The organism is Niabella sp. ZPM-14, assembly GCF_055693045.2.
On sequence record NZ_CM181148.1, the window covers coordinates 4,435,355 to 4,493,025 of the forward strand.

The 57,671-nt window shown below is 49.1% G+C and carries 42 protein-coding genes and 1 other RNA gene (1 of these 43 cut by a window edge); 24 read left to right on the plus strand and 19 right to left on the minus strand.

What is annotated here, in order from left to right:
- The 14 genes from ACU37H_RS18885 to ACU37H_RS18950 form a co-directional block, all read left to right on the plus strand.
- Positions 1 to 1,087, plus strand: partial view of a polysaccharide biosynthesis protein gene (locus ACU37H_RS18885; RefSeq protein WP_472706045.1) — the 3' portion only. Its footprint begins 125 nt before the window's first position; the window shows 1,087 of its 1,212 coding nt (coding positions 126-1,212); its start codon lies beyond the left edge, outside the window; its stop codon occupies positions 1,085 to 1,087.
- A gap of 31 nt (positions 1,088 to 1,118) precedes the next feature.
- The gene (locus tag ACU37H_RS18890; protein WP_472706047.1) at positions 1,119 to 1,781 is read left to right on the plus strand and encodes a sugar transferase; all 663 of its coding nucleotides are present in this window, start codon (positions 1,119 to 1,121) and stop codon (positions 1,779 to 1,781) included.
- A gap of 74 nt (positions 1,782 to 1,855) precedes the next feature.
- Entirely contained in the window at positions 1,856 to 2,737 is an 882-nt protein-coding gene (locus ACU37H_RS18895) for an AraC family transcriptional regulator (RefSeq protein ID WP_472706049.1), read from the plus strand.
- Between the two features lie 112 nt (positions 2,738 to 2,849).
- Entirely contained in the window at positions 2,850 to 3,767 is a 918-nt protein-coding gene (locus ACU37H_RS18900; protein WP_472706051.1) for a dihydrodipicolinate synthase family protein, read from the plus strand.
- A 210-nt stretch (positions 3,768 to 3,977) separates the two neighbouring features.
- A complete protein-coding gene (locus ACU37H_RS18905) occupies positions 3,978 to 5,462 on the plus strand; it encodes an aldehyde dehydrogenase (NADP(+)) (RefSeq protein ID WP_472706053.1) in 1,485 nt (494 codons plus the stop codon).
- 146 nt (positions 5,463 to 5,608) lie between these two features.
- Positions 5,609 to 6,622, plus strand: a complete 1,014-nt coding sequence (locus tag ACU37H_RS18910; RefSeq protein ID WP_472706055.1) for a 4-hydroxyproline epimerase — start codon at positions 5,609 to 5,611, stop codon at positions 6,620 to 6,622.
- Between the two features lie 91 nt (positions 6,623 to 6,713).
- Positions 6,714 to 7,955 carry an NAD(P)/FAD-dependent oxidoreductase gene (locus ACU37H_RS18915; RefSeq protein ID WP_472706057.1) on the plus strand — a complete coding sequence of 414 codons (1,242 nt, stop codon included), beginning with the start codon at positions 6,714 to 6,716 and terminating at the stop codon, positions 7,953 to 7,955.
- 114 nt (positions 7,956 to 8,069) lie between these two features.
- Complete coding sequence (locus tag ACU37H_RS18920; RefSeq protein ID WP_472706059.1) at positions 8,070 to 9,035, plus strand: polyprenyl synthetase family protein; 966 nt, start codon at positions 8,070 to 8,072, stop codon at positions 9,033 to 9,035.
- An 83-nt stretch (positions 9,036 to 9,118) separates the two neighbouring features.
- The gene (locus ACU37H_RS18925) at positions 9,119 to 10,828 is read left to right on the plus strand and encodes an amino acid permease (protein ID WP_472706060.1); all 1,710 of its coding nucleotides are present in this window, start codon (positions 9,119 to 9,121) and stop codon (positions 10,826 to 10,828) included.
- A 110-nt stretch (positions 10,829 to 10,938) separates the two neighbouring features.
- A complete protein-coding gene (locus ACU37H_RS18930) occupies positions 10,939 to 11,958 on the plus strand; it encodes a Smr/MutS family protein (protein WP_472706062.1) in 1,020 nt (339 codons plus the stop codon).
- A gap of 44 nt (positions 11,959 to 12,002) precedes the next feature.
- Positions 12,003 to 12,503 carry a hypothetical protein gene (locus tag ACU37H_RS18935; protein WP_472706064.1) on the plus strand — a complete coding sequence of 167 codons (501 nt, stop codon included), beginning with the start codon at positions 12,003 to 12,005 and terminating at the stop codon, positions 12,501 to 12,503.
- A gap of 114 nt (positions 12,504 to 12,617) precedes the next feature.
- Positions 12,618 to 13,009: RNase P RNA component class A (rnpB, locus tag ACU37H_RS18940), an RNA gene on the plus strand.
- Positions 13,010 to 13,115: 106 nt separating this feature from the next.
- Positions 13,116 to 14,288, plus strand: a complete 1,173-nt coding sequence (locus ACU37H_RS18945; RefSeq protein ID WP_472706066.1) for an esterase-like activity of phytase family protein — start codon at positions 13,116 to 13,118, stop codon at positions 14,286 to 14,288.
- A 198-nt stretch (positions 14,289 to 14,486) separates the two neighbouring features.
- On the plus strand, positions 14,487 to 15,059 hold the full coding sequence (locus tag ACU37H_RS18950; protein WP_472706068.1) for a DUF4136 domain-containing protein: 573 nt from the start codon (positions 14,487 to 14,489) through the stop codon (positions 15,057 to 15,059).
- Positions 15,060 to 15,156: 97 nt separating this feature from the next.
- Here ACU37H_RS18950 and ACU37H_RS18955 read toward each other — a convergent pair whose 3' ends face one another.
- From ACU37H_RS18955 to ACU37H_RS18995, 9 genes are all read right to left on the minus strand, one after another.
- Positions 15,157 to 15,507: a HopJ type III effector protein gene (locus ACU37H_RS18955; RefSeq protein WP_472706070.1), complete on the minus strand. Its 351-nt coding sequence runs from the start codon at positions 15,505 to 15,507 to the stop codon at positions 15,157 to 15,159.
- Positions 15,508 to 16,318: 811 nt separating this feature from the next.
- Positions 16,319 to 18,505 carry an alpha-galactosidase gene (locus tag ACU37H_RS18960; RefSeq protein WP_472706072.1) on the minus strand — a complete coding sequence of 729 codons (2,187 nt, stop codon included), beginning with the start codon at positions 18,503 to 18,505 and terminating at the stop codon, positions 16,319 to 16,321.
- Between the two features lie 80 nt (positions 18,506 to 18,585).
- Positions 18,586 to 20,922, minus strand: coding sequence for a glycoside hydrolase family 95 protein (locus ACU37H_RS18965; RefSeq protein WP_472706073.1), 2,337 nt, complete (start codon positions 20,920 to 20,922; stop codon positions 18,586 to 18,588).
- A 91-nt stretch (positions 20,923 to 21,013) separates the two neighbouring features.
- Complete coding sequence (locus ACU37H_RS18970; protein ID WP_472706075.1) at positions 21,014 to 22,228, minus strand: DUF4998 domain-containing protein; 1,215 nt, start codon at positions 22,226 to 22,228, stop codon at positions 21,014 to 21,016.
- 18 nt (positions 22,229 to 22,246) lie between these two features.
- A complete protein-coding gene (locus ACU37H_RS18975; RefSeq protein WP_472706077.1) occupies positions 22,247 to 23,464 on the minus strand; it encodes a DUF4959 domain-containing protein in 1,218 nt (405 codons plus the stop codon).
- A gap of 21 nt (positions 23,465 to 23,485) precedes the next feature.
- Positions 23,486 to 25,420 carry a RagB/SusD family nutrient uptake outer membrane protein gene (locus ACU37H_RS18980; protein WP_472706079.1) on the minus strand — a complete coding sequence of 645 codons (1,935 nt, stop codon included), beginning with the start codon at positions 25,418 to 25,420 and terminating at the stop codon, positions 23,486 to 23,488.
- A 2-nt stretch (positions 25,421 to 25,422) separates the two neighbouring features.
- A complete protein-coding gene (locus ACU37H_RS18985; RefSeq protein ID WP_472706081.1) occupies positions 25,423 to 28,698 on the minus strand; it encodes a SusC/RagA family TonB-linked outer membrane protein in 3,276 nt (1,091 codons plus the stop codon).
- Between the two features lie 229 nt (positions 28,699 to 28,927).
- On the minus strand, positions 28,928 to 30,514 hold the full coding sequence (locus ACU37H_RS18990; RefSeq protein WP_472706082.1) for a solute:sodium symporter family transporter: 1,587 nt from the start codon (positions 30,512 to 30,514) through the stop codon (positions 28,928 to 28,930).
- Positions 30,515 to 30,530: 16 nt separating this feature from the next.
- Positions 30,531 to 31,547, minus strand: coding sequence for a GntR family transcriptional regulator (locus tag ACU37H_RS18995; RefSeq protein WP_472706084.1), 1,017 nt, complete (start codon positions 31,545 to 31,547; stop codon positions 30,531 to 30,533).
- A 214-nt stretch (positions 31,548 to 31,761) separates the two neighbouring features.
- Here ACU37H_RS18995 and ACU37H_RS19000 point away from each other — a divergent pair, with 214 nt between their 5' ends.
- Both ACU37H_RS19000 and ACU37H_RS19005 read left to right on the plus strand, forming a co-directional pair.
- Positions 31,762 to 33,960 (plus strand): alpha-amylase family protein, encoded by a 2,199-nt coding sequence (locus tag ACU37H_RS19000; protein WP_472706086.1) that lies wholly within the window; start codon positions 31,762 to 31,764, stop codon positions 33,958 to 33,960.
- Between the two features lie 172 nt (positions 33,961 to 34,132).
- Positions 34,133 to 35,038, plus strand: coding sequence for an AraC family transcriptional regulator (locus tag ACU37H_RS19005; RefSeq protein ID WP_472706088.1), 906 nt, complete (start codon positions 34,133 to 34,135; stop codon positions 35,036 to 35,038).
- Here ACU37H_RS19005 and ACU37H_RS19010 read toward each other — a convergent pair.
- The 7 genes from ACU37H_RS19010 to ppk1 form a co-directional block, all read right to left on the minus strand.
- Positions 35,033 to 38,338: a DUF5107 domain-containing protein gene (locus ACU37H_RS19010; protein WP_472706090.1), complete on the minus strand. Its 3,306-nt coding sequence runs from the start codon at positions 38,336 to 38,338 to the stop codon at positions 35,033 to 35,035. The two genes, ACU37H_RS19005 and ACU37H_RS19010, sit on opposite strands and share 6 nt — an antisense overlap.
- A gap of 71 nt (positions 38,339 to 38,409) precedes the next feature.
- Complete coding sequence (locus ACU37H_RS19015; protein ID WP_472706092.1) at positions 38,410 to 39,747, minus strand: sugar porter family MFS transporter; 1,338 nt, start codon at positions 39,745 to 39,747, stop codon at positions 38,410 to 38,412.
- A 428-nt stretch (positions 39,748 to 40,175) separates the two neighbouring features.
- A complete protein-coding gene (locus ACU37H_RS19020; protein WP_472706094.1) occupies positions 40,176 to 40,376 on the minus strand; it encodes a hypothetical protein in 201 nt (66 codons plus the stop codon).
- A gap of 264 nt (positions 40,377 to 40,640) precedes the next feature.
- Positions 40,641 to 41,456 (minus strand): 3-methyl-2-oxobutanoate hydroxymethyltransferase, encoded by an 816-nt coding sequence (gene panB, locus ACU37H_RS19025; RefSeq protein ID WP_472706095.1) that lies wholly within the window; start codon positions 41,454 to 41,456, stop codon positions 40,641 to 40,643.
- Positions 41,457 to 41,876: 420 nt separating this feature from the next.
- A complete protein-coding gene (locus tag ACU37H_RS19030; RefSeq protein WP_472706097.1) occupies positions 41,877 to 42,038 on the minus strand; it encodes a hypothetical protein in 162 nt (53 codons plus the stop codon).
- 103 nt (positions 42,039 to 42,141) lie between these two features.
- Positions 42,142 to 43,029 carry a Ppx/GppA phosphatase family protein gene (locus tag ACU37H_RS19035; protein ID WP_472706098.1) on the minus strand — a complete coding sequence of 296 codons (888 nt, stop codon included), beginning with the start codon at positions 43,027 to 43,029 and terminating at the stop codon, positions 42,142 to 42,144.
- Positions 43,030 to 43,062: 33 nt separating this feature from the next.
- Positions 43,063 to 45,117, minus strand: a complete 2,055-nt coding sequence (ppk1, locus tag ACU37H_RS19040) for a polyphosphate kinase 1 (protein ID WP_472706100.1) — start codon at positions 45,115 to 45,117, stop codon at positions 43,063 to 43,065.
- A gap of 365 nt (positions 45,118 to 45,482) precedes the next feature.
- Between ppk1 and pdhA the strand changes: the two genes are divergently transcribed.
- The 5 genes from pdhA to ACU37H_RS19065 all read left to right on the plus strand — a co-directional run bounded on the left by pdhA (position 45,483) and on the right by ACU37H_RS19065 (position 50,278).
- Positions 45,483 to 46,478 (plus strand): pyruvate dehydrogenase (acetyl-transferring) E1 component subunit alpha, encoded by a 996-nt coding sequence (gene pdhA / locus ACU37H_RS19045; protein ID WP_472706102.1) that lies wholly within the window; start codon positions 45,483 to 45,485, stop codon positions 46,476 to 46,478.
- 21 nt (positions 46,479 to 46,499) lie between these two features.
- Complete coding sequence (locus ACU37H_RS19050; protein ID WP_472706104.1) at positions 46,500 to 47,198, plus strand: tetratricopeptide repeat protein; 699 nt, start codon at positions 46,500 to 46,502, stop codon at positions 47,196 to 47,198.
- A complete protein-coding gene (gene ribH / locus ACU37H_RS19055; protein ID WP_472706106.1) occupies positions 47,199 to 47,675 on the plus strand; it encodes a 6,7-dimethyl-8-ribityllumazine synthase in 477 nt (158 codons plus the stop codon).
- 65 nt (positions 47,676 to 47,740) lie between these two features.
- The gene (locus ACU37H_RS19060) at positions 47,741 to 48,463 is read left to right on the plus strand and encodes a (Fe-S)-binding protein (RefSeq protein ID WP_472706108.1); all 723 of its coding nucleotides are present in this window, start codon (positions 47,741 to 47,743) and stop codon (positions 48,461 to 48,463) included.
- Positions 48,464 to 48,544: 81 nt separating this feature from the next.
- Positions 48,545 to 50,278, plus strand: a complete 1,734-nt coding sequence (locus tag ACU37H_RS19065; protein ID WP_472706110.1) for a DUF4091 domain-containing protein — start codon at positions 48,545 to 48,547, stop codon at positions 50,276 to 50,278.
- Here ACU37H_RS19065 and ACU37H_RS19070 read toward each other — a convergent pair.
- Positions 50,268 to 50,783 carry a hypothetical protein gene (locus tag ACU37H_RS19070; protein ID WP_494407571.1) on the minus strand — a complete coding sequence of 172 codons (516 nt, stop codon included), beginning with the start codon at positions 50,781 to 50,783 and terminating at the stop codon, positions 50,268 to 50,270. The genes ACU37H_RS19065 and ACU37H_RS19070 overlap by 11 nt on opposite strands.
- Positions 50,784 to 51,261: 478 nt before the next feature.
- Positions 51,262 to 51,471, minus strand: a complete 210-nt coding sequence (locus ACU37H_RS19075; protein WP_472706114.1) for a hypothetical protein — start codon at positions 51,469 to 51,471, stop codon at positions 51,262 to 51,264.
- Positions 51,472 to 51,679: 208 nt separating this feature from the next.
- Here ACU37H_RS19075 and ACU37H_RS19080 point away from each other — a divergent pair, with 208 nt between their 5' ends.
- The 3 genes from ACU37H_RS19080 to ACU37H_RS19090 all read left to right on the plus strand — a co-directional run bounded on the left by ACU37H_RS19080 (position 51,680) and on the right by ACU37H_RS19090 (position 55,808).
- Positions 51,680 to 52,063, plus strand: coding sequence for a SpoIIAA family protein (locus ACU37H_RS19080; protein ID WP_472706116.1), 384 nt, complete (start codon positions 51,680 to 51,682; stop codon positions 52,061 to 52,063).
- Between the two features lie 34 nt (positions 52,064 to 52,097).
- Positions 52,098 to 52,385 carry a SemiSWEET family sugar transporter gene (locus ACU37H_RS19085; RefSeq protein ID WP_472706118.1) on the plus strand — a complete coding sequence of 96 codons (288 nt, stop codon included), beginning with the start codon at positions 52,098 to 52,100 and terminating at the stop codon, positions 52,383 to 52,385.
- 171 nt (positions 52,386 to 52,556) lie between these two features.
- Positions 52,557 to 55,808, plus strand: coding sequence for an amidohydrolase family protein (locus tag ACU37H_RS19090; RefSeq protein ID WP_472706120.1), 3,252 nt, complete (start codon positions 52,557 to 52,559; stop codon positions 55,806 to 55,808).
- 634 nt (positions 55,809 to 56,442) lie between these two features.
- Here the strand turns inward: ACU37H_RS19090 and ACU37H_RS19095 are convergent.
- Complete coding sequence (locus tag ACU37H_RS19095; protein ID WP_472706329.1) at positions 56,443 to 57,360, minus strand: L,D-transpeptidase; 918 nt, start codon at positions 57,358 to 57,360, stop codon at positions 56,443 to 56,445.
- Between the last annotated feature and the right edge of the window lie 311 nt (positions 57,361 to 57,671).

The window sequence follows — 57,671 nt, forward strand, 5'->3', positions numbered from 1 at the left end:
AGTTTTAGTAATTGGTGGCGCGGGTACCATCGGCTCGTCTTTCATCCGAGCGTTGGTAAAGTATAATCCTGGAAAATTAATTGTGGTAGATATTAATGAGAATGGATTAACAGAATTAGTGCGTGATTGTAGAAGCCGTAAAGACACGCCGCTTCCGTCAGATTTCAAAACTTATCCTGTTAACTTTAACGATAGAGTTTTCACAAAAATATTCAACCACGAAGGTCCATTCGATATTGTTGCTAATTTTGCGGCCCACAAGCACGTTCGATCAGAAAAAGATATTTACTCGATCGAAGCAATGATTGACAATAATGTGATCCGAGCTAAAGCCTTGCTGGACCTGTTGCTGCAAAATCCTCCCAAACATTTCTTCTGTGTTTCTACCGATAAAGCGGCTAACCCGGTGAATGTTATGGGCGCTAGCAAAAAGTTAATGGAAGAGGTGATTCTTGCCTATTCTGAGCAAATGAAAATCACTACAGCACGTTTCGCGAACGTCGCGTTCTCTAATGGTAGTCTTTTGGCTGGTTTTATTGAGAGAGTGCTAAAACAACAACCCTTATCTTGCCCCTCTGATGTCAAAAGGTTCTTTGTTTCTCCCGATGAGTCTGGCGAAATATGTTTATGTGCCTGTATCTTAGGTGATTCGGGCGACATATTTTTCCCTAAACTCGATGATGAAACAATGGTCAAATTCGCTGACATTGTGGAGCCCTTTCTAAACAAGATTGGTTACGAAATGAAAATTTTTGGGACAGAAGAGGAAGCGAGAGGTGCAGTAGCTGGTATTCAGACAGGAGCATACCCGGTCTTTTTATTTGAGAGTAACACAAGCGGGGAAAAAATGTATGAGGAATTTTATACGGATGACGAGGAGGTTGACAATAGCACCTATATTGCCTTTGGTGTCATTAAAAATGCAGAACGTCGAAAGATTGATGAGTTAGAAACTATAATCGACACGCTGAAGAAAGTATTTGAATCAGACAATACAGAAAAAAAAGATATAGTAGCAGCGCTTGGCAAAATGATACCCGGATTTGAGCATATAGAAACAGGCCTTTCCCTGGATCAAAAAATGTAATAAATAGCAATTATTAAAGGAGCCCACTTTTATGTACCCTATCTTGAAAAGACTAATCGATTTAATAGTATCACTAACGGCTTTTTTTATCTTATTGCCTTTTATGTTGCCCATAGTAGTGATCTTGCTACTTACCGGAGAGCACTACGTCTTTTATTTGCAAAAACGTATCGGTTATAAAAACCGGTACTTCAATATTTACAAATTCGCCACCATGTTAAAGAACAGTCCAAACATGGGGACAGGGCTGATCACGGTCCGAAAAGATCCGCGGTTGCTTCCTATCGGCGGTTTTCTCAGGATGACCAAAATTAACGAATTGCCGCAGCTGCTGAATGTGATCAAAGGGGATATGAGTATTGTAGGGCCCAGGCCCTTGGTTGATAAAACCTTCAATGCCTATCCTCCCGAAGTGCGTGACAAGGTATACGACTCGGTGCCTGGCATTACCGGCATTGGATCTATCATTTTCAGAGATGAGGAGGAGCTTTTGACCAACACCAAAATGGACCGCCAGGAATATTATAATACAATAATTGCCCCTTATAAAGGAGCGCTTGAAATGTGGTATAACAAGAATAAAAGTTTAGCAGTTGATTTTTGGATTATTTTTTTGACGGCCTGGGCAATTCTTAATCCTAAAACCCAACTGCAGTATAAGGTGTTCAAAGATCTACCTAAAAGGCCTTTATAATATTATTTTATTATTGCGGTAGACTAAGGGGATGAATGCAAAGACGAATTGTTTTTTTGACCTATCTTCCCCCCATGAAAATCCTCCAATTCACCATACCCGTTGCGCATGACAGGTCGGTCATGAGCCAGGAGGATCGGCTGCCTTATTTCTATCCGCATTTTCACCGGCACAAGGAAGTGCAGCTCACGCGGGTTATAGCCGGGACGGGTACATTTCTTGTGGGTACGCAGGTTTATACGTTCAATGCAGGTGATATTTTCTTCATCGGGGCCAACCAGCCGCATATTTTCAAAAGCAGTCCGGAATACTTCCAGCCGGATCATAATCAGCAGATCCATGCGTTAACCTTATTTTTCGATCCGCAGCAGCAACTAAAAGGCTTGCTCAACCTGCCGGAGATGCGGTCGCTCGCGGCGTTTTTAAGCCGATACGAGACCGGGTTCAAAGTGCCGGGTGATTATAAAGTCTTGGCCGCTGAGAAAATTCTACAGGTGCATAAGGCCCGAAATGCAGAGCGGATGGTTGCTTTTATCGAATTGCTCCACCATCTCAACACCATCAACAAACACCTTGAGCCGCTTTCGTCGGGGGTGTTGGGCAAAGTCTCCGAGGCAGAAGGGATCCGCATTGGCAACGTGTACAATTATGTTATGCAGCACTATCACAAAGACATCGCTTTAGAAGACGTGGCCGGCATCACATATATGACCACGCAGGCCTTTTGCCGGTACTTCAAAAAGCAAACAGGAAACACTTTCGTGAGTTTCCTGAACCAGGTGAGAATCAACGAAGCCTGCAAAAGACTGACAACAGCCGGCCTGGAAAGCGTGTCAACCGTAGCTTATGCCACCGGATTCAACAGCATTACCCATTTTAATCGTGTCTTCAAATCTGTCATCGGCAAGTCTCCTCTCGAATACGTCAGGGACTACAAAAAAGCTTCCGGACAATAGAGCCTGCCTCACTTACAACCAGATCGGTTAAAATACGGCGCAAAGTCGTTAAATTCTGTGGACCCATCCATGCCGATCGGGGTTAGTTTTGTGTTTACAAAAACAACGTAACATGACATTTCAATGGAAAGGGGTAATGCCTGCTTTAACGACCAAGTTTACTGCGAACGATGAATTGGATCTTCCTCTGTTTGAGAAAAACCTGCAGGCCCAGCTGGCTGCGGGCGTGGAGGGAATCATACTGGGTGGCACGCTGGGAGAGGCCAGTGTATTAACCAACGAGGAGAAGCAGCGCCTCATTCAATTTGCGATAGAAAAAGTCGAGGGAAAGATCCCCGTGATCCTGAATATTGCCGAAGGCAGCACCCGGGGCGCGTTGGAACAGGCGCGGCTCGGAAAGGAGTGGGGGGTGGACGGACTAATGATGCTGCCGCCGATGCGTTATGTGCCCGATCATCGCGAACTGGTTACTTATTTCAGGACAGTGGCTGATAGCACGGATCTGCCGATCATGATCTACAATAATCCAATCGATTATAAAACAATGGTAACGCTTGATGCCTTCGAAGAGCTGACAAGCTGCAGCAATATCACAGCTGTGAAGGAAAGTACCAGGGACGTATCCAATGTGACCCGCATGCGCAACAGATTCGGAGACCGGTATGCTATTCTTTGCGGAGTAGATACGCTGACATTAGAAGAGCTGGTCGCCGGTGCTGACGGGCTGGTCGCTGGGCTTGTCTGCGCGTTTCCGGCAGAAACAGTAGCTTTATATAAGCTGATCAAGTCCGGACGTATTGCCGAGGCAATCGATATTTACCGTTGGTTCCTGCCTTTGCTCGAATTGGATATCCATGTCAAGCTGGTCCAATATATCAAGTTGGCGGAGCAGCAAACCGGCATTGGCAGCGAGCAGGTGCGCGCTCCGAGGCTTACGCTGGTGGGCGAAGAGCGGGAAAGGATTTTGAAGATCATCAATACGGGGATTCAAACCAGGCCCGATGTGTCGGCTATTATCGACGAGGCTTAATACGCATAAAGACAGGTAGCCGTTCTTTGCACTGCTGACCCATAGCAGTCGGCCGTGTATCCCGTAACTTCGCTGGAAATAGATATCCGAGAGAGGCTATATAAGTAAGCGTATTACTTTAAAAAAGTCACTGTTGGGTGAGGTTTCACTGACAACAAGATCGGATATCCAAAAATATTAAATGGGTAATTTAAAATCACGAGTCGAATTATGTTTACAGATGCAACAACCGGAGAGATCAATGAAGCAATGAAAAGCGCCTGGCAGGCTTTTCACGTATATAGAAAATGTTCTTTAAAAGAGCGCGCGGATTTCATGCGCGCCATTGCGCGGCAGATAGAGGCGCTGGGTGATGAGTTAATTACCACAGCCGGACAAGAAACCAATCTGCCCGAAGCGCGGCTCAAAGGGGAACGTGCGCGCACGATATTCCAGCTCAATTCCTACGCAGATGCCTGTCAGAAAGGGGATTGGCTCGAAGCGCGGATCGATACCGCGGTTCCGGATAAAGCACCACCCAAACCAGATATCAGGAAGATGCTCGTGCCGCTGGGGCCCGTAGTGGTATTTGGCGCGTCCAATTTTCCTTTTGCGTATTCAACTGCCGGAGGTGATACCGCCACTGCTTTTGCAGCCGGTTGCCCGGTCGTAGTGAAAGCACATCCGGCACATGCCCGAACCAGCGAGTTGGTCGCTGTTGCTATTTCAAAAGCAGTAAAAGAACGCAACCTTCCCCAGGCAGTATTTACACATGTTCACGGAACCTCTTTCGATGTCGGACAGGCATTGGTAGAGCATCCCTATACAAAAGCCGTTGGCTTTACTGGTTCCTTCACCGGGGGCAAGCAGCTTTTTGATTGGGCCAACCAACGTAAGGAGCCCATCCCGGTATTCGCGGAAATGAGTAGCATCAATCCTGTTTTCTTGTTGCCCGGAAAAATGAAAGAAGCCGCCGCAGAAGTAGCCCGTCAATACGCCGGTTCCATTACATTAGGCGTCGGCCAGTTTTGTACCAATCCGGGGTTGCTGATCGGCCTTGAAGGGGCCGATCTGGATCAGTTCATCAACACGCTCGCGACTGAAATCAAAGCCATCGCGCCCGCTACAATGCTGCATGAAGGTATCTGTAAAAACTATGTTACGCGACGCGATAAGGCGCTGCAGCAGCCTGGCGTTGAAGTGGTGGCCATTTCAGAGACAATGCCCGGGGACAACCAGGGTATTCCCACAGTGGTAACGGTGAAGGGAAAAGACTTTATCGGCAATCCTGTGCTGCACGAAGAAGTGTTTGGCCCCTATTCCGTAGTGATCCAATGTAAAGATCTCGCACAAATGATCGAGGTGACGCGCCATATCGAAGGCCAACTGACGGCCACGCTAATGGCAACGGATGAAGATGTTAGAAGTCATGCTGAGCTGGTAGATGCAGTCCAAAATCTATGTGGTCGTTTCATTCTGAACGGCGTGCCTACAGGCGTAGAGGTTTGTCTGAGTATGCAGCACGGTGGCCCGTTTCCTGCAACCACCGATTCCAGGTTCACTTCTGTCGGTGCAGACGGAATAAAAAGATTCGCGCGACCGGTCGCTTTTCAGAACTGGAGCAATGAGTTGTTGCCAGATGAGCTGAAAGATGAGAATCCGCTGGGTATCTGGAGAACCGTCAATGACGCTTTAAGTAAGGAGGCGTTGAGTTAAAAATTTACCTGTTGATAGGCTGACAACGTGATGCGACCCATCCTTGTCAACTTTTAAACTTTTAAACTATCATTCAACCATCATTCAACCATCATTCCACCATCATCCAACCATCATTCCACTACCGTTAAGCTATACAAATTAAAATGAAGTATACTTTCGACTGTATCGACGCCCACACCTGCGGCAACCCGGTCCGCCTGGTAAAGAGCGGAGGTCCCGATCTTCAAGGCGCTTCAATGAGCGAAAAGCGTCAACATTTCCTGCAGACCTACGATTGGATACGCACCGGGCTCATGTTCGAACCCCGCGGGCACGACATGATGAGCGGAAGCATCTTATATCCACCTCATGATCCTGCCAACGATGTTGCCGTCTTGTTTATCGAGACCAGTGGCTGTTTGCCCATGTGTGGCCACGGCACCATCGGCACGATTACCATTGCTATTGAAGAGGGACTGATACAACCTAAAACTCCGGGTGTAGTTCGTATGGAAGCCCCCGCCGGCCTGGTCATGATCCATTACACACAGGAGGGCAATAAAGTCATCTCGGTAAAACTGACGAACGTTCCGGCATTTCTGTACGCCTTTGAGTTGACGGTTCCCTGCCCGGAGCTGGGAGAGTTGGTGGTAGATGTCGCTTACGGGGGAAATTTTTACGCCATCGTTGATCCGCAGAAGAATTTTAAGGGACTGGAGCATTATCGCGCTGATCAGCTCATTGCGTGGGCGCGTGAACTTCGCAAAGATATCAATGACCGGTATCAGTTTATTCATCCTGAAGATCCTACCATTAACGGCTGTTCACATGTGCTCTGGGCAGGCGCGGTCCTGGATCCGGGCTCTACAGCAAGGAACGCTGTATTCTATGGCGAGAAGGCGATTGACCGCAGCCCCTGCGGCACGGGCACTTCGGCAAGAATGGCTCAATGGTACGAAAAAGGCCTGCTCAAAAAAGGAGATGAATTCATTCATGAAAGCATTATCGGCAGCAAGTTTACCGGGCGGATAGAAGAAGAGCTGACAGATGCTTTTGGTATCACCGGCAAGAAGGCCATCCGCCCTTCCGTTGAAGGTTGGGCCCGGATATATGGTCGCAATACTATTTGGATCGATAGCGACGACGATCCCTATGCGCACGGGTTCCAGGTTGTCTGAGCCGTCTTTCCGTAATAGATACATTCGTTAAACTCATATTAAAGCTTTTTGGAAAAACGTCCCATTTAAGAACTAAAAATCGGTATTTTATATGCATATCGTAGTGATAGGAGGCGGCATCATCGGTTTATCCGGAGCTTATTACCTGAGAAAGGCCGGCTTCGATGTGACCGTTGTCGATAAAGGAAATATTACAGACGGCTGCTCCTTCGGCAATATCGGGTACGTTTCTCCCTCTCACTTCATCCCGCTGGCCACGCCGGGTATCATCAGGCAGGGGCTGAAATGGATGATGAGCTCCGGTTCTCCTTTTTACATCAAGCCCAGGTTAAACCGCGACCTGCTGCGGTGGGGATGGACTTTTAAAAAATCGGCCAACGCCGGACTGGTACAGCAAAACGCGCCACATCTCAACAATCTCCTGCAACTTTCCCGGCAGTTGATGAGTGACCTCAGCAACGATTTGTCCGACTTCAGCTTGACTGAAAAAGGCATTTTCATGCTGTATAAATCAGAGCTCACCGGCCACCATGAAAAGGAAATGGCCGAACAGGCGGCTGCTTTCGGACTGAAGACGGTGGTATGCAACCGACAGGAAGTGCAGGACTATGAAACGGGAACTGAAGTGGACGTGGCTGGCGGCGTGTTGTACCTCGACGATTGCCATGTCAACCCCGGACAGCTGATGCAGAGCTTATACCAGCGACTGAAAGAGATGGGTGTATCCTTTCACCTGGATACTGAAGTGACCGGCTTTGAGAGACGCGGGGATCAGGTTACGGCGGTGTTGGCGGCGAATAAAAAGATACTTGCTGACGAAGTCATCATTGCAAACGGCTCCTGGATGGGATCATTGGCGGCTATGCTGGGTCTTCGCATCCTGCTTCAACCTGGCAAGGGCTACAGTATGGATTATAATCACCTCGATACCAACCTCACTTATCCGTCCATTCTCGTAGACGACCGGGTAGCGACGGCACCAATCGGCAGCTGGCTACGCATCGGAGGCACTATGGAGTTGAGCGGCCACAGCGAACGGGTTTTGCCTAAACGAGTGATGTCCATTTATAATGCTTTCAAAAAGTACTATCCGCACATGAACCTGCCTGTACCAGAACCTGCCAAAGCATGGTATGGCTACCGGCCGGTGAGCCCCGACGGCTTACCTTACATTGGCCGGCACAGCCGCTACCGGAACCTGACCTTCGCCGGCGGCCATGCCATGATGGGCGTAAGTTGCGCCACAGGCACGGGATTGTTGCTTAGTCAGATTCTTCAACACCAGCCTACCAGTATCGCAATCGAAGCATTCAGCCCCGAACGGTTTCGGTAATGATCCGGCAAAGCGCTGAGGTTTTATGACGGAGGCATGATCGATCCCTTATTATATATGCTGTCAGTTCCAAATTCCTTCGCCCATTCGTGCCGATTTTTCTATTTTTGGCAAATGCAATCATTTGAGGAGTTATCGAAAAAGTTTTCTGAACATTTCAACCGTTCTCACTTCCCGGAGCAGCCGTCAACCCTGTACGAGCCTAATAATTATTTTTTATCGTTAGGCGGCAAACGGTTTCGCCCGGTGCTGTGTCTGATGGCCAGTGAGTTGTTCGGAGATATACATCCTGACGCCTGGAATGTGGCCACTGCTATAGAGTTATTTCATAATTTCACCCTGATCCATGATGATATCATGGATAAAGCGCCTTTGCGGCGCGGACAACCGACCGTCCACAACAAATACAATGAAAGCACGGCTATATTGGCCGGTGATGTGATGCTGGTAAAGGCGTATGATTATATCAGCCGGCTCAATCCCGAATACATTGTCAGGATACTCGAGCTGTTCAATAAAACGGCGGCAGAAGTGTGTGAAGGACAACAGCTGGATATGGATTTCGAGCAACGCACGGAAGTGTCTTTCGATGAATACCTGCACATGATCACCCTGAAAACTTCGGTCTTGCTTGCTGCCAGCTTGCAAATGGGTGGTATTCTCGGCGGTGGAAGCCTGGGCAATCTCGCGCTGCTTTATGAAGCAGGGAAGAAGATCGGTCTGGCCTTCCAGATGCAGGACGATTATCTCGATGCTTTCGGGAACCCGGAGAAATTCGGGAAGCAGCCTGGCGGAGATATCCTGGCGAATAAAAAGACCTTCCTGCTCATCCAGGCGCTGGAAGTAGCTGCTCCGGCACAGAAAGAGGCGCTGCAGACGCTGATAGCGGGTAACGCGACAGATAAAGTTGCTCGGGTACTTGAACTGTATAAGGACTGCGGTGTAGGTGAGTGGGCTCGCCAGCAAAAGGACCTTTTCTTAAACCAGGCGCTCGAATATATCGATGAAATGGCTGTCGTAGCAAGGCGAAAACAACCGCTCATCGATCTGGCGCAACTACTCGTGAAGCGCGATTATTAGTGAGGAACAATGAGTATTGAAGATTCAATCCGAAATCCTAAATCCGACATCCAACATCCTAAATCTAACATCCAATCTCTCCCATGTCCATACTGCGAAAAAAGAAAATTGAAAATATCCTCAAAGATGCTGAGCAAGGTTTCGGTGATGGTCATGAAACCGGTCTTAAGAAAGTGCTGGGCGTCAGGGACCTGACTTTCCTGGGGATTGCCGCAGTCGTTGGCGCGGGCATCTTCTCCACCATCGGCGGTGCTGCGTTCAATGGCGGCCCCGGCGTTTCCATTCTTTTTATCATCACCGCTATTACCTGTGGTTTTTCGGCGCTGTGCTATGCCGAATTTGCCAGCAGGGTGCCGGTTTCGGGAAGTGCCTACACGTATTCCTATGTAAGCTTTGGGGAAGTTGTGGCCTGGATCATAGGCTGGGCGCTGATCCTGGAATATGCGATCGGCAATATCGTCGTCGCGATTTCATGGAGCGGCTATTTCAACAACCTGATCGAACATATCTTTCATATTCACCTGCCCGACTGGATGCTGGTCGATCCGCAGACCGCATCGGCTGCTTTTGCCAAAGCCACATCCGAGCTGGCCAGCAATCCTGCGCTCACGCCCACCGAAATACAGAGCTACCAGTTTGCTATCAAAGCTTATAACGAAGCCCCCCGTATCGGAAGCACGCATGTGTTCTTCAATCTGCCGGCTTTTATCATCGTCTGCCTGGTCACCTGGCTGGCTTATATCGGGATCAAAGAAAGCAAGCAATCCGCCAACTTTATGGTGATCTTCAAAGTAGCGGTGATCATCTTTGTGATCATTGCCGGTGCTTTTTTTGTAGACACTAATAACTGGCAACCATTTATGCCGAATGGATTTGAAGGGGTGCTCAAAGGTGTGTCAGCCGTGTTTTATGCTTATATCGGCTTTGACGCTATCTCCACCACGGCTGAAGAATGTAAGAATCCTCAACGGGATCTGCCGCGCAGTATGATCTACTCGCTCCTTATATGCACGGTGCTGTACATTGCGATTGCCCTGGTGTTGACCGGTATCGAGAGCTACAGCAACTTCGACGGAGTCGATGATCCGCTGGCCTTCGTATTCGAAAGGCGTGCGCCCTGGATCGAAAAGATTATTTCCATCAGTGCGGTGGTAGCTACTACTTCTGTGCTATTGGTGTTCCAGATCGGACAGCCAAGGATATGGATGAGTATGAGCCGTGACGGCTTGTTGCCTAAAGTATTTCAAAGAATTCATCCTAAATATCAGACACCTTCTTTCGCTACCATTATCACCGGTGTTATCGTAGGAGCAGGTGCGCTTTTCCTGCAAAGCGGACTGGTTACAGATCTTACCAGTATCGGTACTTTGTTTGCTTTTATCCTTGTTTGCGGTGGCGTATTACTGCTGCCGCCTTTACCGAAGCAGGCGGGTAAATTCAAGATTCCTTACATCAACGGCAGGTTCATTGTTCCGATTTGTTATGTGTTGTTCATCTACTTTTTCCGTGAACGGCTTGTTGCCGCAGTGACCCATATCGGAACCGAAGCTTACCCGGAGATCTTATTTTTAGTGTTCCTGGCTATCGCCTTAGTGATCACTTTCAAAACCATCGCCCGGCAGTATTCACTGATCCCGGTTTTAGGCGTGCTTTCCTGCATGTACCTGCTCATAGAAATCCCGGCCGTGAGCTGGTTCTGGTTCTTCATCTGGATGATTGTCGGATTAGTGATCTATTTCCTGTACGGCTACCGCCATAGCAACCTGGCCGTGAAGAGAAATCAGCTTTCATAGTGTTGTAAGTTGCCGCTTGATCTGGTCTGACGGTCTCCGTCTGACCAGCTATTCACTTCTCAACTTTTCCCTTTTTTATCTGTTAGCTCTTTACTTTAATTTTGCAGATAATGAAGTATCAAATAGGAGACAAGGTGTTGGTTTTGCATTCTGATGAGGAAGGCGAAATTGTGGAGTTTATCAATAAACAGATGGCCATGATCGAAGTGCGGGGCGTCCGATTCCCGGTATATCTTGATCAGATCGATTTTCCCTATTATAAAAGATTTACCCAAAAGAAAAAGGTACAGCCGCCACCCAAAAAATACATTGATGATGTCCGCAAGGAAAAGAATACCCGTGAGGATCGTGTAGAGAACGGAGTGTGGCTCAACTTTTTGCCGGTAATGGACATTGACGAATTTGGCGATGAATATGTCGAGAAGTTAAAGATCTATCTTGTAAATAATTCCCGGACAGTCTACAAATTCAATTACAAGCTGAGTTTCTTTGGCGATGCAGAGTTTGAGTTAAAGAATACCGTTCAGCCTTTCGAAAATTTTTACATACATGATATCCCGTTCGGGGATATGAGCGACGGGCCTGCGTTTGAATTCGATTTTTCGCTCGAGAAAAATGAAAAAGGCAAGGCAGATCATTTCGAGAGCGTCGTAAAACTAAAGCCCAAACAGCTTTTCAACCGGATCGAAGAGCTCAGGCAAAAGAATGAGGCTTCTTTTTCTTACCTGCTGTTTGAACGGTATCCCGACAAAGCGCCGGAAGAAAACGTGTTGCCGCTGGAGAAGCTCGCCAACAAAGGGTTTAAGATTTACAATGCCAGGGAAGCCCGCCGGCACCTGGAGCCCGCCAGGTCCGTCGTTGATCTGCACATCGAAAAACTGACAGATGACGCTTCCGGAATGAGCAATTTTGAAATGCTGACGCTCCAGCTGAAGACCTTTGAAAAGTTTTACGACCTGGCAGTGGCGCACACGCAGCCACATCTCGTCATCATTCACGGCGTAGGCACCGGGCGGTTGAGAGACGAAATTCATGATGCGTTGCGCCTGAAAAAAGAAGTCAGCTACTTTATCAACCAGTATGACCCTAAGTACGGTTACGGCGCCACGGAGATATTTTTCAAGTATTAAATGTTGCGTTTGAGCGGGATAGATCGTTCTTGCAAAAAAAAGCTATGAGAATCTTTGCCTTGACCGTTTTAGCGATCTCCCTGCTTTCCTGCAAAAAGCAACCTTTCGAAAATGAGTACGAAAAAAGTCTGTCAGCCTGGATAGATTTCAAACAAGAAGCTAATAACACTTACAAGTATAAGCAGGTATCGCAATCCTGGACGGGACACCGCACTGAATTGGTAGTAACCGTTCGGAATGGAAGAATCGTGGCAAGAAGTTATCAGCTTACCGGCCCTGATGAAGACAACTCTTTGTTGATCCAAACATACGAAGAGTGGACAGAGAATGAAACCACACTTAATACGCATACTTTGCCACCTTCTCTTACGCTTGATGAAATTTATGTCAAGGCTAAAAATGAATGGCTGACCGCAAGCAGGAAAGAAAATGATGTTTATTTCGAGGCAGAGAACGATGGAATGATTTCTTTATGTGGCTACATACCAAAAGGGTGCGCAGACGACTGTTTTCATGGAATAAGAATTGAAGAGATTCTGCATTAAGGGATCACCCACCCAGAGGAATGATATATGAAGATGCCACGATACTTCAACCGTTCACAGCCGGATTGTAACGCCGGCTATGGCAATAATTATAAATCGTTTTATCTTTGCACCGTTACAAGCCGGGTTATCGCCTTTTTATAAGGGAGGAAAGTCCGGACAGCGAAGGGCAGCATACCGGTGAATAGCCGGGTGTCTGTGATTCCGGGCTTCGCCCCGGACACGGGCAATAGAAAGTGCCACAGAAAATGACTACCTGTTTTTAACAGGAAAAGGTGAAAATGTGAGGTAAGAGCTCACGGAAATAATTAGTAATAACTATTTCGGGTAAACCTTGTGCGCTGAAATGCCATGTATACCCCGATCTTTCACCGGCCCGGTGAAATGCTTTCGGGCTATCGGGGAGGGTAGGCAGATGGATCCCGGAGAGTAATTTCCGGGACAGATAAATGATAACCACGCGCTTTCAGCGGGGACAGAATCCGGCTTACAGGCTTGTAACTTTTTTATTTTTAAGAGATCGGAACGGCAGCACGACGTGTTTTGATATGCAGATCAGTGCTGCGGTATCCTTCAAATATTCTAACTATCCTGTTCGACAAAAAGAAAAAATTGCCTTTACCAGTCCGTGTATATGCCTGTTGTAGGTTGTGGGTGATCCTGCTGGTGAGCCTCCTGATGAGTTGTGCAACGGCTCGCAAAAGCCCGGCAAGGAAGGATTCGGTCACTGTCTCGGCCCTGCGGTTTCTTGATGAGTACCAGATACCTTACGATCAGCAGTTCCGGCACACCTGGGTAGGAGGCTTATCCGGTATCGATTATGATCCGGAGCGCGATCGGTATTTCATGATCAGTGATGAGCGTTCCAAAACCAGTCCATCCAGGTTTTATACAGCTACGATAAAGATCAGCGACTACACCATCGATACCATTCAGTTCCTCGATATAGCCACCTTGAGAACAGCAGCTAATGACACTTTTGCGCAACTCGGGATCGACCCGGAAAAAACCGCTGACCCCGAGTCTATCCGCTTTAATCCACGGTCTAAACGGCTGGTTTGGAGCAGCGAAGGAAATAAAGCCCTGGTGAATGGGCGAAACATATATCAAAATCCCTGGATCTATGAAATGGACCTGGGAGGACAGTTCAAAGACAGTTTCCTGATTCCCGCCAACCTGCGGATGTACGCGGGAGACAGCGGCGCACGGGAAAATGCGGTGATCGAAGGTCTGAGTTACTGTGATCAGTATCGCTACCTGTGGGCCAGTATGGAGGGCAGCACTTACGAAGATGGTCCGCTCGCGACCATACATTACGCCGGTGCACCCGTTCGCTTCACCCGGTTTGATACGAAGTCCAGGCAGGCCGTAGCCCAGTATGGCTACCTGCTCGATGCGGTAGCTACAGCACCGGTTCCGGAAGATGCTTTTAGTGTCAATGGCGTTTCCGAGATCCTGACTATCGGGGCAAACCGGTTGCTTGTGCTCGAACGCTCTTATTCTACCGGCACACCCAGTTGCACGATAAAGATCTACCTGGCCGATTTTTCGCAGGCCACGGATGTCAGCAGCGTCCCAAGCCTGTATCATAATAACAACTATCGCCCCGCATCGAAAAAATTGCTGTTTGAGCTTCATTCTTTAAACAGGTACATTGATAATGTGGAAGGTATCACGCTCGGTCCCTTGCTGCCAAATGGCCGCCGATCGTTACTATTGATTGCCGACAACAACTTTAGCAAGCTCGAACAACAGCAGGTGTTTTTGTTCGAAATCATACCCTAAAATTTTCCTAAATAGACCCTATCGGCACGGGTGTTTTCACATTTTTTTTACACCAGAATCGTAATCCTTTTTACCCTTTTTCGCGTCTTATATAAGTAATGACGCTCCGGATGCCGTCTGGCTTCAAGGCTGACCGATCATCCGGAGTTCCGTTGTCAATGGGTGACGGACATCCGACAGTTTAAACAGGTACTATACATGAAAAGATTCACGCTGTTGGGTACAATTTTAATCGTTGTTCTTTTAATTTCTGGTTGTGGTCCGACAGCACATATAGAAAAGGCCAGAAACGTAGATTTCAGGAATTATAACACTTTTGCCTGGGCGCAGAGAAACGAACGTGGAACAGGAGGCAGTATTGCGGAAGAGCGTATCAAAGAGGCTGTGAGTTCAGAGTTGAGCAGAACGCAGGGATGGAAGGAAGTCGATCAAAATCCCGACCTGGTTTTAAGTTATGACGTTCTGGTAGAAAAGGGCACCAAAGTGGCGTCTGAGCCTCGGTACTCGTGGGGTGGGTTCAGAACGTTCTACAACCCGTATTCAAGGCGCTTTTACCGGGTGTATTACCCTCAACAATTCGTAGGTTATGATAACTACAATGTTCCTACGAAAGAAGGCACCATCACCATTACCATTGTAGATGCAAGTTCCGACAGGACGATCTTACAAGGGTGGGCAACAGATGAAGTAAAAAACAGGAGTGTTACCTCCCGTGAAGTGGACCGTATCGTAGCGGCAATCTTCAGAAAATGGGAAGAGCAAAGAACTTAAGGTGTCTTAAAAAATAACGCAAGGTAGTTTGGTTTGGTAGTTATAATGCAAATGCCCCCGTTTCCGGGGGCTTTGCGTTTTTATGTAGCGGACACTTTTACTTTTCAGTAAGTGCTGCACCGTCGAATTGGACGCCGTCCCATCCGTGCTGCATAAATTGACGGATATTCTGGTGGTCGTCTTTTTCAGGCGAAGCCAACACGGCGTCGTAATGTTCCCCGAACAACTGCAATGTATCCTCTTTAGAAAGCTGGTTCAACTGTGCAAAGGTCAGCGTTTTCGCACTTCCCTGGTTCTCCGTAGCTGCGTTTTGCTGAGCGCCGTTTTTAAAGGCGGTTGGCGTGTGGGAGTAATAGGTTTCTATCAATTGCAGCGTGTCCGAAAACCGCGCGGTTTTGTTCTGAAGTTTTGATAATAGCTCCGTTATCTTTTCTTGTGGTAAAGCCATACGTAATTAAAATAATATAAGTGATAAAAGGCGGCAATATACTGAATATCACTTTTGAGAGATTGGTTCCAGGTTCCTCGTTTTCTGTGTGATCAGATTCGGCTCCAACTGTTCGCTCAACACGACAGTAAGAAAGGGGCCATCGTTTCCCTCAGTCAGGGCGCAGCTGGGGAAATCTCTAAGTGGTGGGAATGGTTCCTCATTATCCACCCACCTACCAACCTTGCCAGGGGTACCTCGAAACGAGGCGGGCCTACCTTAAAGGTACCCCGACCCGGCTTAGGGGTAGGTTGCCGCGCCTTTTTCCCGGGTTGGAGAAGCTCAAACCTTCGCCGGTTCAGGTTCGGGGGGTGGGGGTGCCTACCTCATCAGCACGCCTGGGGGAGTGTTGTAGCCGAAAGAGCCGGGCTCCAGAGCTTCGCGCGCCGAGGTTTGAGGTCCCCCGGGGGCACCTAAGAAGGTACTTACACCGAGCCCCAGGCTCCGCCAGCCGAGGAAAAAGCTTCGCCGACGCAGGTTAGAGGTAGGTACACGAAGTTGTAAGAAAAACGATGGGTTGCCAGGGCAGCATGATGAGATTCCTCGATCCGGTCTGACGGTCCCCGTCTGACCGTGTCGAGGGTCCGGTTTGATGGGGTTCCGCGATCCAGTCTGACGGTCCCCGTCTGACCGTGTCGAGGGTCCGGTTTGATGGGGTTCCGCGATCCAGTCTGACGGTCCCCGTCTGACCGTGTCGAGAGTCCCGTTGTTGTCGTCGTTCCAATGGCGCGGCCGGACAGGAAGGAATCCCGGTTGTATTCGAAGAGATGTCTTATACCTTAGTAATCAGCAGCACGACGCTGGTTCTCTGTGCATTCACGACCGGGTTAAACCCGATATTCATCAGGAACGCGCCGCTATAGGTTTTGCTGTCGTCCAGGGCCGATTGCGTGCCCGGGTAAAGACACACTTCTTTGATGCGGTAAGTAGCATTAGCATCGAGTCCTTTGAGCTTTACGGGATATACACTGGAAGCCCCGTACCGGTTATTGACCAGGTAGTTGAAGATGACGCCGTTAGCCTGGTCTTCATTCATATACTGCATCACCGCGATATCGCCTTCCCGCGGGTTGGCCAGCCGGTACTGGGTACCTTGCCACACGATATGCTTAAAAGCATCATATTGGCGTATGGCCTCCTTGCAATAAGCCAGGTCTTTTTCGCTCAGATGTTTCACCACAATGTCGAAGCCCAGCTTCCCCATCATTGCAACGTCGGTCCTGAACTTGATGGGTTGCTTGCCCCAATCGGTCACATGGTTGGCGCTTGTAACGGCAGGGTAGAAGTAGGAATACTCCCATTGCATGAAGATCCTTTCCATCGGATCCGTATTATCGCTCGGCCAGAACTCAGTGAAATATTCAAGCGCTGCATAGTCTACCCGGCCGCCGCCGCCGGAACATAACATCATCGGAACAGACGGATATTTTTGACGGATCTTTTTCAGGACGTTATATAGTCCGCGCATATACTCTATAAAGAAATGCGATTGATCTTTCAGATAGGCCGAATGGGCATTATAAATAACCGCATTGCAATCCCATTTGATATAGGCCAGTTTGGGGTTTTTCGTAAAGAGATCGTCGACTACGCCAAACACGAAGTCCTGCACCTTTGGGTTGCTGAGGTCCAATACCAGCTGGTTCCTGAAATAATGTTCCGGGCGTTGCGGTTGCTTCACCACCCAATCCGGATGCTGTTCATACAACTCACTTTTGGGATTGACCATTTCAGGTTCGAGCCAGATCCCGAATTTTACCTGGTTGTTTTCCGCTTCCTGCACCAGGGTGGCAATACCATTAGGCAGTTTCTTTTTATTCGGTTGCCAGTCTCCGAGGCCCGCCACATCACCATTTCGTGGATATTTATTAGCGAACCATCCATCATCCAGGAGGAACAGGTCAACACCCAGCTGGCGGGTATCCTTGATCAGTTCTTTGAGCTTGCCTTCATCAAAATCAAAATAAGTGGCTTCCCAGTTGTTGAGAAGCGTGAGGCGCGAACCTTTGCCGTCAAGGATCTTGTATTGGCGGGCCCAGTCATGCATTTTGCGGCTGGCCGCTCCCTTTCCGTGGTGGGAAAGCAGGTAAAGAAATCCCGGCGTTACGAAATCTTCATTCGGTTGTAAGGTATAATTGGAAGCGTAGTTGTTGATACCTGAAATGATGCGGAGGTTATTTTGAAAATCCAGCTCCAGATCGGTACGGAAGTTTCCACTGTATTCCAGGGCGCCATAAAGCACGGTACCCGCATCTTCCCTTGCCGGCTCATCCATCGACACCATAAAGACGGAAGGCTGGAACAGGTTGGCCCTGGTGCCCAGCTTGCTGTCGAGGGTTTTGATCCCGTGGGTGATCTTCGAGGTCTCTGGTTGCATCTCTTTGGCCCAGTCTCCATGGTATTGCGTCAGCCAGAAACTTTTTGCTTTTAAATGCAGGTTGGCAGATGCATATTTGTGTAAGGTGACGCCGCCTTTTTCGCGATGCCTGATCACGGCCCATTGTTCGATCACATCTTGCTTTACGTAGGCTTTATAGAATAAGGTTACCTGGAACTGGTATACCGGGTCTTTCAGCAGTACGGTTAACAGGGAGACACCATCAGCCGGGCTACTGAGCTGATGGCTTACATAGCGCAGGTCGAGGGATTGATTGCCATCGGCGTGGGTCACGCTCAGCGCGGGTTCCAGCAGGTTTTTAGCGCCGGAGCCCGTGTAAGCGGCGTCGGCCACTTTAGTATAATCGTCCCCCTGGCGGAACATGCCTGCTATCTTCGAATACTCTGAGGGGTCGGAGAGTTTTTTACCGTAATATAGTACAGACAGGTTTTTATCACTGTCTACTTTAAGTACCAATGCGTTTTCAGCGGTTACCAGGGGAATGATCGGGTCCTGGGCTATGGCCGGACCGGTAATCAGTAGTAAGGTGATGAACCACAGGTTTGGAAACGTTAACTTCATGTCTTCTGTTGAAATATTAATGTTGTAGATGAGTAGTGTGTGTCAATGCATGCGCCCCATGTATTGTTTTAGCGCACCCATTACCGGGTTGTCGTCGTGGCGGTCAGCATGCGACCATTTACTTTCAGCTGAACCTGTTGCCGGGCAGGGGCGTACAAGCGGTAGCGCGTCACTTTGCCGTCTTTCCATTCCATATCCACCGTGATATTGTTTCGCGCTTTCACACCTTTCACCGATCCGGCTTTCTTCCAGATGGCAGGGATCGCGGGCAACAGATCAATATATCCATCGTGGCTTTGCAGCAACATTTCGATGATCGCCGCAGCCGCTCCGAAATTACCATCGATCTGGAAGGGAGGCCCGGCAGAAAGCATGTTGGGGTATACGCCTCCGCCTGCACCATAATTGATGTCCGTCTTCAGGGTCGGCCGCAGTGCTTCTTTCAGCAATTTAAAGGTCCGCTCACCATCGTGCAGGCGCGCCCAGAAAAGTTGCTTGTGGGTAATGGCCCAGCTGGGACCGTCATCACCTCTTACTTCCAGGGTTTTCCGTGCGGCTTCTACCAGCTCGGGCGTTTTGGTGGGCGTGATCAATGATCCCGGATACAATCCCCACAAGTGCGATATATGGCGGTGTTGCGGGTCAGTCTCTTTATACTCTTCCAGCCACTCCATAATCCTGCCATCACTGGCTATGCGCCCGGCCGGCGGCAGCTGCTGCAATTGTTCCTTCAACTGTTTCCTGAACGCTATGTCTACACCGAGGACTTCAGACGCTTCGATTACATGCGTAAAAAGTTCCCGTGTGATCTGGTTGTCAATGGTAGGCCCCATGCAAACATTCACATGCCTGCCGTTTAAAAAGAAAGAGTTTTCAGGCGATACGGAAGGGGCGGTCACCAGCCACTGAGTCTTCGGATCACGCACCAGGGCATCGCTGTAGAACTGTGCAGAGCCTTTTAACACGGGGTAGATGTCTTTTAGGTAGTTGCGGTCTTTGGTGTAGGCATAATGCGCCCAAAGATTGTCGCAAAGCCAGCCGGAGCCGGAGTTGGCGATGCCCCAGGATGCACTTTCGCCGGGCTCGGTAAAGCCCCAGATATTCGTGATCACATGGGCGATCCAGCCGTTGGCGTTGTAGTAGGCCTTTGCCGTCTTCTGTCCGTTGGGCACCAGTCCTTTGACCAGTTCGGCTAACGGAAGATTGAGCTCTGAAAGGTTGGCCGATTCCAGGTGCCAGTGGTTCATTTCGACGTTAATGTCCAGGTGATAGTCACCGTTCCACGGCGTCTGTACCTGGTTGGCCCAAAGTCCCTGCAGGTTAGGCGGCAACAGTCCTACGCGGGTGCTGCTGATGCTGAGGTAGCGGCCGTATTGCAGGTGCAGCGCGGGCAGCGCGTTATCGTCCTGCGGATTTTTATAAAACAGATCCAGTCTTTCATCCGTGGGGAGTCCGCTGTTTTTCCCGGTGCCCAGGTCTACCTGGAAGCGATTGAATAATCGCTGAAAGCGGCTAATATGTGTTTTTTTCTCCACCTCGTAAGCATTGCTCATGCCTTTACGAAGCAGCTCTACCACGTTCTTTTCAAAGCCTGTGCCCGGCTGTTTGTAGCTGGTGCCCATGGAGATATAGAGATAAACCGTCGTTGCGTTTTTTACGGATAGTTCTTTGTTGCCGGTGCTCACAGTGCCACCTCCGGACAGCTTTGCAGAAACGGCCGCCATGTATTGCATGCCTTTTCCATCGGTCCCGTTATCCAGTTGCCCCCGCATCTCGATCGTACCGTTTTTAGCTTCGGTTTCGAAGCGTTCAGGTCTTGATAAAGAAAGCGTAAAGTTGAGCGCGCCGGGCTTGCTGCTGGTAAGTTTGATGATGCCGACATCCGTACCAAAGCTCGTAAAGTATTCCCTGGAATAGGTCACGCCATTCACCGTGAAAGAAGTGCTGGCAACCGCCTGGTTCAGGTCGAGCGTTCGCCGGTAGGCCGTAGGCGCCGGCGTGGCGCCCGCATACTTGTATTGGATATCGAGATTGCCCAACACCTGGAAGCAGCCCCATTGCTTACCGCCCGAGCCGGGTCCTTTGCAGATGAAATGTTGATTGATCAGATCCTGGGCTTGATCATTTTTCCCGGCGATGAGCAGTTGTCGTATCTGCGGCAGGTATTGATGTGCTTCGTAATTATTTGCGTCTTGTTCAGAACCTGACCATAAGGTAATATCATTTAACACGACAGTTTCTTTTGAAACCCCTCCATCAGGCATCATGCCCAAACGGCCATTGCCCAGCGGTAATGTGGCCTCCCAGGCGGCTGCGGGTTCATCATACCATAACTGGAGCGGAGCGCGTGATTGTCCCGGGGCTGCCTGAGCCAGCCATACACTTAAAATAATAATACCGATTCTTTTTCCTGTCATTATATACAACCTGTTTTAACTGCTAAAATATTGGATGATAGAAGCGCTGCCGCCGCTGATGCCAGCGACAGTGCGTGGTATACATCATTGTTTATTCACGATTCCAGAAAGTGACCTGCGTCAGGTTGCTGTACCTGGATTCTCCGCTGGCCACTTTTTTGATCAGAAGCCTGATATACCGCACGGCAGGCGGATTGGCGATCAGGGCGGATTTGAGTGGAGCCTTGCCATCATCGGCGCGGTTGACCGATTGAAGCAGGGTCCATCCACTGGCCGCCATCTGCGTTTTCCAGTTCGGATCGTTGCCTTCTACGTTCGGTACCGAAGGACTGTTGGAACCCCAGATCTCATACTCGATGGGGTTGTGGCAACAGTCGCGGCCGATCAGCTCCACATGCGATAAATGGCTGTAGGTCGCGCCCATATCAAAGCTCAGGGGATAAGGTAAGGTTTTGGCATCGTTGCTGTGGAAGCAATCCTGCCAGCCTTGCGGCGCCGTGGCTCCGTCAAACAATTGCCATAAAGAGGTCCAGTAAGAGTTATCCCAGGGCTGTCCGTCACCGTATAAAGATAAGGGGCTGAACTTGCTTTTGTCGCAGACTACGTAGCGATAAATGGCCGGGAAGTCGTCAGCAGCCGTGGTCATGAAAGTATCGGCCGCGGTTGACTCCGGTTTATAAGTTGAGCGGTAGGTGATGGCAGATCCGGCCTTGTAGTTGGAGATCGTTATCTCCCCGGCATCCCGCAGCAGCACCTTTTGTTCGGTGGTGTTCGAGGTGTTCGTGTAAGTGATGATCGTTGCGATATTGCTGGAGTCTGCTTTAGCGAAGTTGAGTGTCAGCACGCCATCATCCCCGTACACATAAGGATTAGCTGTGTTGATGTTCCTGTTCAGCAGCGTATTCCGGTAAGCGTTGCCATAGACTCTCACGTTGTTGATCTCCTGGCCGATAGACCGATTGCCCTTGTCATCGTAAGAACGGACGGTAAAGGAATACACGTATTCGCTGAGGTTGGGTACCACTACGCTGACGGTGTCCTCGGGATTGTGAGAGGTTGCGGGTACCACAATCGAATCGCGGTTGCCGTTCCAGGTAACCACGTATTTCACGATGCTCGGGTCGGGGCTCGGGTTCCAGATCAATACCGTTCTCAGGTTGCCTGCCCGGTAGGACAGGTTTTTAGTGAGGCCGGGGTACACGGATTCTTTGCCGTCAAAATATTTGAGGTAATCGTTATCATACCTTTTACAACTGATGGCAATCACGATGAGCAGGCATATTTTGAAAAAACTTTGATATTTCATGTCAATCAGTTTAAATAATTATTGAGGGCTTCCGTATAAGGTGATCTCCATTGCATTGGTGTATTGTACACCGCCCCAGGTCTGGTTCACGACAAAGCGGATAAACCGGGTGGAGATGGCGTCAATAGGCACATTGAAGTCGACACCGTCTGCCATGAATTGCAGGTCCTGGCTGTTGGCCTGGTTGGGTGGCAATCCGGAAGGAGGGTTAGGATAGGTGAAGGTGCCCATGCTGGTCCAGTCGCCACGGGTCTCTCCAAAGACGGCGGCGTTAGGCAGCGCAATATCTGTGGGGTTGGTTTTATCAGATCCCCAGATAGTAAATACTTTAGGATTCTGATACCCGAAACCCGCGCTCAGCCTGAGATACAGCCGGAAGCGGCTCAGCTTGGCCTGTACGCCCAGTCCCCAGGTTGCTTGCGTTACAGGCGCGGTAAGCGTGTGCCATCCGGGGTCGGTGGTCTTTCCGTCGAAGAAATAGCGCAGGTCCCAGCCATAGCCGATAGGCGCATCGCTGGGCAACCGGTACTCGTAGTACTTGGTGTAATCGAGCGCTGTTTCGAACAGCGGTGTGAGTGTCTTGAACACGGTATCGGATTTGTTACCGAACTGATCCGTGGTGTATACACCAAACTGCGTGGAAGTGGCTTCAAAACCTCTTACAGAAAAATTGATGTTTTGGGTAGATACATTCACCGGATCCCGTTCCTCAAAGCGATTGGTGGCGGTGTTGAAGAAGACGATGTGCATGGACAGCGGCGCCCGGTAGGTATTAGGCCCGCTGATATTCACACCACCAAAATCGGGCGTCAGCTCAAGCTGGCTGTTGACCAGCTCAAACTTGGGCGTCAGCGGATTGATCTTTACCTTAACCGGGTCGGATTTGATTTCCGCACGGCTAACCGTATACAACGTGACCTCGTATTCTTTACTTTCTGCGAAGCCATCCACTTTCAACGTGTCCGTGTAGTAGCTGGCCTTTGTCTGCCGCGGCTTGTTGTCGCTGATCTCGTATTCGCCGAGTACGTACAGGAGGTTGGCCGAGTTGGGAAGCGTATAGATTATGTTCGCACCGCCATTGAAGTTCTCGACCCTGATGTTGGTCACGGGATCGGGCTTCGTTGGGTCGGTGGACACCGGCTCGTTGACGGAAGCGGATTTCTGGCAGGCCGACAAGCCGAAGACCAGCAACAGGCTTAGGAAGGCCGGTATATAGATGGAATGTTTTGTGTACATAAACTTTCTTTTTAGCAATTATTACCAATAGGGGTTTTGGGTTAAGTTGTTATTGACGATAATAGCGTCGGTCTTGATCGGCCAGAGATAATTCTTTTGTCCAAACACCGGGATGAGTACGGTTTTGGGCTGGTAATAATTTACCGGGGTTTCTTCATATACGTTCCATCCCTGCAGCGGTCTGCTCAGTACGTCCTGCAGCTCTTTCCATCTCCGCAGATCCCATCCGCTCTGCGCTTCAAAGCAAAGCTCGATCCTTCTTTCCTGGTGGATGATCTGGCGCAGTCCTTCTTTGGTCAGTGGTTTGCCCGGGTTGCGGGAGTGTTGCTGCCACGATTCTACCACGCCGTTAAGTCCTGCTCTTTCGCGCACCCGGTCAATGTATTCATAGACCGTGGCAGAAGGTCCGCTGGCCTCGTTGAGCGTTTCGGCATACAGCAGGTAGAGTGCGGCGAGCCGGATGACCGCCATGCGATAGTTCTCGGTCTGAAAGGTCTCATCATACACCGTCAGGTAGTTGGCCAGCTTCTTGGGCCAGTAACCGGTGATGTTGGTGGAGCCGATGCTTTTCGGGCCTGCCAATGCTGTTGGCCCGCGACCCTGCACGTGACGGGCAGTAGAGGCGTCGTTCACGCCGTTGCCCTGCCAGATGCCGCCATCAAAGCCCAGGCTGGCATAGAACCTCGGTTCGCGGTTAAAGTTGAGCTTCGCAGTTTCGTAGCCTAATTTGATATGATCCTTGTGGGCATCGTCGCCGGCCTGTGTGCTATACCGGTTGGTATAATCAAATGCCGGGTCTTCATTGATCGGCACGCCATTCATGGAATAGAACAGGTCGGTCGTGGCGATCGGTACGGAAAAACTGGCCGGGTTGGAGTTGGCGCTCGCTACTGATTTGTCGGTCATGCGGGGGATCACATAATTCTGGTAGTTGAAGCCATAGTTGATGGCCCAGATGACTTCCAGGTTGTTTTCCCATTTTTCAGTGACCACGGTTTGCAATTTCATTTCCAACCGCTGTTTGTCAGTCAGGTTGTTCAGACCACCGGTGGGTATGAAATTGTTATGGAGCTGGATACCCACGCTCTCAGCTTCTTCAATAGCGGCCAGCGCAGCATTGGCGGCGGTTTCCCATTTAGAGGCATCGTAAGATTGTGTGAACAGGTTTCTGCCGTCTTTGTCTTTGAAGCCCGCATATTCGGGATTGCCATTGAATAAAGGACTGGCGCGGGTAGCGAGGATCTCGGCTTTGAAAGACATAGCAATCACCTTCGTGATCCTGCCCAGTTCCTGCGCACGGTTCTGTATCGACGGAGGCAGGCCGGGAATCGCTTCGTCCAGCAGTGCCAGCACATAATCAAAGGATTCATCAAGCGTGGCCCTTTTGATCTTGGCCTCTTCAGCAGAAGCGTTGATCGGCAGGTTTTCCTTGATCAATGGAATGGGGCCATACATCCGCAACAGGATATAATGATAATAGGCTTTCAGGAATTTAGTTTCTGCTACCCACCGGCTCTTGGTCTGTGCATCCAGGTCGATTGGCTTGTCGATATTTTCCAGCATGATATTGCATCTCCTGATTGCCTGGTACATCGGTTCTGCACCGCCTTCTCCATCCCAGTAATTGATCAGCGGATTGGACGGTGTCTGAAGTCCTTTGATCAGGCTGAAGCTGGCTTCGTTCAGGGCGCCAAACCCGTTGGGGTCGGTAGGGTAGAGGATCTCTGCTGCCAGGGTGAACCCAGGATTGACAATGACGTTGTATTGCCGCTGCATGGTAGAGTAACACGCGAACAGGTAGTTCTCTGCTTCGTTTTTATTTCTGAATGCATAGTCGAGCGTGCCTACATTATCCGGAACGATGTCGAGATATTTTTTGCAGGACGCGTAGGAAACGATGAGGGTTCCGGCCAGTAGCCAGGCAGTGATTTGTTTTATATATTTCTCCGGGCTCATGATTATAAGTTTAGATTGATACCAATGTTGTACACTTTTTGAATCGGGTAGGCAAAGCCGTTGCCACCTTGTTCGGGATCCCAGGTTTTAAAGGCGCTCCACGTAAACAGGTTCAGACCGTTCAGGTAGATGCGCGCATTGGAGATCCAGGCTTTTTTAGTAAAGCTCACCGGCAGGGTGTAGCCCAGCTCGACCGATTTGACTCTGAGGAAAGCTCCGTTTCTCAGCCACCAGGTACTGTTCTGGAGGTTGTTCTCGATCACGTTCCTGCTGGTGCCCAGCCTTGGATAAGTGGCGTATGTGTTTTGATTGGCTTCGGTCCAGTGATCATCAGCAAATTCCCGGATCACCTGCGTATTGCCATAGATGTAAGGATCAGGGCTCTGGATGAAGGGGCTCACGCGTTGCGGATCCACGAAGAATGACACCCGTGCTTGTCCCTGGAAGAAAGCGGAGAGATCGAAGCCTTTGTAGCCGCTGGAAATACCAAACCCGTATACGATCTCAGGTACCGTAGGATAACCGATAAAGGTCTGATCGAGGTAGTCTATCCGCCCGTCTTCATTGAGGTCTTTATACTTGATGTCGCCACCCTGGGGTAACCTGCCGTTGGTGCTGAAGCTTTGAATGGGTGCATTGGCGGCTTCAATATCATCTACGAACAATCTTTCTGCCAGGTAACCCCAATAACGGTTGATGGGCTGGCCCACCTGGTATCTCCAGGGTTCATTATAGCTGGGCTCTTCCTTCTTCGTGTACTTGTTGGTAGAATACGTAAAGTTGGCGCGCGATTGCAGCCACAAGCCGCTGTTGAAATTCTGCTTGTAGTCGAGCGACAGGTCTACACCCTGCGACTCCACTTCTCCGAGGTTGGCGCTGATCTGCGATTCCAGGCCCATAGTGGACGGAACGCTGGCGCGTGCCTGCAGGATATTGTAGCGGTGATTCTTATAATACTCGGCTATGAAATTGAAGTTTTTGAACAACGTGAACTCCGCCGCGAAGTTGGTCTGCCTGGACGTTTCCCATGTTACATCGAGGTTTTCGTAGTTCCGGATCACCACGCCTTTGCGTTCATATTGGTTGTTGGTCCCGAACTGTGCGTAGTTGTTCCCGTCATTCAACACTACATCAGACAGGTAATAAAAGCGTTGGCTGCCAATGGCGTCGTTCCCGACCAATCCATGACTGGCTCTTAATTTCAACCGGGTCAGCACTTCAGAGATGCCACCGTTCCAGAATTTTTCGTTGGACACGACCCATGAAGCACCAATGGTAGGAAAGAAGCCATACCGGTGATTGGCGGAGAACCGCTCGGAACCATTGTAACCGAAATTACCTTCTACGAAATACTTGCGGGCAAATGAATACGTGAGCCGGCCCGCCAGGCCGAAGTTGCGGTAAGGCAGCGACTTTTGCAGCGGGCTGTTGTTGGACGACCCGATGAAATAGTCAGCATCGGAATAGATGCTCTGCTGCCGGGTGGCAATGGCCGTACTGCTGATGGTGTGCTCGCCGAAGGACCGGTTGTATTCGAGGTTACCCTGCAGGTACACAAACGTATTGGTCTTCGGCTCGTCGCGGCTGTATTGCAAATACTCTGTTGCCACGTTGTTACCCACTGGCTGCGGGTTGAGCCAGACCAGCGAATATTCGTTCGACGTTTTGTCGTAAGTCGCGATGTTGTAATAAAAAGGCGAATAGGCATTCTGAGATGCGAAGAAAGAATACCGGTTCGTGTTAAAGATCCCGCGGAATCTCAACCCCTTGGTGATGAAATCAAAATTCTGGTTGACTTCAAACTGCGCGGAAATGCGGGATTCCGAAGAGTTCTTGTGTCCGCGAAGCAAGGCCGCATAAGGGTTATTGTATTGTATACTGTTATTGGAAATACCTGCATCGCCGATGCCTACGTTTCCGAAAAGGATATGCTGGGTATTGGCGTTGGCGGCATCGGGCTCATAAAATGCAGGGAACAGCACCGGGCTGGTATGCACGGCAATATTATATAAGTCAGAGGCGAAGGAGCCGTCTGTCGTGATCGGTCCGTTATACTCGCTGAAATTGCCGGACAGGCGAACGATCATCTCCGTGGAACTGGTCAGGTTGATGTTGACGTTCGACCGCAGCTGATAGTTTTGAAATTTGACGTTGTTATCATTGTTGTTCCGGATATCTGTTTTCAGTACACCATTGTCAATATTGTAAGAACCCGCTACATAGTATTTGGCTACTTTTCCGCCTCCATTGATGCTGAGATTGTTCCGCTGTGTGGTAGCGCGTTTTTTAAAGAGCAGGTCGAGCCAGTCGACCGCAGGATACACATAAGGATTGCTGCCGGGCACGCCGTTCATGGCGTCGATGGTATTCTGAATTTTAGTAGGAGTGAAGGGCGTGGCTGAACTTGGGTCCCTGGTCAGGGTAGCTTCGTTGAAGAGTTGCATGTACTTGATCGGGTCTACGAGCTGCAAGGTCTGCGTGGCCTGAGACGAAGAATATTCAGATCTGAAATTCACTTTGGCTTTCCCTTCTCTGCCTTCTTTGGTACTTACCAGGATCACACCGTTAGCGCCCCGTGCGCCATACAGAGCAGTGGCGCTTGCATCTTTTAAAATGGAGAAGCTCGCGATATCATCCACCTGCAGGCGGGCCAGGTCATTAGCCGTCAGCTCTACGTTATCGATCAGGATCAGCGGATCCTGTTTGTACCCGAAGGTGGTAACACCGCGTATGAAAAAGGAAGCGTTGTCCTGCCCCGGCTGTCCGCTTCGCTGGTAGGCAATCATACCCGCAATTTGTCCGGCCATGGCCGTAGTGAGGTTGCTGGCCGGTATCTTCAGCTCTTCCGGCTGAATACTGGTCACGGAGCCTACCAGGGCTTCTTTCCGTTCTTTGCGACCAAACGCCGTTACTACCACGACATCTCCGGCATCTACTATCGCCGGCGTCATGATGATCTCCAGTTCGGGCATGGGGTCGGTAACCAGTACCTTCTGATCCTGGTAGCCGACAAAGGAAAAGCGCAGCGAGTCACCGGCTGCTGCTTCCAGAATAAAACGGCCGTTCTTATCAGAAGAAGTACCGATCTTTTCTTTGTTGATGGCCGTGACACTCACGCCGTCCATCAGGCGTCCGCTCGTGTCACGAATGGTTCCGATCACGGCAACTGATTGTGCCTGCGCGGCACCAAACAGCAGTAAAAAGAGCAATGACAGGAAGAGCGGGCGCAGCAGATGCCTTTCTTCCACGCGAGAAAAACAACACAATCGTTTAATCATTTTAAGCAATTAAAAAGTAAGGTAATGAGATCTCTCAAACGGGCTGTACAAGTAATCGTTAATCTATACTATTCTATACTATTCCAAAAGTAACAGAATTTTCGAAACCACCAAAAAAAATTTGGTTACTGCTAAGGTAGATGGGGGAGTGGTCAGGATCAATAGACGTTTTTATGAAAACCCTGCACAAAATGACGCAACCGGAATGGACCTTTGCGAGCCTGGCACATCAGGTTTTTGCCAATCCGATGGGCGAAAACAGTACGAACATACCCACCATCATGATCAGCAGCAGCGCATAATAGACGTAGCGGCCGCGCCAGGGTTCAATATTGATCTTCGAGCGTATGTCGATCTGGAATTTTGTTTTCATGGGACGGAAATACCCGATCACCAGCATCAAGAGTGCAGTGACGAGGAACAGGATGCCTAATACATGCAGGTAATGAAAAGGGACGGGATACACAAACTGCGTAAGGACATAGGCTGTGACAAAAAATAATAACCCGGCTTTGGCCGCAACGGGCGGCACTTTGCGCGTTAGTAATCCCATGATCATGATCGTGAATACGGGCACGCTAAAGTAGCTGGATACTTTCTGCAGATAGCTATAAAATCCGCCGCTGAAAAACATAATATAGGGCGACACCAGAATGGCGGCTGCGGTAACGATCACCTGGAACCTGCGTCCTTTTTTGACAAGATTGCGGTCGTCCGGCGAGGTTCCTTTTGCCTGCAGGTAGGGCTTGTAAATATTCATGGTGAAGAGCGTGCCGATGCTGTTCAGTCCGGCGTTGAACGTACTCAGTGCTCCCCCGAAAACAATGGCGGCGATAAACCCTGCCATCACCGGGGGCAGGGTGCCGCTGACCATTTTTGGAAAGACTCCTGTGGTATTTTCAATACCCGGATATAACTGAAGCGCGATCAATCCCGGCACGTTTAACAACAGCGGCGCGATCAGCTTGCCCACGCAGGCCAGTGAAATGCCTTTCTGGCTTTCGGCCAGGTTTTTTGCGCCCAGGGCTTCCTGTACAATATACTGTTCCATGCCCCAGTAATAAATGTTGATCAGCAGCATGCCGGTAAACAGCGTACCGAAGGGGATTGGTGCCTGCGCATCTCCGATCGCATTCAGATGATCTTTGTTATGTGCAAGCAGCCGTGTACCGCCCGCTACCACGCTGCCATCGCCGAGGTAGCGGAGACCGAGCCAGATGATCAATACAGCACCGGCTACCATGCCCACACCCTGAACAATATCATTGATGGTAATGGCTTTGAGCCCGCCAAACACTGCATAAACGCACCCTGTGGCGCCGATAAACACCACGAGTATCCGGATGGAGGTGAAATAGCTGATGCCCAGTTTTTCATCCAATTGAAAGATCCCATTGATGGCAACGGCGCAACCATACAAAACAGAGGGCACTAAATTGACGATATAGCTGAGCAGGAAGATAATGGACACCATGCGCTGCGTCTGCCGGTCAAAGCGGATGCCCAGGAAATCGGGCGTCGTCATGGCGCCGATCTTGAGATAGACCGGCATCAGGAATTCTGAAACAATGATCATAGCAAGGATGGAGCTCATGCCCCAGCACATGACAGACATGTTGGTGGTGTAGACAAATTCATTTTCCCCGATGAACTGGTTGGCGCTCATGTTGGTGAGAAAAAGGGAACACCCGATCATCCAGAAGTTGAGGCTCCGGCTGCCCAGGTAATGACCGACGGTTGTCTTGCTTTGTTTCCTGGTTGTATACACCGATATCCCGGCGGCAATAGCCAGCAAGAGAAAAAAGCTGATAAACATAGCAGTTGTATAAAAGTTATAGAGAGCCTCTTCTGATCAGGACCGTAGGAATGATCTCCTGTATTTTTTTGCGATCGAGCACAAACCCGGCAGCTTTGCGGGCCATGGTCTCAAAGCTGGTAGAGTAGGTGGTAATGCCATCCAGGATGATCTCCTTTACGATCTCATCATTATGCGAGAGTATGCCGACATCTGTACCTAACTGATAGTGCTTGGATTTGGCATCTTTGATCATCATCCACAATTCTGCGTTATTAATCGTAAAATACACATTTCCCGCTTCTAAGGAGCCATTGCAATATTCGGGCAGTATGGCGTGTTTGATCTTGAAGTCAGTAACGAACTTCTGGAACGCTTCGAGTATCTCAACGGGCGTATCTGCATTGGGGCGATGATAGTAGATCATCTTCCTGAACTTTTTGATAGCAGGCGCCAGCTGTGCGAAAGCGGCATAAGAAGACTGGAAGAATTCCTGCGTGATGTAGGAAAAATCTCCTTTGACAGGGACGTGCCGGTCGATCATCAGGAACTTATCCATCGGCAGGGTTTTGAGGATAGCTCCCGATTTTTTATGAGGGATGGGCGCTACCACGTACATACCGTATTTACCCCTGACGCGTTCGATAATGCTTTCGAATACTTCGATATTATTGTGGTGAAAGAAAATATCAATATGTGTTTGCTTACCCAATTGGTCGCGGAAGGTTTTATAAAAAACTTCCTGGAAGGTATCAAAAGCAAATATGATCAGTGCTACCCGCAACTGGTTTCTCGTATTCTCGCGGGCGAGGAAAAAGCCAATGCGGTTCTTGGATTCGACAATACCCCGGCTGATCAACTCCTTATATCCTTTGGCCACGGTTTCCCTGGCGAAGCCCAGTTCGCCGATGAGGTTATTCACAGAGGGCAGCATATCGCCTTTGATGATGGATTTATCGTCAACCGCATTGATGAAACCCTGGACGAATTGCTCATGTTTGGACAATCCATGCACATGCTCCATATTCCGGATATGATCATATACCTTTTGCATAGCAATAGTTGTTCGCAAATAAACAACAATTCTTTGGTTTCAAAATAAAAATTATCCTATCCTATTCTAATAGGATAGCCAGGTTTATTATATTGCATCATATTGTCCAGCAGACACGCCAGATCATCTAGGTCCTATTCATTCATTTGTATCACCTTAGTGACGCGTGTGTTGACAACCCTCAACGATTACTTGACCCAATGATATCTACAGCATGAAATACCTGATCTTTCTTCTGTTCCTGGCCGCGATGCCAGGCGTTTCTACCGCCCAGCATATCCGGAAGACCCAACCTGGTTTATTGGTGACGTCACAGTTTTATACCCTTTCTTTCAATGAGCGGTCGGGTACCATCGACTATAGTTTTTCCGACGGCAGCTTTATAAAAGGCGCAACAGGTGTGTTGAGAGACCTGCAGGGGAACACTTATCATTGCAAACAATTCAACACGCATTCGATAAAGGTAGAACCCTTTGCAGACGCCATCGGTAAAGGAAAGAAGATCCTCTTTTTACATGAGCAGCAGGGCATGCCGGTTCGGCTACAACAAGCTGTTCACCTGTATGAGCTACAACCCTTCTTTCTCGTTAATATGTCGGCCATTGCTACATCGGGAACAGAGCTGGAAGCCAATTATATCAGCCCTTTGAACGTCGAAGCACAGGGCGGAAGCGCAGTGAAGGTGGCGGGCCATGCGCCACGCGTTTTGGATGTTCCTTTCGATAACGACAACTGGACGAAGTTACTGACCGCCGGTTGGATGAACCCACAGGAGCGGTCCGGGACGGGCTACAACTTCACAGCTTTGTATGATGAGCAGCAGCTCTCAGGCCTCGTGATCGGTGCGGTAACCCATGATTTCTGGAAAACCGGCATCCGGTATGCATTATCCGGGCAGACAGGAAGAATAGATACATTGACCGTGTTCGGCGGGGCTGCTACACCTGATAACGGCCAGTTGCCACCCGAGTTTGGCGGGAATGACGGCACGCATGACGTGGTGCCGCACGGCGCTATGAAAGGCAGCAGCATTTCCTCGCCGCTGCTGTTCCTGTGCGGATTAAAAAACCGGCATGAGGCATTCCGGGCTTACGGCGCCGTCAATAAAAAATTAAATGGTTTCCTGCAGTGGAAGGAGCATGCACCTTTTTACTGGAACAGCTTCGGCGTTGAGGGGGTGCTCGGTTATGAAAAGCGCATGATGCCTGAAGGCGTCTATAAAATATCAGATCACCTGGCTTCGCTGGAACATTTTTCGAAAGGCAAAAAAGTCTACTTAAGTATTGACTCGTATGACCAGGGTATTTATTCAAAAGAAGTGCTGAGCGCTATCAGGACCTACGGCGCTCAAAAGGGCCAGGAGCTGGGCTTTTACTTTATTCCGTTTGCGGTATGGACCTGGAAGTCCTCTGTCGATAAGGACAAGCTGCAATACACGGATGCTTTTATCAGGGACGTGACTTTGAAAGATGCGAATGGCGCTACCATCGTTTATAAAGACGGCGAATTCGGCGCATTCCCGCTGGATCCTACGCACCCGGCTACGCGCCAGCGGATCATCGGTGAGCTGCAAAAAGCAAAAGCAATCGGCGCCCGCTTTTTGAAGATCGATTTCCTCACAGCAGGTGCCCTGGAATCTACCCGGCGCTATGATAAAAGGATCCGTTCGGGTTTGCAGGGTTATCAGTATGGAATGAAGATGCTGAAAGGGCTGATCGATTCTATACTCGGCCCGGACGTGTTCATCACGCAGGCTATTTCACCGGCTTTCCCCAACCAGTATGCCCATACCCGCTTTCTTTCTACCGATGTGTATTCCCATTTGAGAAACGATCAGAAAGGGTTTCCTCATTACGGCAGCACCGCTGCTTCAATGATCACGTCTTCCCACCTGGGCTGGATGCAAGGCACTTTGTGGCCATTCACCAATATGGATATCGCCGTGATGCAACATTTCCAAAAGAACAAGGATATCAGTGAGCAGGATGTAAAAGTAAGATTGGTGACGATGATCGTGATGGGCAGCATCCTGGGAGATGGATCCGATTTAAGAGACTCAATAGCAGCAGCGAGAGCCAGGACATTTTTAAACAACCCTTTTGTAACCCAATATTTCCGGGATCCTGCAGCGTTTACGCCATTGAAAGTGTCGGATGGACTTACGGAAGATCAGCAACAATGCTTTTATCAAACGGGGGCTGTGCCCTACGCAGCTGCTCTGAACTTCTGCAGGGATAAGCCTTTTCAATATACCTTCCAAAGAGCGACCCTACAATTGGGTAAAGGCGCTTATAGTATCCGTGACTTTTTTACCGATCAACCGATCGGATCGATGAGCGCAGCGGAAGCGTCGTTCGAGCTCCATGTAGCTCCAAAAGATGCGCTGCTGGTGCGTTTGGTGAAAGTGCAATAGCCGCTTATCATCACCGCAGACGAAGCGAAGCCGAGCGGTTTCAGGTGGAGAAATCCGTTTGCAGAGGAGACGAATCATATGAAAGCAGGCGTGCATCTACCTTGTGCAAGTGATTCATGTAAGGCCAAAATGAAGTACTTTTAGTATTCTACGATACATTACCGCATTGACTATGGCTGAAAAAAAACAGGAAGGCGCTATTCAAAAGAAAGAGGGGTTTAAAGGACAGAAAGCGATTGTGCTGCCGCGGCAGGTGATCACGGTTTGCCAGGCGCAGCAACTTTTATCCAGTCTCTACATTACAGACATTGGTTATTATCCCCGCGCGAAATACCATTACCGGGAGCGGGACCAGGGGTCGGATCAGCATATACTGATCTATTGCACGGGCGGCAAAGGCTGGATTACCGTGGCAGACAAAACAGTGGATATCAAAGAAGGGGAGTACCTCGTGATCCCTAAACACCTTCGTCATCGGTATGGCGCGGACGAGCAGTTGCCCTGGTCTATTTACTGGGCACATTTTAATGGCGAAGCGTCGGATCGTTTTGTAGAACTGCTGCTGAAGCAAAGCACGGATCACGTGGGCTATGCCGCTTACAATGAAAAACGAACCGTGTTGTTTGATGATATTTATCAAACCTTAGAATCCGGCTATAGTATCGATCACTTGTATTACTGCAATATGATCTTCTCCAGTTACCTGGGCACGTTTTGTTTTCCGCAATTTTTAAATCCGCCTTACAAGGAAGAAAAAAATAAGATCGACATTGTGATCGAATATATGCAAGAACATATTATGTCTTCCGTATCACTGAAAGACCTGGCCTCGCTGGTTTTTATGTCGCCGTCTCATTTTTCAGCCATGTTCAAAAACAAAACCGGTCACCCGCCCCTGGAATATTTTAACCACCTGAAGATCCAGAAAGCCTGCCAGTACCTGGAATTTACGGCCATGCCCATTAAGGAATTATCCTTTGAGCTGGGCATGGAAGACCCGTTTTATTTTTCCCGTTTGTTCCGGAAATATATGGGCGAGTCGCCGCTTAGCTACAGAAAGCGAAAGCGCTTCCTATAACTCAACCGGAGCCGTCTTTATAGCATGGATCGTTGCGCCCACATGCGCGGGATCCAGTGCTTTTACCTTTTCAAAACAGGCGTGCGCTTCGGCTTCCTGCCGGAGTCCGGCATAGCCGAGCCCCATCAGGTAGTAACAATGGATCTTGTTCCTCGTATTCAGATCGTCATCAAATATCATCAGGTCGGGTAAGGACACGGCAAAAAAGTCGATCGTGATATCATCCTGCTCATGTGCAATGCCGTATTGTATGAGTTTCTCAAATTTTTGTTGTGCGGCCGTTGCTTCACCCAGCTTTTGAAGTGCTAATCCCTGGTAGAAGATGGTGTCTGGCTGCTGGTCGTTGTAATAAATAGCCGGAGTCGGTTCATCCAGTCCCACGGCTGCTTTGTTCCAGTACGACACAGCAAGATCTGGTTCGCCTTTTTGTTCATGAGCACACCCGAGCCAGTAAAAAATATCATTCTCCTGTGCGCCAAAGATCTTGCCTTCGCCTAGGTTGTCGGGATAGGTTTGTGCTTGTGTCAACAGGTCTATTGCCTGTTCCGTCCCGCCTTTTTCAAGTGCGGCCTTCGCTTGCTCGATCAAGGTAATCTTGTATTGAGCTGAGACCTTACCTTCCCCACCTTCCCACGGATGAAAATGGTGCGAGAGCAGCAGGCGATAAGCCGCTGCTGCTTTCCCGATTACAGTATGTAAGCCGATGTATTCAATAAAAAGATCATCCCGTTCGCGCACGAGTTGCGGATGTTGGTGCAATAACTCCAGGCGCGCTTCAGGCGACACTTTAAAGCGTTTTCTTAACTGGTCGAGCTCCAGTAACACACGCGCGTCCGAGGGGTTGGCCTGAAATGCTTTCTCATACAGTTCGAGCGCTTCTTCCTTCTTATCGAATTTATTGAAGTAAGCGATTCCGAGGTTGCGCAGCGCAGTAGCAAATCCGCTGTTGATCGACAACGCCTGTTCCCAGGCCTTGCGCGCATCGGCATACATTCGCTTGGCGTAATAAAAGTTGCCGAGGTAGTACCAGGCTTTATAATCCTGTTGACGATGTGACGCAGCAGCGGCCAGCACTTTAATATCTTCAATGCGATTGGGGAAGGCCTTCAGGTTATGATCGAAAGCTTTTTCAAAATAAAGGGTAGCCTGGTCCGCATCACCATGCTGCAAAGCAAAATATCCTTTATAATACAGGAAGAGCGCATCCGGATAATCTCCGTTCAGGTGGACAAAATTCAATGCTTCCTGGTAGGCGCCTGCGCTTGCATACTGGTTGGCTATCTCTATATAGGTGCTGCTTCTTTGTTGTATGGTGCGCTGGATACGGTTTTCCAAAGCATCGGCTTCATCTTTCCGGTCTTGCAGGCGATAGCATAGGGACAGCTCATACATGGATGCAAAATCAAAAGGATCGATAGCGAGCGTCTGAAGGCAAAGCTCAATGGCTTCGGCAAGTTGGCCGAGTTGGCGGAGCCCCATTGCTTTGAGATGCCTGGCTTTGAGCCCGTGGTAATTTTTAAGCATGGATTGTTCAGACAGTCTTACCACATCTTTCCAGTTTTTCCGGACGGCGCTGATATAAGCCGCCTGCAGGTAAGCGACATCCTGCTGTGCCGCGCTCCACGCGCTTTTCATGAACCAATTGAATGCTTCTTCGTACTGCTCCTGGTATTGCAGGCACAAGCCCAGATTGTACAGGGGTTCGCTGTCGCAGGGATTAGGGTTGTGCCGGGTGACGGTCTCCTGCGCTTTCCGGAGATAGACCTCCGCCTGTGAGAAAGCGCCCCGTCTCAGTAACCACAAGCCTTTTGCATTATTGCACCGGATATCATCAGGTGATCTTTTCAATGCTTCATCATAATAATCAAGCGGCGAATAGGTAGCGTGGCGGTACTGCTCCAGGTGCTGGCCCGCCAGGAACAAGCCTTCTACCGTCTCAATGTTTGCGGGCAATGGGACTGGTGACGCCGGATCGGGCAGCGGCTGATCTTGAGCACTGACGGGAGTGTAAGACACCAGCAGCTTTCCTGCTTCATCTTCCACATGCAGGCTCAACTGGCTGTCCGCTGCTATCAGTGGTATTGAATGATGAAAGGTAGTCGTGGGAGAGAGGTGAGCGATCTCGCGGAAGACCAGCTCGTCCGACGAGTATAACTTGATCTGTACTTGCCGGGAGGCCGTGCTGTACACTTGTATATTAACAACACCATCCTTGTTCTCCAGATTAACGAGCGCGTCAACAGAGGCATTTTTAATATAGCCGATATTTTTATAGGGCATGAAATACTGCCTGAACGTCCTTGATTCATTGGGCATGATCCAACCGAAGTCCGGTTGATTGTCTGTATAAACACCGCACATTAGTTCGAAATAAGGTCCGTCTTCGTCGGTCAGTTGTTTGTCCCAGGCTTTCCCAAAGTCGCCGCAACCCCAGGTCCATTGCTTTTTCCCGGGACTGACATGATGATCTGCGATATGCATCAGTCCTGCTTTTTTCTGATGATGGTATCCACCGACGAAATCAAACTGGCTGTTCACGGCCATATAAGAAGTGGGAACCGGAATATTGGTGTACACTGATATGTCTGTGCCCGGCGAATAGTCCACTTTATAGTAAGTGCCGGTTGCGATGGGGAAGGAGCTCACATCTCTTTTGCCATGATCAAACACCGCGTGAACATCAGGTGGAAACACACTTTGGTAATGCTCATCCACATGAACGGCCGGATTGGCCCACCACAGAAAGGTCTGCGGGAAGGGTGTCCGGTTGTATATTTTAGCTTCCAGTTCGATGTAGGCTTTGTCGGGATGGAGTGTGAAACCGAGCGCACATTTGGTGCCGAACATGATCTCATATTCGTTGACCCAAACGGTTTTGCTGCCGTCGTTGTTTTCCGCAATGTAATAATCTGTCACATCAAAGGTAGTCGGCCGGTGATGTTGTGGCCAGTTGAATTCAATGCCTCCGCTGATCCAGGGCCCGGTGAGGCCGACCAGCGCCGGTTTGATCACCTGGTTGTAGTACACAAAATGATAGTCATTGGTTTTGTCAACAGCCATCTGGATCCGTCCACCTAACTCAGGTAATATGAGTATTTTCAGGTAATCGTTTTCCAGGTACAACCCCGTCCATTCCTTGTTATCTTTTTCATCATACACTTTATCGATCACCTTGTACGGATATACCACGCCGCTGCTTCCCTGGTACACCCGTTTTTCAAGAAACATAGGATTGTCGTCAGGTTGTCCGATCTTGTAGGTGGGAATAGTTACTTTTTCTTCCCAGGCTTTTACTTGCATATGAGTTGGTATTGGAATTGAAATGATCTAGTGACAGCCGTGCAGGCTTATGTATAACGGATCGATGATCGTCAGTGACCTAGAAAGATCTCGTCCATTTCTTCGAGCGATTTTCCTTTGGTTTCCCTGACCTTCCTTTTCACGAAAAAGAAGCCAGCGATGCAGATGCCGGCATAGAGGTAAAAAGGCGTGTAAGTGCCTGTCCGCTGCGCCAGGATGGGAAACGTAAAAGTGAGCAAAGCATACGAAACCCACAGTGCGATGATCGCTACAGACGTGGCTTTGCCGCGTACTTTATTCGGGAATATTTCTGAGATCAACACCCAGGTGACGGGTCCCAGGGTCATTGCATACACCCCGATAGCTGCCAGCAGCGGCCAGGAGGCGGCGGGGGATTGTTGCTGGAGCAGCGCCGCACTGATGATGTAAAGAACTGCCAGACCTACTGCACCAAAAAGCATGAGGGGCTTCCGTCCGAGTTTGTCAACCTGCCACATGGCCAGGCCCGTGCAAAGCATATTGATCAGTCCGATGAACACGGTTTGTTTTAGCTGATCGTCCTGGCTGAAACCGACACTTTCAAAGATGGTGGCGGTATAATTGAAGACGACATTAATGCCGCAGAGTTGTTGGAATACAGCCAAGCCGATGCCTACGATCACAGCGGGCAGGATGGCCGGGTCGGTCAATGCCGGCAGCGACGCCTTATTGGTGTGGGCTAAAGAATCCTGAATAGCGCTTTGCGTTTGGGTCGCATAAGCATCGCCACCGATCCGCGACAGGATGGCCTTCGCCTTTTCAGCTTTGAAGTTGCGAACCAGCCAGTGAGGGCTTTCGGGAAGGAAGCATACGCCGACCAGGAACAACAGCGATGGTACGGCACCCAACCCGACCATCCAGCGCCAGGCATCATCTCCCTGATCACGCAGGTTGTAATTCACCAGGTTGGTAATGAAAATACCGATGACGACGGTCATCTGGTTGATGGCTACCAACCGGCCCCTCATGCTGGCGGGCGCGATCTCGGCAATATACATCGGTGATAACACTGAAGCCATGCCTACGCCGGCGCCTGCGAAGAACCGGGCTACAATAAAGGCTGTGCTGCTATTGCTGGCAGACATGGCCAGGGAGGAGACAAAGAAAATAATGGCGGCGATCATGAGGCCGCGCTTCCGGCCGTACTTCTCCGAAATCGCCCCAGCCAGCGCGCAACCTAAAATACAGCCCAGGGCCAGGGTCGCCGTAGCAATGCCCTCCTGTACATCATTGAAATGAAACTGCTCTTTCAGAAATGGCAGCGCTCCTGCAATGACAGCAAAGTCGAAACCGAACAGGTAACCACCCAGTGCGGAAATGAACGAGATACCCAGAATGTAACGGCTATTGAAGCGATCTTGAAGGTCCATGGCGTGCAATCTTGTTTGTACAAAAATGGTCACAAAAAAAATGAGAAGCATGGATTGCAGCCCGAAAAGCATAGACATTTTTATGGACTATTCACACGAATCATTTCGCGACCCGGTCTGACGGTCCCCCGTCTGACCGTTTGCTATCCGGTCCGCGAGCTCAAATAATTCGACCACGCTCTTTCCAAACAAGAGATGGTTCGAGGCTCCCCGTTCTTTATGGCCAGGCAGGCAGCCGAATCCGTTCGCCCACCCGAAAGATTTATTCTGGCGGGGCGCGGGAGGAATGTCTTTCAAAAGGAGTAATAAGTTTTAAGAAAGCAATGGCGGCTGAACTCGCGATCCGGTCTGACGGTCCCCGTCTGACCGTTTGCTTTCCGATACCCGAGCCTAAGGCCGAAAGGGCATAAAAAAAGCCTGAGAAAATCTCAGGCTCGATCTCTTACTCTGGTCACCAGAACATGACCTTCTTTGAACTGCGTAAAGAAGAAGTCATTTTTATCCAGGCAGCTTCTCTGCATTTCTTCGTGCACCAGCGAGAGTAATAAAATTACCTGCTGAATGAACGAATCGCATTCAGATTTTAAAAGCAGCTTGACTACCTGGTCATAATTCAGTTCTGTGTCCATACTGGTTAGAGGGCTTAATAGTGGGCAAAAAGATGCAGAGAACAACGTGCTGACGTCAAAGGCAAATCTCTTTCTGTTTGTTCATAAGCATATTTTGTCGAACAAATGTACAGTTTACATTCAAAAGGACAAAAAAAATAATTTGAAGGATGAAAAGTGTTTTTAAGGATACAACTGGTGCGTTCGGGATGGCAGGCCCGGGGTAAGGGGCCGGCTCTCCCGCATGGTTAGGGACGTACACTTCAGCGTATTTTAATTACGGGACTAATATTGTTCCCGATCGTTGGGAAAGTCGGACGATTTTACGTCAGCAATATATGATTTAACCGCTTCTGTGGCCTGTTCAAAAATATTGAGATATTGTCTCAGGAATTTAGGTTTGAATTCGGTATTGATACCCAGCATATCGTGCATCACCAGCACCTGGCCATCACAATGGTTGCCTGCCCCGATACCGATCACGGGAATATGCAGGCTTTCGGTTACTTCTTTTGCCAGTTGTGCAGGGATCTTCTCCAGTACGGTCGCAAAGCAGCCGGCTTCTTCCAGGAGTTTCGCGTCCGATTTTAGTTTGGCTGCTTCGGCTTCCTCTTTGGCGCGCACGGCATAGGTGCCAAATTTGTAAATAGATTGCGGTGTCAGGCCGAGATGGCCCATCACAGGAATGCCGGCGGATACGATCTTGCGGATGGAGTCGACAGCTTCTTCACCGCCTTCCAGTTTGATAGCATGGGCGCCTGTCTCTTTCATGATGCGGATGGCGGAGGCCAATGCGATCTCGGAATTGGATTGATAGGTACCGAAAGGAAGATCCACCACTACCAGGCATCTCTGTACACCGCGGATCACGGAGGAGGCATGATAGATCATCTGGTCCAGTGTGATCGGTAAGGTCGTTTCATGTCCCGCCATGACATTAGAAGCCGAATCTCCCACCAGGATGGCGTCGATGCCGGCGCTGTCGATGATCTTCGCAAAAGAATAGTCGTAGGCGGTGAGCATCGAGATCTTTTCACCAGCCTGCTTCATCATCATCAATGTATTGGTTGTAACACGCTTCACTTCTTTATTAACTGACACGGTAGTAGGTTGTAGGGTGATCAAATGATTTTCGGACGGTGAAATTAAACTAATAACTTAAATGAGCAGCAGATTTTTGGGAGAGAGGGTTGGCCGCGGATGCACGAATTTTTGTCGGATATTATTCAGAGCTCAAGACGTTTTTCGTGATTCGTTGCATCCGTGGCGCTGTTCCCGCGTCTGCCCCTCCGGTCTGACGCAATGAAGATGTTGGGCACGGATATACGGATAGATAGAGACGTTGCTTGTTTTGTGATCAAAAAAGTTGCCGCTTGGTCCATGTGTGACGGGCTGAACGACTCATTCAGCTCGTTCCCAAAGAAACTTTATTATTCAGTCATGCAAGAAAGGAATCGTGTATCCGTGGCTGTATAATGACCGCCGCGGATGCACGAATTTTTGTCGGATATTATTCAGAGCTCAAGACGTTTTTCGTGATTCGTTGCATCCGTGGCGCTGTTCCCGCGTCTGACCGTCCCGGTCTGACGCAATGATGGTGTTAGCCACAAATGCACAGACAGACGGATCAGCCAGTTGTTTGCTGGTCTCGAACTTCGCTTTTAATGCGTGAAAAGAATTCATTTATTTACCTGTTTCAAAATAATCGCTCTTGCTGCATGCGATCAGGAATTATTCGTGAATTCACGGTGATAAAATAGTCAGCTCTTTAGCGTTTCTGTATTCATCAGGAGTCACGACTGACTTCATCATACAGGGCATGGATCAACCCATCGGCCAGGCCGATCTTGGGCACCAGTATTTCGTCTGCACCGGCCCATTTGAGTACATTCACATAGATCAGCAATGCAGGGATGATCACGTCGGCCCGGTCTTCCCGCATTTTGTAGAGGCTCATGCGCTCCTGCAGGCTCAACCCGCTCATCTCTTTATAATAATCTCTCAGCAGGGAAAGCGGAAGTGGCTTGCCCTCCTTCTTTTTAGAAAGCGAGAACACTTTATTGATATTACCACCGCTACCTATGGTCATGACTTTGCGCGCGCCTTTTACCCGCGCCTTGATCACCTCCTTCATTTCCTCCCATTGACCTTCTGATACCTGTTGTTTCAGAAGCCTGATCGTACCGATATTAAAGGATTGCTTGAAGACGACTGCTCCATTCAGGAAGAAAGTGATCTCTGTGCTGCCGCCGCCTACGTCGATGTACAGGTAAAGAACATCCTTGTCGAGTCCCTCGGCGATATGCGTTTCATAAATAAGCGCTGCTTCTACGTCGCCAGAAATGATCTCGATCTCTATTCCCGTTTCCTCACGGATCTGGGTAATGATCTCTTTCGAGTTTTTGGCATCACGCATGGCAGACGTGGCGCAGGCCTTATAATGCCTGATCTCGTAAGCGTTCAGTAAATGCTTGTAGGCTTTGATGGTCTCTACCAGGCGGGCGGCTCTTCCGGGTGAGATGGTGCCTGTTTCGAACACATCAAACCCTAACCGTAAAGGCACGCGCACCAGGCTCGACTTTATAAATTCAGGAGACTTTTTACCATCTGCAAACACATCTGTGATCAATAATCTTGCGGCGTTACTACCGATATCTATCGCTGCCAGTTTCATCCATTCGTTTTATATGATGCAGCGTTGCTGCAATTAATAACTTTTATTGACAAGATAATTATAAATTTCTTCCTGGGAGCGAATGACGTCACCCTTCTTCTTCACGTAGTCATTGCTTAATTCATTGTTCAGGATGCGGGCCTTGGTGTTGTCTTTTAGCTGGATCTTTAAGATATCGATCAGCTCCTGCTTTAATAACGGGCTTTTGATCGGACAAGTTGCCTCTACGCGGTGCTCAATATTCCGGATCATCCAGTCTGCCGACGACAAGTACACTTTTTCATTACCCCGGTTATGAAAGACCCAGACACGGGCGTGTTCCAGGTATTCATCTACAATACTGATCGCCTGGATGGGGTGTTTGAATTTTTTACTTTCTGATTGCATACAGAAAATACCGCGTACGATCAGTTTAATAATGACGCCCGCCTTTGCGGCTTCCGTCAGTTTTTCGATCAGCTTTGCATCGGCCATCGAGTTCATTTTCAGAATGATCTCAGCATGATGTCCTTTCTTAGCCGCATTGATTTCAAAGTCGATCAGCTTATTAAGCTCTGTCCGGATGAAGCCCGGGCTGGGAATCAACGTTCGGCATTTTTCCAGGAAATGAAGACCCGTTTCCGGTTTTTGTAAAAAATTAAAGATCCGGTTGATGTCCGCCATGATGAACCGGTTAGAAGTCAGCAGGCAATGATCGCCATACAGTCTGGCCGTCTTCTCATTCACGTTACCGGTGCTGACAAATCCGTAATGAATCGTCTTATTTTTCACCCGCTTCTTGATCACGCAGATCTTGGCATGCACTTTCATGTCCTGCAGCCCGGTCAATACTTTGGCGCCCACATCCGTCAACACCTGTTGCCAGTTGAGGTTGGCCTCTTCGTCAAACCTGGCTTTCAGCTCCATCATCACGGTCACGTCTTTGCCATTCCGCACGGCATTCACCAGTGCATTGATGATCTTGGACTGCGAAGCCAGCCGGTAGCAGGCGATCTTAATAGAAATCACGTCCGGGTCGAAAGCCGCTTCGCGTATCATGTCGATCACGGGTGTAAAGCTGTGATAGGGGAAGTTCAGCAGGACATCTTTTTTCTGCAGTACGTCGCCTACGCGCTCATCCAGCAGCAGGGGATGGGGGAAAGCCTGCTTGCGTTTCGCCCGGTCTGTAAATACCTGTGAAGGGAAGTCCATAAAATGGCGGAAGTTATGAATGCTGCCGCCCGGCATGAGGTTGTCTTTCTTGGATAAACCCAGCCGCGTCAGGAGGTACTCAAGAAACCCGGCGTCCATATTTTCATCATAGGAGAGGCGGATCGGCTTTCCTTTCTTCCGGTTCTTTAGTCCTTTTTCCAGCTTTTGAATGATCGTTGTGGTATCAGAGTTATCAATGTCCAGTTCAGCGTCCCTCGTAAACTTGAAGATGTTTGCCTGGAATTCGTCGTAACCCATGAAGCTGAAGATATCGGGAAGGTTGAACTTGATCGCATCTTCGAGCAGCATAATGTCGTGGTTGCCCGCTTTGGAAGGCAACACGATAAAGCGGCTGCCCACGGCCGTCACCGGCACTTCGATGATCGCATACTTGCGGTCCGCCCGGTTAGTGGATTTGGACATCACCACGCCCAGGTAAATAGATTTATCTCTGAGGTTGGGAAATTTTTTGATGTTTTCGACCATCAAGGGCACCATGTTGGCACTTACTTCTTCGTCAAAAAAATCCAGTATGAATTTTTTTTGTTCGGCATTCAGCTGTTTATCATTCTTCAGGAAGATATTGTTCTGGTTCAGCTCGGCCAGCACTTCCGTCCATACCTTTTCAAAGGCGATCTGCTGTTCGGAGTTGAGCCGCTGCACCTCATCTAGGATCTTTTGAGGGTTTTTTTCGGAATGCATCTTCATCTTTGTTTCGATCTGAAGCATTCTTTTCAGCGACGCTACCCGCACACGGAAAAACTCATCCCGGTTGTTGGAAAAGATCCCTAGAAATTTCACGCGTTCCCGCAAAGGGACGGTGTGGTCTGAGGCTTCCTGCAACACTCTTTCATTGAACGACAACCAGCTGATATCTCTCGGAATAAGTTTCAACATTAGAAATTAGAATTTCAATATAAAAAAAATATCCGATAAATATAGGGACGTTCATGTACCCTTATCGAAATCGCTGATTAAATCTTTATTATATTTTCTATCAGGAACAAGCGTCCGGGCCTTATTGTACCATACACCGTGATGGCCAGGGTTGCGGCTGGCAGCGGTGTTCAGGAGCAGCCCGTTTCGGATGGCTGCTGATACTTACCGGTATTTCGGAAAGACCCTTTAACCGATGAAAGACATACGGTGACTGGTGTTCGCGGCGCGCCTGATCCGGTAAAATTTCTTACGCGTACAGCGCTTTAGACAGCGTTAGTTTTAAAAGCTTTTTTCCCTTACTTTTGCTACTCAAAATTTTAGCAGTGGCAACGAAATTTTCTAAAGAAACATATTTATACTGGTACGAGTTAATGCAGTTGATTCGCCAGTTTGAGCTTACGGCAGAAGAAAAGTACAAAATGGAAGGTAAAATACGCGGGTTCTTTCACGCGTATGTTGGACAAGAGGCGATTGCTGCAGGTTGTATGACCGCTACAAAACCCGAAGATATGTTCATCACCGCTTACCGCGACCACGGATTAGCGATCGCCAAAGGCGTATCCGTTGACAGCTGTATGGCTGAGTTGTATGGTAAGGCCACCGGTTGTGCCAAAGGAAAAGGCGGTAGTATGCACTTCTTTGGTAAAAAAGAAAACTTCTACGGCGGTCATGGTATCGTAGGTGCCCAGATCGGAACCGGAACAGGTCTAGCTTTTGCCGAGCATTATAAAGGAACAGACAACGTGGTGTTGTGCTTCTTCGGCGACGGAGCTGCCAGACAAGGTATCCTGCACGAGAGCTTCAACCTGGCCATGTTGTGGAAGCTTCCCGTGATCTACATCTGCGAAAACAACAACTATGCAATGGGTACTTCTGTTGCACGTACTTCTAACGTAACGGACATTTATAAATTAGGTGCCGGTTATGATATGCCCTCACAGGTAGTGGACGGAATGAATCCTGAGACAGTGCATGACGCCATTGCTGAAGCAGTAAAACGGGCGCGTGAAAAAGGAGGGCCTACCTTACTTGAAATTAAAACTTACCGTTATAAAGGACACTCAATCAGTGATCCACAAAAATACAGGACCAAGGATGAGGTAGATGAATACAAATCAAAAGACCCCATTACTATCCTGAAGAAAAATATCCTGGACAACAAATATGCTTCTGAAGAGGCGCTGAAAGAAATCGATGCGCGCTGTGAAGAAGTAGTGGCAAACTCAGTGAAATTCGCTGAGGAAAGTCCGTTCCCGAACGATGATGAAGTCCTGAAAGATGTATACATGGATCAGAATTATCCATTTATTGTTGACTAATATTAATTGTTTTAAAGTAAAATGGCAGACAATATCAATCAACAAGTTGACAATGATCAACTTGGATCAAACGAAACTGTAGAGAAGGCTAAGCAGGTGTGGAATAAGAACGGCAAGAATATCGTACTTTTCCTTGGCATACTGGTCGTTGCAGTAGGTGGGTTCTTTGCTTACCAGCATTTCGTTAAAGGCCCTGAAAAGGCGGAAGCTTTGGACAAGAGTTTTAAAGCGGAAGAATATTTTCGTATGGATTCGATCAGCAAAGCTTTAAACGGCGATGGTATGAACCCCGGGTTCATCAAGATTGCGGCTAATTACAGCGGCACGCCCGCAGGCAACCTTGCCAATTATTATGCAGGTGTTTGCTACATCAAGCTGAATCAGAATGATAAAGCGGTGGAGTACCTGAAAGAGTTCAGCACAGATTCCAAACCTGTTCAACAGCGCGCCTACCTGTTACTCGGCGACGCTTATGGCGATCTGGGTAAAAGCGCTGAAGCATTGGATTATTATAAAAAGGCGGCTCATCATTTTGAAACAGATCAGCAGGCTTCTTCAGAAGCATTGTTCAGAGGCGCTTTCCTGGCACAGCACGTGATGAATGATAAGGACGAAGCAGTAAACCTTTTCAAAGAATTAAAAACAAAATACCCTCGTACGCAGCAAGGCTTTGAAGCAGACAAATACCTGGCGCAATTGGGTGTTTACAATGTAAATTAAATGGCATCAACTGGCAACAGTAACTTATTAAATAGCAATACGGGCATCTTCAAACAGGATGCCTTTATTGTTTTGGTAAAAACAGAATGGAACGCCAATGTGGTAGACGAGCTGGAAAACGGCTGTCGCCGCGTGTTAGCGCAACACAATGCGCGCGTGGAAACCTTGACCGTTCCGGGTTGCGTCGAAATTCCCTTCGCGATCAATCGTCATTGGAACCGCTCCAAGCAGCAGTTTGACGAACCGCACGCCTATATCGCCCTTGGCACCGTTATACAGGGTGATACGCCGCATTTTGACTACGTGTGCAAAATGGTGGCCGATGGGATTCTTCGGCTCAACCTTACTTTGCCGATTCCTACGATCTTCGGGGTGTTGACCGTCAACAACCAGGAACAGGCGCTTGAGCGCATAGGAGGCAAGCACGGCCATAAAGGAGAGGAAGCCGCGATCACAGCATTGAAAATGCTGGAGTAAGTTAATTATAGAAAACAGTCTATGGTCCATAGCCCATTGACCATAGACTATTACCTTTTATTCCCATGTACAACGTCCAGATTTTCATCCCTTGTTTTGTAGATCAGTTATATCCTGAAACAGGCTTTAACATGGTCAAGGTGTTGGAGAAGTTCGGTTGCACCGTGCGGTACAATCAAAACCAAACCTGCTGCGGTCAGCCTGCTTTCAATGCCGGCTTCTGGGACGAATCGAAAGCCGTTTGTCAGAAATTTATACAGGATTTTCAGGGTGCTGAATATATCGTGGCGCCCAGCGCCAGTTGTGTAGGGTTTGTCCGCAACTACTACCAGAAGTTGTTTGACAACTCTTCGCTGCACAATGAAGTGAAAGCGATGGCGGCCAAAACCTTTGAGTTTTCTGAGTTCCTGGTCAATGTGCTCGGGGTAGAAGATTGTGGTGCCCGGCTCAACGGGGTTGCAACTTATCATGACAGCTGCGCTGCGCTGCGCGAATGTAAGATCAAACAAGGCCCGCGCAAACTGCTCGATAATGTCAAGGGCCTGCACCTGACAGAGATGACAGATGTCGAGACCTGTTGTGGTTTCGGCGGTACATTTGCCGTAAAATTCCCGGGCATCTCCATTGGGATGGGCGAGCAGAAGGTGGAAAACGCCATAGCGACCGATGCGGATTACCTGATCAGTACAGATCTTTCCTGCCTGATGCACCTGGAAGGGTACATCAACGGTAAGGGATATAAGATAAAACCCATGCACCTGGCAGATGTGCTTGCCAGCGGCTGGTAACAGGGGTCCCTGGCCTTTCGGGGACCATTGCAGGATGGGTTAGAGATAATATATAATTGCTCAACGAAAATCAAAACATCAATGAAGTACGGTATTGCTTTGCTATTGGGATGCTGCGCCCTGGTATCCCGCGCACAGGACGTTAGCCTGGATCTTCAAAAGCTGGAAAGGTTTACGGATGATGAAAAAACCGCGGCCTGGCAAAAACAGGAAGCCGACGCAACCGTGGGTTTTGTGTCCACCAACGACCGGTTTGCACAGGATATGCCTCCGGGCAGTAAAGGGTCTTTAACAGCTCAGCTGAAAGCGTGGCGCGGTGAAAAAGTGTCGGCGCAATTGCTGATCGCTTCGAAACAGGAGATACCAAACGCGAAAGTGACGGCCGGTCATCTGGTGAGCGCCAACGGCAGTACGATACGGAAGGAACAGGTGCAGATCGGTTTTGTTCAGTACGTTATGGCAGATGAATTTGCGGGTGGATGTGGCTACCGGAAGCCTCAAAATTTTGATTCATCTTACCGCCCTGATATCATCAATACTTCCCTTCAATCGGTGCGGGTTCAGGCACATTCCGTTCAGCCGGTATGGCTGAGTATATCTGTCCCCGCAAATGCCCGGCCGGGCACTTACAATGGACTTATCACGGTCGACGGCGCGGAAAAAAAGGAGCTGAAGATCCAGCTAACCGTTATTGATCGGGTATTGCCGCCACCGGCTCAATGGCATTATGATCTGGACCTCTGGCAACATCCTGCGGCCATCGCACGGGTACACCAGGTGAAATGGTGGACGCCGGAGCATTTCGCTTTGATGAAAAAATATTACACGATGCTGGCCGCGGCCGGACAGAAAAATATCACCGCCAGCGTGGTCAACGAGCCGTGGGGACACCAGACCTACGATGATTATCCAAGCCTGATCAAGTGGATCAAAAAGAAAAACGGGAGCTGGGAGTATGATTACTCGCTGTTTGACAAATATGTGGAATTTGTGATGAGCTGCGGGATAGATGGACGCATCAGCTGTTACAGCATGGTGCCCTGGAAGGTAGCGTTTACCTATTACGATGAAGCTTTGCAAAAGGAAATGACCATCACCGATACCATCGGGAGCGAGGGATACAACCGGTTCTGGAAGACCATGCTCGTAGATTTTACGCGCCACCTTAAAAAGAAAAAATGGTTTGGAAAGACCTACATTGCCATGGATGAGCGTCCAATGGATGCGATGAAATCCGTGATCCGGTTGCTGCATTCGGTAGACACGAACTGGAAGATCGCGCTGGCAGGGGATTACCACCAGGAGCTGGAAAAAGATATCGATAATTATTGCATTGCTTCCCGTTGGGAATTTCCCGCGGATGTTTTAGCGGCACGGAAGCAACGCGGTCAGACGAGCACCTGGTATACCTGCTGCACAGAAAAATATCCCAACGCCTTCACGTTTTCCCCTCCGGCCGAAATGGTGTGGATGGGGTGGTACACGGCGGCTACCGGCATGGAAGGCTACCTGAGGTGGGCTTACAACAGTTGGCCTAAAGATCCCATGCACGACAGCCGTTTTACCGCATGGCCTTCAGGAGATACCTATCTCGTATACCCCGGACCACTCACCAGCATTCGGTTCGAGAAGATCATTGAGGGTATCCAGGACTATGAAAAGATCCGCATCCTCAAAAAAGAATATATAGACAAAGGGAATAGCCGGAAATTAAATGACATCAACAGCGCTTTACAGCCTTTCCGCATTGCGGCGCTGACAGAGACATCCGCTGCAGCGATGCTGGAGGAAGCCAGGGGCCTGCTCAATGAGTAGCGATCTGACCGGGTTGAAAGGGTTTTGCTGAAGCTGGTTTTTCGAAATGCCTTTTTACAAACAAAGCGATCGGCCACCCAAGGCAGACTAGAAGGATTATTATGGACATTACCGACCTCCCAAAGGTTGCCGGCTGCGGCCCGATATGGCTGAGGGGAACGACGACAAACGTAGTAACCGACCATGCTGTAATGGCGATCAACGCCGCGCTGAGGAACAGGCTGCTGCGCAGCAGCCCGATCCTGGAATAAGCCAGGAAATAAACCATCGCGCACACCCACACGATCAGGAAATGTGCCGCCAAACCTACAATGGGGTATACAGTACCTCCGGAGTAAGCCTTATCCCCGAATATACCACTGGCAATATAGCGCAAGACGATCTCCGGCATGATCCCATTGACAAGATATGCCTGTATGAACGCGGCTGATATGTCCAGCACACCCGCCACCACCGTGGCTTTAAAAAGGTCTTTGATCAGGGAGGGCATTGGTTTGAAGTTCAATTCCTGCTACTAAAATAATCTAAATGCCGGAGAATCTAACGCATGACGCCAGGATGCTACCTGTCGAATATTCACGGACGGTGCAGAACAACGCGGAGTCGCTCAGGCAGGTTTTTGTGACGATCAGCCGCGGATGAACACTTAAAAATAGGAACGGTTAAAGATCATCCATCAACCAACGGCCCGTGAAGCCATGGCGTTCAGGTCTTTGCCGCTCATGCACAGATCATTGTTAACTACGGTCTTGAACGGGCATTTCGTAGGGTTGAGGACCGGCCGCTAAAGATCAGTCGGCGGATGAATTTATTCGTGAATTCGTGGTGTTCAGGTCTCTGGCTGCTAATGTAAAGATCAACGATTATTAGCTCCGGAAGCATCTCTATGAAATGCTGTAAAGCGCAACAAAATTATATCCGGGACTTTGTAGCATTGCTTCTTTGCCCCGTATTTCTCAAAAGGTTTTTGAGTGGTCCCTGCATCAGGCACGTGCGTTGACCCGTTTGCAGATATACATCAATTCATCAATGTCCTGAGCACAGTTGACCTTGATATCCATCACAAAAACGTTTACCACCACATCGCCGGCTACATGCACTTTTACCATGCCGAAAACATATTCGTCAAATGTCGCGGTATTTACATTATGGGCCTGAAACCCATGGTTGATAATTTCGTTGAGCGTTGTCATGTGTAAAAGCTTTAATGGTTATGGTTTCCTCTGAATCGACTAAGACAAAGGGTGTGCCAAACAGGACCGGTTCTCCGGGCAGTGTGCAGTTGTCTTTTTATTTTGATTTAAAATAGTTATTGTACCGTTCACTGTTCATCAGACGCAACAAATCATTTTTTGGTGGCATAATAATTGTCTTTTTACAACGACCCTCAAACATTTCTTTATGATTCAACAGATAACAGATGTTCCCGAGCAGGTAATTGCGTTTCGCGCGTCGGGAGAAGTGACTGCAGATGATTTCAAAAGTCTTGTCATTCCGCTGGTCGACCAGCATGTCAGGAAACAGGGTCAGCTTAATTTTTTATTATATCTCGATACTGATATTTCCGATTTCTCCGCCGGCGCCTGGCTGCAAGACGTTTGGCTGGGCCTTAAACATCTGGCAGACTGGCATCGGGCCGTCATTATCAGCGATTCAGACGGCATCAAACATTTTACCGATGTCTTTAGCAAGATCATGCCAGGCGAATTCAGGGTATATACTTCCGCACAAGAGGAAGAAGCGCTACGATGGGTGAGCACCACCCGGGAAACACCAAGACCTTAGCCTCATTCATCATTCATAAATCATAAGACCACCTATGGATAGTACTACCATCATCGGTATTGTAGCAAGCGCATGCACGGGCATTTCATTATTGCCGCAGCTGATCAAAATCGCGCGGGAAAAACAGCCTTCCGATATTTCTTATTGGGTGTTCCTGATATTGATCAGCGGCCTGGCGCTCTGGGTGATATACGGTGCGATGATCAGCGACGTGATCATCATCATTTCCAACTCCATTTCTTTATTGATCAACCTGACTACTCTCGCACTTAACATCTACTATAAAAAGAATCCCTCTGGACCAGAGAGCAAGCGAAATTGAAATAATTACTGGTATCATTCCAAACAACAGACGAAAGTTATCGGAAGAAACACCACCAATCACTTGCTTGGGGCTGGCCTTCTCAGTATAACATGACAATGGATCGTTATACATAAAATTTTGCTATAATCACCGGGCTCTTTATCTTCCCGCTTCAATAATCCTTTGCGAATGATGAAGATCTCCATGATGGCCGCGTGCCTCATACTGCCCACTATGCTGCTGGCACAAAATTCCTCCGACAATAAAAGCTGGAGTGTATCGAATCCCCAGGGACCTTTTAAAGAAGTTTCATTTACGGTAGATGAAGGAACCTGGATGAACCTCGATGTGTCGCCGGACGGTAAAGAAATTGTCTTCGACCTGTTGGGAGACATTTACAGTATTCCGGTAGCCGGTGGAGCGGCGAAGCTGCTAAGAGGCGGTCATGCCTTTGAAGTACAGCCACGGTTTAGTCCTGACGGAAAGAAGATCTCCTTCACCTCAGATGCCGGCGGAGGCGATAATATCTGGATCATGGATCGGGCGGCCACCAATGCCCGCCAGGTTACAAAAGAGCAGTTCCGGTTATTGAACAATGCCGTGTGGACGCCCGACGGACAATACCTCGTGGCCAGGAAGCACTTCACTTCCGGCAGATCATTAGGCGCGGGAGAGATGTGGATGTATCATACCAGCGGTGGAAGCGGTCTCCAGCTTACTGCCCGTAAAAATGATCAGCAGGATGTGAATGAACCCTGCGTTTCGCCCGACGGACGGTATGTGTATTTCAGCGAGGACATGTATCCCGGCGGCTATTTTCAATATAATAAAGACCCCAACAACCAGATATTTATCATTCGCCGCTTCGACCGCGAAGAAGGAAAAGTAGAAAACGTTACCGGTGGCGGTGGCGGCGCAGCCAGGCCTCAGCTTTCTCATGATGGCAAATACCTGTCCTTCATCAAACGGGTGAGGACGAAGACCGTCCTTTATTTGCGCAACCTTGAAACCGGCGAAGAGTGGCCGGTGTACGACCAGCTTAGTAAGGATCAGCAGGAAGCCTGGACCATCTTTGGTATCTATACCGGCTATGCCTGGTCGCCGGATGACCGATTCATTTACATATGGGCCAACGGTCACATTATGAAGGTCGATGTTAATGGCGTGAACAAAGCGTCTGTCATACCTTTTACCTGTACCGTCAATCAAAAGATCTACGATGCTGTGCGGTTTAAACAAAACCTGGATACGGACCGGTTCACTGCTAACGTGATCAGGCACGCCGTGACTTCGCCTGATGGAAAATGGCTGGTGTTCAATGCAGTCGGCTATCTCTGGAAAAAGTCATTACCCAACGGGCAGCCGGAGCGGATCACATCCGGCACTGATTTCGAGTTGGAACCGGCCTTTTCTCCGGATGGCAAGCAATTGCTGTACACCACCTGGAACGACGAGCAGTCCGGTGCTATCTTTAAAGTAGCGCTCCAGGGAAAAGCAAAACCGGTGCGACTGACCAAGGAGGCCGCTATTTATCGCACACCTTCCTTTTCTGCAGACGGTAAAAAAATTGTGTTCGTAAAAGAAGGCGGAAGCGATGCGCTGGGTCCTGCTCATACTGCCCAGACGGGCATCTTTATCATGAAAGAAGATGGCACGGGTGAACAATTTGTTATCCAGAGAGGCGGCGCACCTGCGTTCAATCAGGCGGGCGATCGCATTTATTTTGAATCGGGCAGCAACCGGCTTTCCAGCTGCCAGCTCGACGGCCAGGACGAAAAAGAGTTGCTGAAAAGCACGTATGGCAATAGTTTCAAAGTATCGCCCGATGAGAAATGGGTAGCGTTTACGGATCTCCACAAGGCTTATGTAGCGGCTTTTCCGCAGACCGGAAAAACCATTGACATCAGCGGTTCCACTTCTGATTACCCCGTGAAATTGGTGAGTAAAGACGCGGGCTACAATCTGCACTGGAGCAGCGACTCTAAGAAGCTCCATTATACATTGGGCAGCCAGTACTACACGATCGACCTGGAGGAACGTTTTTCTTTCCTGGCCAACAAACCTGATTCTTTATTCAAAGTGCCCGAACAAGGCCTGCAGGTAAAGCTGGAGCTCCCTGTCGACAAGCCTTCCGGCCTGATCGCTTTTACCAACGCACGTATTATTACCATGAACGGCGATGAAGTGATAGACAAGGGGACGATACTGATAGAAGGCAATAAGATCAAGGCGGTGGGAAGGGCAGAAGCGGTGACCATTCCTTCGGCTGCCAAAACAATCGATGCCTCCGGCAAAACCATCATGCCTGGTTTTATCGACGCGCACGCACACGCGGGTCATTTCCGCAGTGGTATCACGCCGCAAAAACATTGGCCCTACTATGCTGCACTGGCGTACGGCGTTACCTCTATTCACGACCCGTCCGCTAATAGTGAGTTTGTGTTTGCCAACAAGGAATTAGTGAAAGCAGGCGCCATGGTAGGTCCGCGTGTCTTCTCTACCGGAACCGTGCTCTACGGTGCGGATGGAGACTTTAAAGCAGTGATCAATTCGCTCGACGATGCCAGAAGTGCCCTTCGTCGCACAAAGGCCTTCGGAGCTTTTTCAGTGAAGAGTTACAACCAGCCACGTCGCGAACAGCGGCAGCAGATCATACAGGCGGCCAGGGAGTTAAACATGGAAGTAGTTCCGGAAGGGGGATCGTTCTTCTTTCACAATACCAGTATGATACTGGATGGCCATACGACGATTGAACACAATATGCCCATGGGCGTCCTGCACGACGACGTGATTCAACTATGGAAGCGTGCACAGACAGCCTATACCCCCACTTTGATCGTAAACTACGGATCCGTAAGCGGTGAATATTACTGGTACCAGCACACCAATGTGTGGGAGAAAGAGCGGTTGACGCGTTTCACTCCCAGAGAAGTGATCGATACAAGAAGCCGCCACCGGACCATGTTGCCTGAAGAGGAGTATGAGAACGGACATATCCTGTCATCAAAGAACCTGAAAAAGTTAAGTGATGCAGGCGTGCTGGTTAACATGGGCGCGCATGGGCAAATACAAGGCATCGGTGCGCATTGGGAAATATGGATGATGGCCCAGGGTGGTATGACACCGCATGAGGCCTTACGAACCGCCACCATCAACCCCGCAAAGAGCCTGGGCCTTGACGACAATGTGGGTTCTCTGCAGGCCGGTAAGCTGGCGGACCTGATCGTCCTGGACAAAAATCCGCTCGAGGATATTTACAATACGGAGTTTATAAAATATACCATGGTCAACGGGCGGCTTTATGATGCAGATAGTATGAACGAAATAGGCAATCATCCCAGGACGCGGACAAAATTCCCCTGGGAGCTATACAAAAACGCGACGTCCTTCCCCTGGCATGACGAAACGGAAGCACAGGGTTGCAGTTGCGGAAGACATTAAGATACCCGGCATTGTGAACCATTCGTCATCGCGTCTGACCCTGCCCGAATGGTACAGGCGGGCGTCCCGGTCTGACGCATGTTAACGAATGCACGAATTTCTTTTGATAATAATAAGCGAACAAGACGCTCTATATGATGCTGTCGGCTGTTAGTCACTAACCGTTTGTGTGTTCGAGCTTATCACCGCGTCTGACCCTGCCCGAATGGTACAGGCGGGCGTCCCGGTCTGACGCATGTTAACGAATGCACGAATTTCTTTTGATAATAATAAGCGAACAAGACGCTCTATATGATGCTGTCGGCTGTTAGTCACTAACCGTTTGTGTGTTCGAGCTTATCACCGCGTCTGACCCTGCCCGAATGGTACAGGCGGGCGTCCCGGTCTGACGCGTATTATAAAGATCGCCACGGATGCACGTTTTTTGATAATAATAAACGCTCAAAACGCTTTACATGACGCTGTCGGGCTATTAGTCACTAACCGTTTATCTGTTCGAGCTTGTCACCGCGCCTGACCCTGCCCGAATGGTACAGGCGGGCGTTCCGGTCTGACGCATATAATAAGCCCTTCGCACGATGTTTTCGGCTTGATCGTCGCCAATTATTTTTCAGGAGTATTGTTTGGGAAAGCCTTAGGTTCCCGTAGAGGCAGCCGTCACCTGCTGTCGTTGCTGCTGCTTTTCCATGATCTCCTGGAGGTGAGGTTGTATGTAATTATTCAGCGTGTCAACGGATAAATTCAGCGCTTTAGGATCGTCAGTCAGTTTAAACCAGGGCCGCGGTTCTCCGAAAGGATAAGCTCCGAAGACGATCACGGGCGTACCGTAGGCCAGTCGCTCGTAGTCATTTTTCAGGATCCATTGATCGGCCCACCCATACAGGAATTGCGCGTCAGCGCCCAGTAGCCGCATACAGCTGTGGGAAGCCGGATAGCCCGGCAGTGCATATTCATGAAAACCAACTCCCCATTTGTTATGCACATTAAAGTTCCATTTCAGGATCCACTCATCATCAACCGTGCTGATCGACTTGCGCGCTTTCCAGTTGGTAAAGAATAACCCAGTCGGTGTCTTTTTACTTTTTCTGCCCATGTTCGTAGGACCGGTCAGCACCAGTTTACCATTTTCATAAGCGGCAAATGCCTGGGTACCATAAGAAAACAAGATGATCTTATGAACATCTTTCAGCGTCTCCAGGTTGTCCGGAAACGGCATATACGCTTTCACAGGAAACGAAAAGTCATTAGGCACCAGGATACTGTCCAGTCGCTTTAGGTGGGTAGTGTCCACGCGGTTGATCGCGTTTAGGATATCCAGGTGATCGGCTCCGGCAAAAGAATCTTTAGCGGATTGCCATTCCTTCTTTTTCATCCAGGTATACGTGACGGATGGCTTAAGATTTTCTTCCTGCGGTGGGGCAATTTTTTCGACCACATCCTTTACCGTGCTGTCAATGGTAGCCGGTAAATTTTTATATTCTTTGTTCTTGCAGGAATAGGTAAAAAGGGAAAGCAGTACAAGGCTGTAACTTAAAAAAGGCTTCGACTTCATGGTGTTGCAAGATGCAGAAATATTCTGATATTCTTGTCATAATATAAAAAATTGTTATATTTGTTCTATCACATCGTTCGATTTGTTTGTCTGTTACCTCAGCTTTTGAATGTCCAAAGCTCCATTTGTCAATAAGGCTGTTAAAGGCACTTCTATCCAGCGGTATTCATCTCGGGGAATGCTGCATACGGCTCAAAACCCGCCAGGGGAGCCATCTGTAAAATTAGCGCACAAAAAGATACGCCAGCCGTTACCGCCTTTTATTGTTTAGTGCATTATCAACGTAATCATTTCTATGTTAGTACGAACGT

Coding starts and splice junctions, on each gene's coding strand:
- ACU37H_RS18920 (WP_472706059.1), top strand. CDS start 8,070: ATGCAATCATTTGAGGAGTTATCGAAAAAGTTTTCTGAACATTTCAAC.
- ACU37H_RS18890 (WP_472706047.1), top strand. CDS start 1,119: ATGTACCCTATCTTGAAAAGACTAATCGATTTAATAGTATCACTAACG.
- ACU37H_RS18910 (WP_472706055.1), top strand. CDS start 5,609: ATGAAGTATACTTTCGACTGTATCGACGCCCACACCTGCGGCAACCCG.
- ACU37H_RS19065 (WP_472706110.1), top strand. CDS start 48,545: ATGAAGTACGGTATTGCTTTGCTATTGGGATGCTGCGCCCTGGTATCC.
- ACU37H_RS18930 (WP_472706062.1), top strand. CDS start 10,939: ATGAAGTATCAAATAGGAGACAAGGTGTTGGTTTTGCATTCTGATGAG.
- ACU37H_RS19090 (WP_472706120.1), top strand. CDS start 52,557: ATGATGAAGATCTCCATGATGGCCGCGTGCCTCATACTGCCCACTATG.
- ACU37H_RS19095 (WP_472706329.1), bottom strand. CDS start 57,360: ATGAAGTCGAAGCCTTTTTTAAGTTACAGCCTTGTACTGCTTTCCCTT.
- ACU37H_RS18955 (WP_472706070.1), bottom strand. CDS start 15,507: ATGGCTTTACCACAAGAAAAGATAACGGAGCTATTATCAAAACTTCAG.
- ACU37H_RS19050 (WP_472706104.1), top strand. CDS start 46,500: ATGGCAGACAATATCAATCAACAAGTTGACAATGATCAACTTGGATCA.
- ACU37H_RS19075 (WP_472706114.1), bottom strand. CDS start 51,471: ATGACAACGCTCAACGAAATTATCAACCATGGGTTTCAGGCCCATAAT.
- ACU37H_RS18895 (WP_472706049.1), top strand. CDS start 1,856: ATGAAAATCCTCCAATTCACCATACCCGTTGCGCATGACAGGTCGGTC.
- ACU37H_RS18935 (WP_472706064.1), top strand. CDS start 12,003: ATGAGAATCTTTGCCTTGACCGTTTTAGCGATCTCCCTGCTTTCCTGC.
- ACU37H_RS18980 (WP_472706079.1), bottom strand. CDS start 25,420: ATGAGCCCGGAGAAATATATAAAACAAATCACTGCCTGGCTACTGGCC.
- ACU37H_RS19020 (WP_472706094.1), bottom strand. CDS start 40,376: ATGGACACAGAACTGAATTATGACCAGGTAGTCAAGCTGCTTTTAAAA.
- ACU37H_RS18905 (WP_472706053.1), top strand. CDS start 3,978: ATGTTTACAGATGCAACAACCGGAGAGATCAATGAAGCAATGAAAAGC.
- ACU37H_RS18915 (WP_472706057.1), top strand. CDS start 6,714: ATGCATATCGTAGTGATAGGAGGCGGCATCATCGGTTTATCCGGAGCT.
- ACU37H_RS19000 (WP_472706086.1), top strand. CDS start 31,762: ATGAAATACCTGATCTTTCTTCTGTTCCTGGCCGCGATGCCAGGCGTT.
- ACU37H_RS19060 (WP_472706108.1), top strand. CDS start 47,741: ATGTACAACGTCCAGATTTTCATCCCTTGTTTTGTAGATCAGTTATAT.
- ACU37H_RS18965 (WP_472706073.1), bottom strand. CDS start 20,922: ATGACAGGAAAAAGAATCGGTATTATTATTTTAAGTGTATGGCTGGCT.
- ACU37H_RS18990 (WP_472706082.1), bottom strand. CDS start 30,514: ATGTTTATCAGCTTTTTTCTCTTGCTGGCTATTGCCGCCGGGATATCG.
- ACU37H_RS19010 (WP_472706090.1), bottom strand. CDS start 38,338: ATGCAAGTAAAAGCCTGGGAAGAAAAAGTAACTATTCCCACCTACAAG.
- ACU37H_RS19030 (WP_472706097.1), bottom strand. CDS start 42,038: ATGAATTCTTTTCACGCATTAAAAGCGAAGTTCGAGACCAGCAAACAA.
- ACU37H_RS19085 (WP_472706118.1), top strand. CDS start 52,098: ATGGATAGTACTACCATCATCGGTATTGTAGCAAGCGCATGCACGGGC.
- ACU37H_RS19080 (WP_472706116.1), top strand. CDS start 51,680: ATGATTCAACAGATAACAGATGTTCCCGAGCAGGTAATTGCGTTTCGC.
- ACU37H_RS18970 (WP_472706075.1), bottom strand. CDS start 22,228: ATGAAATATCAAAGTTTTTTCAAAATATGCCTGCTCATCGTGATTGCC.
- ACU37H_RS18950 (WP_472706068.1), top strand. CDS start 14,487: ATGAAAAGATTCACGCTGTTGGGTACAATTTTAATCGTTGTTCTTTTA.
- ACU37H_RS18995 (WP_472706084.1), bottom strand. CDS start 31,547: ATGCAAAAGGTATATGATCATATCCGGAATATGGAGCATGTGCATGGA.
- ACU37H_RS18960 (WP_472706072.1), bottom strand. CDS start 18,505: ATGAAGTTAACGTTTCCAAACCTGTGGTTCATCACCTTACTACTGATT.
- ACU37H_RS18900 (WP_472706051.1), top strand. CDS start 2,850: ATGACATTTCAATGGAAAGGGGTAATGCCTGCTTTAACGACCAAGTTT.
- ribH (WP_472706106.1), top strand. CDS start 47,199: ATGGCATCAACTGGCAACAGTAACTTATTAAATAGCAATACGGGCATC.
- ACU37H_RS18925 (WP_472706060.1), top strand. CDS start 9,119: ATGTCCATACTGCGAAAAAAGAAAATTGAAAATATCCTCAAAGATGCT.
- ACU37H_RS18975 (WP_472706077.1), bottom strand. CDS start 23,464: ATGTACACAAAACATTCCATCTATATACCGGCCTTCCTAAGCCTGTTG.
- ACU37H_RS19015 (WP_472706092.1), bottom strand. CDS start 39,747: ATGGACCTTCAAGATCGCTTCAATAGCCGTTACATTCTGGGTATCTCG.
- ppk1 (WP_472706100.1), bottom strand. CDS start 45,117: ATGTTGAAACTTATTCCGAGAGATATCAGCTGGTTGTCGTTCAATGAA.
- ACU37H_RS19005 (WP_472706088.1), top strand. CDS start 34,133: ATGGCTGAAAAAAAACAGGAAGGCGCTATTCAAAAGAAAGAGGGGTTT.
- ACU37H_RS19035 (WP_472706098.1), bottom strand. CDS start 43,029: ATGAAACTGGCAGCGATAGATATCGGTAGTAACGCCGCAAGATTATTG.
- ACU37H_RS18985 (WP_472706081.1), bottom strand. CDS start 28,698: ATGATTAAACGATTGTGTTGTTTTTCTCGCGTGGAAGAAAGGCATCTG.